We start from the raw sequence: 57,671 nt of genomic DNA, 5'->3' as shown, positions 1-57,671 counted from the left end.
GATGGCCTATCACCGCAAGCACGGGGTGGACATCAGGCTATTGCGGATATTCAACACATTCGGCCCGAACATGCGGGTGGAGGACGGGCGCGCGGTCACCAATTTTGTCTGTCAGGCCGTGCGGGGGGATGACTTGACGGTGTATGGCGACGGGTCGCAGACACGGTCGTTCTGCTATGTAACGGACATGGTGGAGGGGATCGTAAAGCTTCTTTACTCCAACGTCACCGAGCCTGTGAACATAGGCAACCCGGCGGAGATGACCATACTGGAACTGGCCAATGTGGTGCTTGAGCGCACCGGGTCTTCTAGCAAGATAACATTCCACGACCTGCCGCAGGACGATCCGAAGAAGCGCCGGCCGGACATAAGCCGCGCGAAGGAAAAGCTGGGATGGGAGCCGAAGGTGAACCTCAAGGAAGGGCTCCGTAAAACGATAGACTATTACCTGACCAAGCTGGAAGTATAACGGCGCGGCCTCCTCCACAAGCGGAGATTAAAGGATGCCACCTAAAAAATACGCCCTCAGGGAAGCGATCAAGCAATGGCCGGAGAATGACAGGCCGCGGGAGAAGCTTCTGCGAAACGGGGCGTCCAGCCTTTCGGATTCCGAACTGATCGCCATCCTCATCGGATCTGGCGTGGGGGAGAAAAACGCGCTGGACCTGGCAAGGGAACTTTTAAGGACATTCGAGGACCTTAGCGGGCTGGAGGCAGCCTCCATCGGCGAGCTCAAAAAAGTGAAGGGGATCGGCGAGGTGAAGGCCATAAGCATAAAGGCGGGCCTGGAGCTTGGGCGCAGGTTCTCGTCGTCCGGCAGGGACACAGCTTCCACCCCAGTGCGGGCCAGCGAGGACGTGGCCAAACTTTATCAGCCGCAAATGAAGAACCTGCGCAAGGAAACGTTCCGCGTGGCGCTGCTTAACGCGAAAAACAGGATAATAAAGACTGTCGTAGTTTCCGAAGGGGGAATCACGGCGGCGGTGGTGGAGCCCAGGGAAGTGTTCAACCCCGCCATCCGGGAGTCCGCCTGCGGCGTGATCCTGATGCACAACCATCCCAGTGGCGATCCTGACCCTTCTGACGATGACATAAACCTCACCCGGCGCATGGCGGAGGCGGGGCGGTTGATGAACATAAAAGTGCTCGACCACCTGATTTTTGGTGACGGGCGGTACTATTCGTTTTCGGACAACGGGGAAATATAACGCCAGATGAACAAGCGGCTATTCGATGCTTTGAACGGAATGCGGCGGCCCACCGCTTTGGTGGTGGGGGACGTGATACTCGACAGGTATGTGCGGGGGCATATCGAGCGGATATCGCCCGAGGCCCCGGCGCAGGTGCTGGAAGTGACCGACGAGGAGGAGATTTTAGGCGGCGCGGCGAACGTGGCGGCAAACGCATCCGCCCTTGGGGCCAAGGCCCGGCTTGTGGGCCTTCTGGGAGATGATGACGGCGCGGATTCCATAAAGGCGCTGCTAAAGAAAAAAGGGATCAGCCCGGCCGACCTTGTCACCGACCCGGCACGCCCCACCACGCGCAAGACAAGGTTCATCGCCATGCGCCAGCAGATGCTCCGGGTGGACCGGGAGAGCAGGGCGGACGCTGACAACAAAGGCCAGGCCAGGCTTGTGGCGCGGGTGGAAGGCGCCGTCAAAAAGTGCGACGGGGTGATCCTTTCCGATTACGGCAAAGGGGCGCTTCCCGCCGCCGTCACGGCGCGGATAATAAAATGCGCCCGGAAAGCGGGCAAGATGGTGATAGTCGATCCGAAGGGTCGCGACTATTCCAAATACTCCGGCGCCACCATCATCACGCCGAACCGCAAGGAGGCCGCGCTGGCCTCCGGGGTGGAGATAAAAACGGACAGGGATTACCGCACGGCGGCGGCGCGGCTTTTCAAAGTGACCGGCGCCGAGCACATCTTCATCACCCGCGGCGACGAGGGGATGAGCGTGTTTGGCAAAGATGGAGCCAGCATGCATTTCGCCGCTGAGGCGCTGGAAGTGTTTGACGTCACCGGCGCTGGGGACACTGTGATAGCGGCGCTGGCCGTCACGCTTTTCGCCGGGCTGCCGCTGGAAGAGGCGGCGAAAATCGCCAACGTGGCGGCCGCCATCGAAGTGGGGCATGTGGGCGCAAGGGCCGTCACCCGGCGCGAAGTGCTCGACAGGCTTATGCCCGACAAGGCTGGAAACGGCAAGGTGAAGAGCCGCGCGCAGGCGGCGGAATACGCCAAAAAACTCCGGGGCGAGGGACGGGCGGTGGTGTTCACCAACGGCTGTTTCGACATCGTCCATGCAGGGCATGTCCATTATCTGGAAAAGGCCCGCGCCCTTGGCGACGCGCTGGTGGTGGGCCTTAACTCGGACGCTTCCGTGCGCCGCATCAAAGGTAAAAACAGGCCGCTGACAAAGCAGGACGACAGGATAAAAGTTCTTTCCGCGCTCTCATGCGTGGACGCTGTCACCGTTTTCAACGAGGACACGCCGATCAACGTTATCAAGGCCGTGTCGCCGGACATCCTGGTGAAAGGGGGAGACTATACCCCGGACACGGTGGTGGGGCGCGACGTGGTGGAGAAACGCGGCGGCAGGGTGGAGATAGTGCCGCTGGTGGCGGGCAAGTCCACCACGAACATTATTAACGGCATCATGGGCCGGTTCGGCGGGTAAATATAAATGGCTCCCCGGCGCGCGGGATAGCTATAATAAACAAAGAAACTTGCCGCCAGGTAATTGTTGGAAAGCGGAGATATCATGAAACGCTATTACAAGGTCATCCTTGAACCACAGGAAGAAGGGGGATTCACCGCTTTGGTCCCTTCGTTGCCCGGGTGCATTTCACAAGGGGACACTTATGATGAGGCCATAGCCAACATCAAGGAAGCTATGGACCTTTATATTGAAAGCTTGGAGGCGGACGGATTGCCCGTCCCGGAGGAAAACCGTTTGTTCCTCGAGGTGGAAGCCAGCGTTTGACGAAAACTCCCACGCTAAAAAGCCGTGAAGTGGTCAAAGCCTTGGTGAAGGCGGGCTTTATCGAGCATCGGCAAAAGGGGAGCCATAAAATATTCAAGAAAGAGGGCTTCCGGGTGGTTGTCCCCCATCACCAGAACAGGGACATAAAAAAGGGAACGCTGGTGAACATAATCGAGCAGGCTGGCCTGACGTTGGATGAATTCATGGAATTGATTAAATAAATGGCGGACGGATACAAATTCAAACCGGCGGACTTTTCGAAAATCGGGTCATACCCGATCGCCGGGCGCAAAAGCCTCGTCACCACCGGGATGTTCGCGGACGTGGCGGCGTATCAAAAAAGCGGGAAGTTTTCCGATCTGCTCCCTTCGATACTAAAGGCGAATGATTTGCGCAAGGTGGTGTCCGCCATACGCGATGCAAAGTCCAAAGGCAAACCCGTTGTGATGGCCATCGGGGCGCATGTGATCAAGTGCGGCATGCCGCCGATCCTCATCAACCTTATGGAACGTGGCATCCTCGACGCGCTGGCGATGAACGGGGCGGGGGCGGTGCACGATCTGGAAATAGCGTTTAACGGGGCCACCAGCGAAGATGTGGCGGTGGAAATAAAAGAAGGGCGCTTTGGCATGGTGGAGGAGACGGCGGCGCATTTTAACGGTGCGTTAAAAAAGTTCGCCACTGGCGACACCGGCATGGGGGAAGCTATCGGGCGGTATATCGCCGAATCAAAAATGCCCAACGCCGCATTGTCGCTGTTGGCGAACGGTTATGACCGCAAAATCCCGGTGACGGTCCACGCCGCCATCGGCACGGACATCGTGCATATCCATCCGAACGTGGACGGCGCGGCGACGGGTCGGGCCACGCTGAACGATTTCCGCCTGTTCACCGGCGTCGTCTCCCAACTCGGCGGCGGCGGGGTGTACCTTAACGTCGGCTCGTCTGTGATATTGCCGGAGGTGTTCATCAAGGCGCTTTCCGCCGCGCGGAATCTGGGGAGCGATGTTTCGGAATTTATGACCGTGAACATGGACATGATCCAGCATTACCGCCCCGCCGTGAACGTTGTGAACCGCCCCATCCAGGGCGCCGGGCGCGGAATATCCATCACGGGCCATCACGAGATAATGATTCCGCTGTTATATCACATGCTGGTGTCGGATTAACATTCCGATGCTGCGTCTTTGCGTCCTCGGCTCCGGTTCGTCCGGCAATTCCATATTCATTGGCGGTGAGCGGGAGGGAATTCTGTTGGACGCGGGTTTCTCCGCGAAAGGAACACTGGCAAGGTTGAGCGAGGCGGGGATACGTCCGGATCACATCAAGGCCATCGTGGTAAGCCACGAACATAACGACCATGTGAAAGGCGCCGGAGTGGTTGCGCGCAATTTGAAAGTTCCGGTATTCATGAACCGGGAGACCCATCATGCGGTGAAGGATAGGTTGGGGAAATTGCCCCGGGTGGAGCATTTCGCCACCGGAAGCGCTTTTGACGCATGCGGGATAGAGGTGGTGTCATTCTCCATCCCGCACGACGCGCGGGACACTTGCGCGTTTATATTCAGGGTGGGCGGAATCAGCCTGGCGGTGGCGACGGACGCGGGATATGTGACCTGGCTTATGGAGCGCAAAATAGCCGGGGCCGATTATATGATTCTGGAATCAAACCACGATCCCGAGATGCTAAAGGCCGGGCCGTACCCGTGGGAGTTGAAGCAACGCATCGCCAGCCGCAACGGGCACCTTTCAAATGGGCAATGCCTCGAGCTTGTGAAAAACGTGGTTCACGCAAACCTGCAAGGGATCACCTTCGCCCACGTGTCGCAAACGAACAATAATCCACATCTGGTGCGCCAGATGGCGGAAGAAGCATTGCCCGGCGGCGCAACACCGTTTGAAGTGGCCGGGCAGGACAGGCCGGGTAAGATTGTGAGGGTGGGGTAGAGCGCTCAATAATTGTCATACCGGACTTGATCCGGCATCAGCGCCTTGTAGGGGCAAGCCGCTGGCTTGCCCTCAGGCGACCCCCACCGGGTTGCCCCTTGTATACCGTGATCCCGGATAGCCGATTACGGCTTCCGGGATGACATGGCGCGAGCATGGCGATCTATATATAGCCGCGCTATCCCACCTCCCCCAATTCAAACCTGTCCTTCCAATTCTCCTTCACCGCTTTCAATAATTTCGCGTTCTCCGGTTTCGCCAGTTTAGGGTCTTCTTCCACCAAGGCAAAGGCCGCCTTGCGGGCTTCGGCAAGTATGCGGTGGTCGCGCAATATATCCCCGATTTTAAATTCCGGCAATCCTGATTGTTTCGATCCGAAAAAGTCGCCGGCGCCGCGCCGCGCAAGGTCTTCCTCGGCGATCTTGAATCCGTCCTGAAATTTTTCCATCACCTTCAATCTGTCCCATCCTGGAGCGCCACGGTGGCATTCGGCCATCAACAAACAATGCGAAGAATGCGTCCCGCGCCCCACCCGCCCGCGCAATTGGTGAAGCTGGCTTAGGCCGAACCTGTCCGCGTGCTCTATCATCATCACCGTGGCGTTGGGGTAATCTATCCCCACCTCTATCACCGTGGTGGAGACGAGTATGTCTATCTCCCCCCGGCCGAACCGTTCCATCACCTCGTCCTTCTCCGCGCTTTTCATCCGGCCATGGGTGAGGCCGAGCCGCAATCCGGCGAAATCACCTTCGCGCAGATGCTCGAACATGGTGACGGCGGCCTTTAATTCCAGCTTCTCACTCTCCTCCACCAACGGATAAATGATATACGCCTGCCTCCCTTTTTTCACTTCGTCGCGCACTAATTCGATGGCGCGGCGGCGCTGCTCCGGCTCATGGATTTTCGTTGAGATGGGGGTGCGCCCGGGCGGCATTTCGTCCAACACCGACACGTCAAGGTCGCCATATAGTGTCATCGCCAGCGTCCGTGGGATCGGCGTGGCGCTCATTATCAGAGTGTGTGCGTGGACGCCGCGTTTCATAAGCTCCGCCCGCTGGCGCACACCGAACCTGTGTTGCTCGTCTATTATCACAAGCCCAAGGTTGTGGAAATCCACCCCTTCCTGTATCAACGCGTGTGTGCCGATGATGATGTGCGCCTCGCCGCTCATGGCGCGGGATATGGCCTCCTTCTTTCCGTCCGAACCTGAAGTTATAAGTTCGACGCGAACTTTTGTGGCGCCAAGCGCCCTGCTTATGTTTTTGTAATGCTGGTTCGCCAATATCTCCGTGGGGGCCATTATGGCGGCCTGTTTGCGGTTGTGCACGGCGATCAACGCGGCGGAGAGGGCCACGGCGGTCTTCCCGCTTCCAACGTCCCCTTGCAGCAACCTGCTCATCGGCTTGTCGGAAGTCATGTCCGCCGTGATCTCGCCTAGCGCCCGTTTCTGCGCCCCCGTCAACGGAAAGGGGAACACGGATCGGATTTTTTCCATCAACGCGCTCTCCACCCCCATCGCCACGCCGGGGATTTTGGCGCGGGCGGTCCCATGCTTCAGCGCAAGGCCGGTCTGCACGAGGAAGAACTCGTTGAAGATAAGCTTTTTCTGGTGGCGGTCCTCAAACTCGTTTAGAGAGTTCACGTCCGCATCCGGCGGGGGGGAATGGATATACGCCATGCTTTCCGCAAGCCCCGGCAGTTTGTACCGCTCATTAAGTTCATCGGGGATAAAGTCGGCGATATGTTCTATCAACGGCTCGGCCGATTTTATGATGCCGCGCAAGGCCCGCTGGATAAGCCCTTCCGTGAGGGGGTATATGGGGACGATTTTATATGAATCAGCGGCGCCCTCGTCCCCCGGTTCAATGTCCGCCTCCTCGGTCTCCGGGTGGATGATCACCTTGTTGCCCCGGAATTTATTGACAGTGACCTTGCCGGAAACTATCCATTCCGTCCCCACGGCGTACCTTTGCAGATACGCCTTTTCGGGAAACTTGAACCATATGGCGCGGATGACGCCGGACTTGTCGGCGAACGCCGCCTCGAACACTTTTTTCCGGGTGCGCCCCATGGGGGATACGGAAACGTTTTTCACGACGCCCCGCACGGTCTCCAGATTGTCCACCTGGGTCTGGGCTATCGGTTTGATTGCGGCGCGGTCTTCGTAGCGCTGCGGGAAATGATTCAAAAGATCCCGCACTGTCTGGATTCCAAGTTTGCCCAGAAGCTCCGCCCGGCGCGGCCCCACACCCTTGAGGAACTGCACTGGAGAGGCGAGGTCAACGGATGGGTGGGTCATTGATCTCCTGTGTGGATACATGGGACGGACTTGCCATCCGCCCCATGCCAACCTTTATCGCTTCTTTTTGGCCAACGCCCGGATCCTCAACCGCAGCGCGTTGAGCCGTATAAAACCTTCCGCGTCGGCCTGGTTGTAAACGGTGTCCGCCTCGAAGGTGGCGTAGCGCGGATCGAACAGCGAATTGGGGGAACGGCGGCCAAGCACCGCGACGCTTCCCTTGTATAGCGACACACGCGCCTCGCCTGTCACCGGTTTCTGGATTTCGTCTATCAACGTCTGCAGGTTCTCCCGCTCCGGCGAATACCAGAATCCGTTGTACACCATCGCCGCGTATTGGGGAATCAGCGAGTCACGCAGCCGCAAAACCTCGCGGTCGAGGGTCAGCGATTCCACAGCCCTGTGCGCCGCGTGCAATATGGTCCCGCCGGGGGTCTCATACACCCCGCGCGATTTCATCCCGACGAACCGGTTCTCCACTAGGTCCACCCGGCCGATGCCGTTCTTCCCGCCAAGCTCGTTCAGCCTAGCCAGCAGTTTCGCCGGGCTCATCTCCTTGCCGTTGATGGAGACCGGGTTGCCTTTTTTATAGCCGATGGTCAGCACAGTCTCCTTGTCCGGAGCTTTTTTCGGCGACACGCTCAATACGAACATTTCGTCCGGCGGCGCGCTCCACGGATTTTCCAGAATCCCGCCTTCGAACGAAAGGTGCAGAAGGTTCCTGTCCATGGACCACGGTTTTTTCTTCGTGGTGGAGACAGGGATTTTCCATTTTGCCGCGTATTTCATCAAGTCCTCGCGCGACTTGAAATTCCACTCCCTCCACGGGGCGACGCATTTTAACGACGGATTGAGCGCGGCGAACGTCAGCTCGAACCGCACCTGGTCGTTGCCTTTGCCGGTGGCGCCGTGGGAAACGGCGTCCGCCCCGGTTTCCCGGGCGATGGCCACCTGCTCCCGGGCGATGAGCGGCCTGGCGATGGACGTGCCCAAAAGGTATGACCCTTCATATATGGCGTTGGCGCGCAGCATCGGGAAAACGAAATCGTTGACGAACGTTTCCTTCAGGTCCCGGATAACAAGCCCGGACGCGCCGGAGGCCTTCGCCTTGGCGTGAAGTGGTTTTAGTTCTTCCCCCTGCCCCAGGTCGGCGGCGAAGCAGACAACCTCGCATCCATAATTTTCGATGAGCCACCGGACTATGACAGAGGTGTCCAGCCCGCCCGAATAGGCAAGGACCACCTTGTTTATCTTCCTGGACATTTCGTCTCCTTAATAAAAACCAACCGCCGTATTCTACTAGTTAAACGCCGCCGAATGAAGCCCGGAATCACATCCTGATAAAGACCGCCGCGTGCGCCAGCGAGAACATCCCGCCGCCCCCAAGCGCTTTTTTGACCTCTTCCATGTAACCCAGGTTGTGCTCCAGGTTTTTCGTGAAAAAGACCACTGTCTTCACGGCCAGACGTCCATAAAAATCTTCCTCCGGAATTTTGTCCACCTCATGCTGAAATTCATAAATGTCCGGATGGCTGTAGAAAATGAAACGCAGCGCCGCCACCCGCAAAAGGAGCAGCACGATGTACGAAAGAAGCTCCTCTTCAACTATATATGGGGTGGACAACAAATGCTCCGCGCAGTAATTGCCGAGCAGCCTGTCAAAATAGTCCCGCACTGATTGCGGCGCGGCGGATTTGCTCCCTTCATACGCTTTCCAGAGAGCGTCCGACGAGGATTCGCCTGCGTAATGGTCCGCGATTTTCCCGATAAGCTCCACATATTCCGGGAAGACGCTTTTTGTTTTGGCCCGGACTTCCAGAACGCCGCGGATGGTGGAGACGGCAAGCTTGCTGGAAAAACTGATCGAGTCAAAACCGGCCTTAAGCTCCATCTGCGCCGCAGACGACAATATATTCTTTATCTCCACGGCCAATTTCCCGGCATGCTCACGTCCGGCCCCTTTCCTGAAGAAAGTGGATGTGCGGGAGGCGAAATAGCTGGCCAGAAAAAGTCGCGTGTCCAACGGATGGGAAGCGTCCTGCAATAGCTGAAGCAGAACGCCCCGCACATCGTCAAATGCGCTTTGGTAAAGACTTGCGGACGATGTGTCCACAAAATGCTTGAGCGTGAGCAAGTCCGGCCGTGGCAGCGATGAGGGCTCTTTTACCGCCACATGCGCCGCCCCCTTGGCGATAAGGCCCCGGACAGCTTCCGGACATGAAAGGCAGCCGACCATCTCTATCCTGTTCCCGATTCCGATGAACTGGCGCGGGTATTTGGCGCAAACGTCGCCAAGGCGCATCTCCCCGTACTTCCCCTGTATGGAACAGAGCCCTTTGTCATCGAAAAATACGCAATAACCGTCCGGCCGCAGTTTTACTATGCTCTTCGCCCCCTTTATCTCCACATCGGGAGCGCGGAAATTTTTCAGGGTTGCGGCCCACTCATCCCGGCTCATGGCCGATTGCAAGCGGTCAAACGCCGCGTCATCATAGGGGACATCCCATACACGGCAGCATGTCATGTCGCACTCGCCGCCAAGGCATGCAAAGTCCGCCATGTAAGCCGGGACCGCGATTTTTCCGTCCATGTCAGCATCCTTCCATTCATAAGGCGGCGGAGGCTATCCGCCTTTCACAAGCTGAATATACCCGTATGGCCCGCAGATTGGAAGGCGGACAGAATGAAAAGCCGCATCTGAACGAACTGAGCGCAGGGAACGTACTGAAAGAGCTGAAAGCAGGCCTGATTGTGACCGCACTGGTGGCGGCTTCCCGGATGGCGCAAGGGGATCAGGCCTTGTGCGCCCTGTTTCCCAACGAGGCCGTGAGCGCGGCGGCCAATGCTGGCGCCCATAATGTAAATCCGCTCCCCATGAAAACGTACCCTGCGAATCCGGCCACCCACCCGGCGATGAACCCGTTGTTCTCCCACAGATAAAGCCGCGAGGCTGTGGGGAAAATCCCGCCGCTCCGGGCAAAGAAAGCTCCGGCCTGCGATCCTGAGACGGCGATGAGGACTATGTACACAGGCGCCAGCGCCGTGTCGAAAGGAGCCGTCCGCAATCCCCATTGCAAGGCGTAGTACGCGGCAAGGCACAAGGCTATGTGGGCAATCTGCGCGCGGACGGCGCCGCTCCCCCATATTCGCGCTTTTGCGATGAAAAGCCCCGCCGCGCTTCCCAGAAGCCAGCCGCCGGCCACAGCGCCGAATCCGGCGAAAGCGGAGGTGAAAAATATCTCCATTCCGAAAAAAAAGCCGGTCTGCGTGAGGGCGAGAAAAAACCCCATCATGAACACGTATAAAGTCTTTAGCCCCGCTGATCCGTTCATCTCCCCTCCGCGGGGAAGAATTTTTTCGCGGTCCGCCGCAAGCTGGCCTTCACCGGCAGGCTAGGATCGTCCCACCTGATCGGCTTTGCGCCCCCCACCGCCGCCATCGCCTCGGCTTTGTCCATTATTTTCACGGTCCCGCCGCCGTACTGCCCGATCAATCGCGCGGCCTGCTCTTTTGTGAAAGGGAGTTTATGCCCGGCCAACGCGAAACTGTATGGGGATTTTTCGGGAGTGTGGATTATCACGCCGTCAAAGGTGTTCAGCACAGCGGCGGCCACAGCCGTGGCGATCATCCCTCCGTCATCTATCCTGCCGCACAACGAAATTGAGAAAACGCCTTTGGGCGAGAGCCTCCCGCGCGCAAGCCGCATGAAGTCCTCCGAATATACAAGCCCGGTCTGTATGGTGAAAGGCGCAGGCACGTCCACGGATATCAGGTCATATTTCTCCACGCCCGATCCCAGGAAATGCTTGCCGTCGTCCACCACGTAGCGCCAACCGGGTATTTTCCCGCCCATGTTCACATCTGTGAAATAGGCCAGGCTCCCTTTTATCACCGCCTCGTCTATTTCCACCGTGGTGACGCTGGCCGATTTTTGTGACGCATACGCGACGGACTCCATGGATCCCGAGCCTATGATAAGCGTATTTGCCGGGGCGGCAAGCTCCACCGGAAGCCTCGTCAGGTACAGGTTGAACTGGCGCAGCGAGCCGGAGCCGTAAAACAAAAGCCCGTTAAGGTACAGCCTTCGCGATCCGGACTTTGCCTCGATAATGTCCACCTTCTGATATGGACTGTACACGCTGTAGAGGGTCTGGGCGTCTTTGACGCCGAAAGCGCGCTCATAGAAATAGGATAGCGACCACCGGTCCATCGAAGAGGACATGAACACGGAAACACCGGCCAATGCAAGCGCCGCCAAGGCCGCTTTCATGTTCCAGAACACGGCGCCCACCAGGGCCGCGAACGCCACATGGTAAATCGCCGCCACAGCGTAAGCCTGGGCGGCCCCCACGCCGAATATCACGGCGAATCCGAAGGCGGTTCCGCAAAGCTCGGTGGCGTACAGCGCCGGGAGCGAGGCCGGCCCGCGCCTGTCTATGTACGCCGGGAGGAGGATCGAAAAAACGGAGACCATCGCAAACGCCGTGACGAACAAAAGCGCCAGCGCCGCAAGGCCGGGAAGCATTTCATGCAGCGCCCCGGCCAGGAGCCGTAATGAAAACGGGAACGTAAGGTGCAAAAGAAAAAAAAGCGCGATCAGTTTTATTATGGCCGGTTCGGAGATCCGTCCGGAAAGAGTGTATCCGATGGAAAATCCTGAAAAGTAAGCCACCGTGACGAGCAGTATCACGATTTCGGTGCCGGCGGTAAGCGCGGTGACCTCCTGCAAAAGGAAGTACTGGGCCAGCGCTATGAGCGTTCCGGCGATGAAAAGGACGGGGTAATCCGCCATGCGGTCACGGCCCGTGTCACATGGCGCAGCGGAATCCGTTGTCATATCCTTTCTGTCCTGGCAGAAGACCCCACCGGAATGTCATGCGAAGGCTTTCCGCCTCATGGTCCCACGAACCACCCCGGATGGCCCGCCGCAAGAGGTAAGGGCAAGCCAGGCCGGCGCCACCAAATACGGTATTAAATTTCTCTGGGGCACAGCCTTCCGGAGCGCTTTTTAGTTGTCGCCGCCGCCGTGGCCGCCCTCGCCGCCGTCATCTCCATACCCGTCGGCGTGGCAGGCGATACAGTTGGAGGAACTCACCGAGTTGTGGCTGAAGTCCCAGCTTAAGCCCCTCGTGTGGCACCCCTCGCAGGAGTAGGGGCTGTAGTGGCCGCTATGGCACGAGGAGCATCCGGAAGTTACGTCCGGGTGCGACCATGCCCATGTCGGGTATGTGTGGCACGTTTCGCAACTGCTGGACCTGCCGGAATGGTCTGTTGTCGGGCTGTGGCAAGAGGAACAGCCGGAGGTATAAGTATGCGCCACCGTCCATGTCGGGTATGTGTGGCACGTTTCGCAGCTTGAGGACCTGCCGGAATGGTTCGTGGTCGGGCTGTGGCAAGAGGAGCAGCCACTGGTATAAGTGTGCGCGCCGCCGGACGAGAGACCCCACGAGCCGCTGGAATACTGGTGGCACGAGGCGCAGCCAGAGGTCCTGCCAGAGGACGAGTGCGATGAAGGATACCTGTTCGAGTGGCAGCTTTCGCAGTTCGTGGTGATGACGGAGTGGAATTCCGTGTGGCTCACGCGCGAATGGGAGGTGAAGCTGTCCGAATAGTGGCACGAGTTGCAGTATGTGCCCACGTTATTCTGGGAATGTTTGAAGTTGGACGCGGCGTTGTAATTGCTCATATGGCACTGGGAGCAGATTTCCGACCGGGTGGAGGTGAGCGCCATCCCCGGTTTGGTTTGGCCGGAGGTCCGCGCCGAAGTTTTTGTGAGCGCCGTGTCCGTGGGGTGGCAGGTGATCCCGCACGAATAGTTTGCGTGGGAGCCGGTCATATAATCGTTGTGCCAGGTCAGGTCGGGGGTCTGCCCTATCTTGCTCAGGTCCTTGGTGGAGCCCGATCCGGTAGAAGAGGAGCCCGAAGTGGAAGTGTCATTCTCCCCGCCCACCCCGCTGCAGCCAGCTATCATCATCAACCCGGCAAGCGCCAATCCTGCTACCGCCCTGCGAAACATAAGAAACACCCCCACCAAATTCAAATCGTTGTATTCCAACTTATATAATAGCGTTTGGATGAAACCGACAAGTCTGCCCATGATATTAAGCAATTAATACGCCAAACGGTTTTTCGCGCGGTGTCTATTTATAAATTCAATAATATCATCAAGATGACTGTCGCGCGGAAACTTCCTGCCCCCCATTTTGTGTTTGCTTTGATATAAACTTATGGCGATTTGACTTCTTTGCGGACAGTTACAGTGTCCTTTTTCAGGTCGTTTTCATCTTGGCGTTAGTCTGAATCGCGGACATATGCCGATGCGCTTCCCGATGATACAATGCAAAGATGAACAAAAAGAAGATTATCGCCATTGTCACCATCCTCGCGGTGATTATCGCCGGTGCGGGGGTCTTCAAATTCAACGGCACGTCCGGAAAGAATGAAAAGACCAGGACCGCCCGGATTGCAAAAGGGGACATCACACTGGCCGTGTCCGCCACTGGGGCCATAGAGCCGGATTCGCAGGTGGAGATAAAATCGAAAGCTTCAGGCGAGGTGACCGAGTTTCCATACGAGCCGGGGGATGCGATCAAGGCGGGACAAAAGCTTCTTACGCTCGACCCCGCCACGGAACGGCGCAATGTGGGGATGAAAGAGTCCGACCTGGCGCGGGCGATTGCTGATTTCGACTCCGCCGGGGCCAGCCTTATGGAACTTTCCGCAAAGGCAACCAGGGCCGTTGCGCTTTCCAAACAAGGTTTGATTTCAAACCAGGAGCTCGAATCGGCGCAGACCGCCGAGGCGCAGGCGAAGTCCAAGGCCGAGTTCGCCGAGGCTGCCGTGAAAAAGGCGAGGCTGGAGCTTGACGACGCCAAAGAACGGCTGCGGGAGACGGTGATAGTCTCCCCTATGGACGGGGTGCTGCTGGAAAAGACCGTGGAAAAGGGGCAGGTGGTGGCGTCGGGCATATCCACTTTCACCGGGGGCACAAAGCTTGGGCTGGTGGGGGACATCTCCCGCATCTTCATCGTGGCGCTCGTGGACGAGACGGACATCGGCAAGGTCTACGCCGCCCAGAAGGCGAACATCACCGCGGACGCGTATCCTGAAATGGTGTTCGACGGGATCGTCACGCGGGTGTATCCGAAGGGGGAGTCTTCCGGCGCCATAACGGTGTTCAAGGTGAAAATAGAAATAACCGGCGAGGGGGTCCAGAAGCTCAAGCCGGGAATGACTGCGAATGTGGACCTTATCCTTCAGTCCAAGAGCGGTGTGATCATTGCCCCGGAGGAGGCGCTAAAGACCGATGACGGCGGCAAGACGCATTATGTTTATCTGGTGGGGGGCGGCAAGCCGGAGAAACGCGCGGTGAAAGTGGGGCTTTCCAACGGGTTCGAGGCGGAGGTAACGCAAGGGCTCCGGGAAGGGGAGACGGTGTTTCTGCGCGCTCCGGCGGAGGACTGACGCCGTGATCGAGCTTACGGACGTCCGCAAGGTGTACAACCTTGCCGGCGCTGGGGTGGAGGCGCTGGCGGGGGTCTCTTTTGCTGTGGATGCGGGGGATTTCACGGCGCTGATGGGGCCGTCCGGCTCCGGCAAGTCCACGCTGATGAACATTCTCGGCTGTCTGGACACACCCACTTCCGGCGATTACCTGCTAGGCGGCGTTAACGTGGCGAAGATGACGGAGGACGAGCTTTCCCGTGTGCGAAACCGGGACATTGGGTTCGTGTTCCAGAGCTATAACCTTCTGGCCCGCAACACCATATTGGAAAACGTCTGCCTGCCGCTGTACTACCGGGGAGAATTGGACCCGAAGTCCAGGGCGGCCGCCGCGCTTGAGAAAGTGGGGCTATCCCACAGGCTAAACCATTTTCCAAGCCAGGTGTCCGGCGGTGAATCGCAACGCACCGCCATCGCCCGGGCGATAGTGGCAGAGCCTAAAATCATCCTGGCCGACGAGCCGACGGGCAACCTGGACACCAAGACCGGCGCGGCGATAATGGACATATTGAAAAGTCTCAACGGCGACGGTGTGACGATAGTGATGGTCACCCACGACCAGGCCATCGCGGCCCACTCGCGCAGGATCATTAAATTGAAGGACGGGCGGCTGGAGGATCGGCAACGCGCCTGAAAGCCCGCCGCTGATTAGCCTATCGGGCGCGGGGTTTTGTGACTTACCCAGGCGGATACCCGAAACATTTTTTAAAGGCGGTGGTGAAATTCGACGGGTGCGAATATCCGGCAAGATACGCCGCTTCCGCAACTGTGATTCCGCGCAAGTGCATGGCCGCGCGCGCCATTTCCATCCTGTGTTCCACCACCCAGGCGTACGTCGTTTTGCCGAACTTGCTTCGGAATCCACGGTTGAGCTTTTTATGGTTCATCCCGGCCATCCCAGACAGCTCTATCAGGGATGGCGGATTGGCGATGTTCGACAGCAATATATCCCTGGCCTCGTGAATCCGGCGCCGCTCGGCGCAAATAACGGGATATCCGGGATCGCGCTATATCAAGGAGACCCCGGCTCAAGGCTGGGGTGACACAGAAAAGAACCTATGCGCGTGTTAACTTGATTTGGGCAACAGTTAACAATACCCCGGACTATAAAAAAGCTCCGCGAAGTTCCATTGGCAGACTATTTTTCAAAATGGAGTTTATAAATGAGATGGCATCTGCTTTTGGCCCCGGTTTTGCGCATGATGGAGGCCAAATGGGTCTTGGCGGTTTTTTCGCTGATATAAAGCTCATTGGCTATCTCTCGGTTTGAATGGCCAAGCAGTGTCAAGCGGGTGATCTGATCCTCCCTGGCCGTGAGCGGATAGCGGTTGTTCCGCTGGATGGCGGGCTGGCTCCGCCGGGCCTCCTGATTATCCCGAAGGCGTATGGCCCAGAACGCGCTGGCGATGGCCGGGGCAACCAAAGTGAGCGCCGCTTTCTCCATCCGGGTATAGTCCCTGGCGCCCGGCGGCCTATGGAACGACACCGTGCCGGTGGTTTGGCCGTGAAACACCGCGTTTAAAACCAAGGTTTGGCACAGACCCATCGGCTTGAAAAAATCCTGATAATACTCGCTGTCGAGGAACGACGATTTGTTGACCACATCGCTTTCCGAAAATCCAATATTGTTAAAGCGCGGATCGCCAACCGTTTTAATGACAGGGCTAACGCTGAAATAGCGTTCGTTATACCGCTTGATATTTTCAGCGCTGTCGCCGATATTTTTGGTGGCGAAAAAGTCGGGCAGGGGCGCCAGGGTCAAGGGGTCCTGGGCGTATAGCGCCGCCGTTTCGTGGGGGACGATGGAGCCTGTCTGGTTGAAAATCACCTGCGACAATTCATCGATGGTTTTTGTTTCCGACAGATCATTGGCCAAACGCCAGGCCTTCCTTAACGTTGCGGCGGGCAGCTTGCGGATCGTTTGCCGGATATTCATGACACTATCCATCCAGGTGGATAAACATAATTTAAACTATTTTTTGGTAAATACAAGCTGAATTATTTCAAAAGAATAGAGCCGGAAACAAAGATAAATCGTTAAAAAATACAACTTTCGGCGTATTCATTTTATTGATTGGATTGAATAAATTCGACTAACAGCAACGGTAAATCCCATTGCCGGGGCATTGCGGGATTAATAAGCGGATATTTCTTGTCATGCGCTGTGAACGCAGGGGGTAATATGAAAGTCCGATTGGCGCTTTCCAAGGGTATCAGATGTCTGGCCATATTGTCTTTGGCGTTGATTGCATGCGCGGGCCATTCATTGGCGGCCACCTTCACGGTCAATAACACGGGCGACGATCATGACAACAACCTTGGCGATAATATTTGCGCCACCGCCACTGGCGTATGCACACTGCGCGCCGCGATAGACGAGGTGAACATGGGGCTGGGCGGCCATACTATTGTCATCCCCGCCGGGACATACACAATCACCGGCGCGTCCGGCGATGATTTAAACGTCAGCGGAGACTATGACATAAGCGACAGTGTCACCATCACCGGCTCCGGCGCGATATTAGACGGCGGCGGGATTGATAGGGTGCTTCACATCACCGGCGCCTATGTTGTGTCCATCACAGGGGTCACGATCCAAAATGGCGCGGGAAATGGCGGGGGCATATATAATCCTGGTGGAACAGTCACCATTTCTTCATCCACCATCACCGGCAATAATGGCGCGGGAATCCGCAATAGCGGAACCATGACGTTGACAAACACCACCATCAGCGGCAACCAATATACGGTGTCCGATGGCGGCGGCGTGATTGCCTCGGCTGGCTCCATTACATTCACCCATTGCACTATAACCAACAACAACGCCATAACAGCCAACGACGGCGTTTACAGGACCGGAGGGAACATTACATTTAATAACACCATCATCGCCGGCAACGGGGAAGGCAACGACTGCACCGGCATTCCCGGCGGTTCGTCCACCGGGTACAACCTGGACAGCGACAACACTTGCAACCTTACAGCAGGGACGGACATCGCCGGATCGGCTCTGGCAAACCTTGGCGCCCTGGCAAGCAATGGCGGCTCCACCCAGACCCATGCTCTGCAGGTTGGCAGCGCGGCCATAGACGCTGGCGATTGCAACGGCGGGGCTGTCACAACCGACCAGCGCGCCGCACCAAGGCCATATGGCTCCGCGTGTGACATCGGGGCGTATGAGTATGGAGCGACACCCCCTGCGGGCGCTTCATCTTTATCCGCTTCCTCCACCTCCGGTTGCACGGACTATCACGCCATCAACTACAGCCTATCCGCCACCACCGATGACGGCTCTTGCATATTCCCCGATCCTGATCTTGGCGATATCGGCTCGCAGACGGTGAGTTTTGGGCCGGTGGCGATAACAAGAAGCTCCACCCAGACCATCACCATACAGAACAGCGGCCCCATTTCCACCTTCATCCACCGGGTGGACATATCGGGAACAGGATTCACCATCGTCAGCGACACTTGCACCAACCAGCCGCTGATACCGGGCCGGTCGTGTGAGATCGTGGTGGCGTTCAATCCCGGCGCCGAAGGTGACTTCACCGGGACTGTGGAAGTTTGGACGAACAACGCAAAATACTATCCGCTCACTATTGTGTTGAGCGGCTCCAGCTCTGGACTGCCTCCAACAGAGCCAGCGCTGATGGCGCCAAGCGACGGCGAGACCATAACAGGAACATCGGTTACGTTGCAATGGACACCGGGCCAGGCGCCGGACGGCGGAGTGGTGACCAACAAGGTTTACGTTTGCGAATCGGCGGACTTTAGCGGATGCGCAGAACCAGCGGCGACTGCGCGCTCAACAGGCGCGGCGGTTCCCGCGGCGTTTTTGGTTGTGATGGGGCTTATTTCGCTTGTAGCGCCGCCGTCCCGGCGGCATGCCGGCAAGATGCCGGCGCTACTACGGTACGGCTCCGCGATTTTGTTCATCGTGGCAGCTTCCGCGTTTGCCTCCTGCGGCGGCGGATCGTCCAAATCAACCACCAGCGACAATTCCATGAAACAGACTGTGACCGGTCTTAAAGCCAACACGGTGTATTACTGGAAGGTGACTTCCGAGACCACGTCCGGCACGGCGACCGACAGCCCGGTGAGGAGTTTTACGACGGGGCTGTAGGGGCGACCCGGTGGGTCGCCCGATGAGGGCGAGGCGCCGCCTCGCCCCTACGAGGAAATGATCCTGGATAGCCGGGGACGGTTTCCGGGATCGCAGACGCCGCCGCGTTTTATTCGTCGTCCAGGTCCAGGACAACTTTCCGCGGATCGGCCTGGGATATTTTTACCGGGAAAACCGCGCCGGATTTGAACCTGTCCACCAATTCAGCCGGCGCGTCCACTCTGGCCCTGGCCTGATACTCCGCCCCACGCTGAGGCGCCACTCGTAACGTAAGCTCCAGCCGCTGGCCGTTATCTTCAATGCCGGCGACACGTTCCGCCTGCAGTATGGTGGCATTGCCCGGGGCGCCGGTCATCAGTATCTCCGTTTCCTCTCCCCCCATTTTCAGGATCAGCCAGGGGGCGAACTTGAACCAGAAAAGGAGGAAAATGAAGGTGACGGCCACAATGCCTATCAGGATCACCGTGATTTCACCAAGGCCCAGCCAGGCGGCGGCCTTGGACACAAAGCGGAACAACACCTCTTCGGACATCGTTATGTCATCCGTTCTGATTCAACACTATGATCGAGTCATCTGTCCATCGCCGTCACTTCTTCAGCAGCGGATGCCCAAGCTCCTCGCGCAGCGCAAGGTAGTTTTCCGCCACGCGCCGGGCGATGGCGCGCACCCGCCCGATATATCTCGTCCGCTCCGCCACGGATATCGCCCCGCGCGCATCGAGCATGTTGAAGGTGTGGCTGCATTTTAAACAGAAGTCATACGCGGGCAGCGTCATGTTCATGTCCAGCAGCCGGTGGCTCTCCTTTTCAAACTCGTCGAACCACTTTAAGTGAAGCGGCACGTTTGCGTGGTTGAAGTTGTAGCCGGAGAACTCCACCTCGTCGCGGTGGTGCACGTCGCCATAGGAGACGTTTTCATTCCACTTAAGGTCGTACACGTTGTCGCAATTCTGCAGGTACATGGCGATGCGCTCAAGCCCGTATGTAAGCTCGGCTGTGACCGGCTTTAAATCTATCCCGCCGATCTGCTGGAAGTAGGTGTATTGCGTGATCTCCATCCCGTCGAGCCACACTTCCCAGCCAAGACCCCACGCGCCGAGGGTGGGGGATTCCCAGTCGTCCTCCACGAACCTTATATCATGCTCCTCCGGCTTTAAGCCCAGCGCCGAAAGCGATTCAAGATATAGCTCCTGTGTGTTCTCCGGGTTCGGCTTCATCACCACCTGGAATTGGTAGTAATGCTGCAGCCTGTTGGGATTCTCCCCGTATCGCCCGTCGGTGGGCCTGCGGGACGGCTCCACATACGCCGCGTTCCAGGGCTCCGGGCCAAGGGAGCGCAGGAAAGTGTGGCGGTTGAAAGTCCCCGCTCCCACTTCAATGTCCGTTGGCTGGAGGATCAACAGGCCCTTGCGGGCCCAGAAATTCTGCAATGTGAGTATCACGTCCTGGAAATGCATTTCTTCCCTTTAAAAATTACGGCCATAAAACGTCTTATTTTGGCTGTTTGGCGCGGATTGTTCAACACTCATCCGTAAAATTCTGACGATCTCCCGGCGCGTCACATCCGGCTTGCGGCAAACTCCATATATATTTTGCGCACGGCGGCCATTGTTTCCTTCACAAACTCGACGAACCGTTCGGGGCCGGTGCCGGGGAGGTTGGCCATGCGAGCCACACGCTTTAACTGCGCCGGATTGGACGGGACGGCGCTAACGGCCCGTTCCCTGTCCATCCGCATGGCGTCTTCCACGGCGCGGAAAACGTTGTACGCCTTTTCAAGCGCGGCGGCGCTCTTCGGCTCCAGCCACTTTCCCTTCCGCGCCAGCGCCAGGGTGGATATCGTGAACGGCCCGTCCCCCCAGCCCTGGCCTTTGGCCGGCGGATTTTCGATACGCAGCCACTGGCAGATGAATTCTATTTCCACAAGCCCGCCGCGTCCGAATTTAATGTCCACATTGCCGTGCTTTACCTTCTCGTCGGCGATGCGCTCCCGGATGGCGGCGAACTTTTCCACCTCCGCGCGGGACAGGGGGGGCTGCGTGATGAATCCCCGGATTATTTCCATCGCATCGGCGGTGAATCCCGGTTCTCCGGCGACAGGCGCGGCGCCCACCAGCGCGATTCGTTCCCACGCGTCCGCCTTGCCGCCGTAATAGTCCCGCATGGTGCTCAAAAGCGGGGCGATCTCCCCTTTCTCCCCGTATGGGCGCAGCCGCATGTCTATTGTATATCCCGCCCCGTATGGTGTTGGCGCGCTTGCAAGTTTTATAAGCTTGCGGACGGAGGCGGTGAAGCGCTCCTTGTCCCCCTCGTCCCCGTCGCAGAATGCCAGAAGATCAATGTCCGACCCATAGTTCATCTCCCTGCGGCCAAGCTTGCCCGCCGCGATGATCACCCAGCGAAGGCCGCTTTGGCTTTTACTTTCCATAGCTATAGAAAGCGCGCCTTTCAAGAATTCCTCCGCCAGCGTGGAAAGCCCGTCCATCACCTCGAACCTGTCCGAAAGCCCAAGCAGCCTGCGAAGCCCGAGCCGAAGCGACTCGGCGGACCTGAACATGTTCATCCGCGCCATTTTTTCATCGGCGTCGCAACCTCTTTGGGCGGCGTCGGAAAACTCCGCCTGGTACCTGAACCTGTCGGCTGGAAGGTCCATGGTGTCGGCGGCGATCATCCTGTCGAGCAGGTCTGGCTGGCGGATGAGCACGGAGGTCAGATGTTCGGACGAGGAGAAGACCGCCGCCAGAAGTTTTATGATTCCCCGGTTGTCATCCAGCAGCGAGTAGAGCATGTCCCTTGCCGCCCCTTTGGATTCCACGAACCGCTCGAATCCGAAAATCACATGGTCGGGCCAGGGGGTGGCCAGCGCCTCGTTCACTATGGCCGGGCCGAAGGAATCAAACGTCATGCGGCTGCGTTCCGAGGGATGGGTGAAAGGTTTCCCGTTGCGCAGGATGTTAAGGCTGCGGGCGGACTGCTCCGGCTGGTCGAACTTGATGGAGTCCAGCCACTGGGCCGTGGCCGCCTCGTCGTCCAGCGGCGCGGGGAACGAGTCCGTCTCTTTCCTGCCTCCCCCTTCGAAAAACAGGGCGAATACTTCATGGACCCTTTTCCGGCGTTTCTGCGTCTCGTCCAGAAGTTCGGCGGCCGGGTTGTTGGACGCAAAGCCCATCAGCCTTCCCAGCGCCGCCAGACGCTTTTCATTTTCCGGCAGTGAGTGGGTCTGGAGAAGCTGGTGATACTGAATCCTGTTTTCCAGCTTTCGCATGAAGATGTAGGCCTCCCGCAAATCCCTGTGGTGCGGCGCGGACAGAAGGCCCAGTGCGTGGCTTATGTCCAGCGCCTTGATCGTCGAGCGGGTCTGAAGCTCCGGATACCTGGCGCCGTACAAAAGTTGGATGGACTGGGCGGCGAACTCGATCTCCCGTATCCCCCCCTGGCCAAGCTTTATATTCCGCTCCGCCCCCTTCACCCCTTTTTTCACCGCCTGGGACTGGTCTATCTTCCCCTTCATCGCGGCGATCTCGTCTATGGCGCGCTGGTCCAGATATTTCCTGTACATGAACGGCTTGAGCCTCGCCAGCGTCTCTTCGCCAACTTCCGCCGATCCGCCGCAAAAGCGCGCCTTTATCAACGCCTGCCGTTCCCACTGCTGGCCCCAGGACTCATAATAGATTTCCATGGCGCCGATGGAGTTTGATATCTCCCCCTTTTTCCCTTCCGGCCGCAGGTCCATGTCCACCCGGAAAACGTATCCGTCCTCCGTCGGTTCGGACAGAAGCCTGGCGGTCTGTCTGGCGGTCCCCACGAAAAACTGGTGCAAGGTGATCTTGCCCGCGCCATCCTCCCGGCCTGTGGTGGAACCGTTGTCGGATGAATGGACGAAGACTATGTCTATGTCCGAGGAGATGTTAAGCTCCCCGCCTCCAAGCTTGCCCATGGCCAGCACGGCGAATCCGGCGTTCTTCTCTTCCGTCTCTTCAAACGGGGTGTAAACAGGCCGGCCATGCTTTTCCACCGCCGCCGCCATGGCGATTCTTGCGGCAGAGTCTATCGCCACGTCCGCCACGTTGGACCATTCAGTCAGCGTTTCTTCCAGCCCCGCCAAACCGGAAAGCTCCCTGGCGGCGATGCGCGAAAGCTCCCTGCGCTTGAAAATCCTGAGAGCGGCCATGGGAGATGCGCCGGACGAAAGGAGCGATGCCATCTCCTCTTCCATGCTTTCCTTGGACCGGGAAGAGAACAGTTTTTCATCGGCGGCGAGCCATTCGGCGTCCTCCGGCCTTGCCAGAAGCCATTCCGAAATGGCCTGGCTGCCTGCGAACAGGCTGGCAAGCGGGGCCATCTCCGGCCTAACGCCGATGCCTGGCAGCGACTGGGCCAGGCAATTAAGGCCGGCCAAAGCCGCTTCGGGGTCTGCGGTGTTTTGGGCGTACTCTTCCGGTTTCATGGTCCTGAAATTGCTGTGATGGGATATATGACGGATTGGGCCGGCAAATGGCGCGAGCCGACGGTCACTCCCCCGGCTTTATGCCCAGCTCGCCGATTTTTTTCATTATGGTGTTGCGGTTGATCCCAAGTATCCGCGCGGCGTGCGCCTGCACCCCTCCTGCCCGGGCCAGCGCCCCGTTTATCAACGTGCGTTCCACGGCGCTTATCACCGTTTCGTATATCTCCCCCTCGGCGGCCCTTTCCATCATCCCCCGCACCGCTTCCTCCAGCCCGGATTCAGGGCGGACGCGGCTTGCCGCCCCGGCGATCTCCACCGGCAGGCTTTCCGGCGTGATAGCCTCTCCCGGCGACATGAGCGCCGCGCGGCGCACGACGTTTTCCAGTTCCCGCACGTTTCCCGGCCAGTCGTAGGCGGCCAGAGCCGCCATCGCCTCCGGCGAGGCTATTTTCGGGGCGCTCCCGGCCGCCTTCGCCAGCCTGCCCAGGAAGCTTCTGGCCAGCGCCGGTATGTCCTCCTTGCGCTCTTTCAATGACGGCAGCTTGATATGGACCACGTTGAGCCGGTGATACAGGTCTTCCCGGAATTTCCCCTCGGCCACGTCGGCCGCCAGGTCCCGGTTGGTGGAGGCGATAACACGCGTGTCCACCCGCACGGGGCGGGTGGAGCCGACAGGGTAGAACTCCTTGTCCTGCAGCACCCGGAGCATCTTCGCCTGGAGCGGCGCGGGCATGTCCCCCACCTCGTCGAGCAGGATAGAGCCGCCGTTGGCGGCGAAAAACTTTCCTTTTTTGTCTTCCGTGGCTCCGGTGAACGCCCCTTTCACATGGCCGAACATCTCCGATTCCAGCAGGTCGTGCGGGATCGCGGCGCAGTTTACCGTGACAAAGGGCCCCTTTGCGCGCGATGAATTCTGGTGCAACGCCCTGGCCACAAGCTCCTTGCCCGCTCCCGTGGGGCCGGTGATAAGGATCGTGGCGCCTGAATCCGCGGCGCGGCCGATAAGCTTGAACACCTCCTGCATGGCCGGGGCGCGGCCGATTATCTCGTCCGGATGGGCGCTCTCCGGCTCGGGCGTCCTTTCAGCGGCCAGTTTCACCGATGTGGCGCGGTATCCGGCGACTCGCGCCACCAGCGCCTCCACGTCGTTCAGGTCGAACGGTTTTGTGATGTAATCGAAGGCGCCTTTCTGCATCGCCTCTATGGCGTTCTTCATGGTGGCCTCCGCCGTCATCACCACCACGGCCGGGGCGTTTGGCCGCTTGCGGACGCTGTCGAGCAGCTCAAGGCCGCTGCCGTCCGGCAATACGATGTCCATGAACACGCAAAGGTAGGAGAACTCGTTCAAAAGTTCCACCGCCTCCGCCACGCAGGAGGCCTCGTCCACCGCGTGCCCCTTTCGGGTGAGCCCCTTGGCCAGCACGAACCTTAATGAAGGCTCGTCGTCCACAACCAGTATTCTGTTCATCGTCAACTATTATGCTACAAATTGTCATGGTGAGCTTGCCGAACCATGACAGACGACCATGCAGGCTTCGACAGCTCAGCCTGACAAATGTGACCGGCAACCAAAAATAAAATCAAATAGCCTTCGCCGATGCGGATACGTTAACATTATTCACCTTATAGTTTAACCCTGGATTTGCCCGATGGATGATTCGATAACGTACAAGACCGCCGGAGTGGACATAGACGCCGGCATGGAAAGCCTGCGCCGCATAAAAGAAGGGGTCCGCGCCACCCATAACAAAATGGTCCTCACGGGCCTGGGATCCTTCGGGTCGCTGTTCGACCTTACGCAAGTGGCCCGCGATTACAAGGAGCCGGTGCTGGTGCAAAGCGTGGACGGGGTCGGCACCAAGCTCATGGTGGCCGGGATGATGAACCGGTTTGACACGGTGGGGATAGACCTTGTCAACCATTGCTGCAACGACATCCTTTGCCAGGGCGCCAGACCGATGACCTTTCTGGACTATATCGCCGTGGAGAAGCTGGACCCGGCCCAGGTGGACATGCTGGTGAAAGGTATGGTGACAGCCTGCGTGGACAATGGCGCGGCGCTCGTGGGGGGTGAAACGGCGGAGTTGCCCGGCACATACGCAAAAGGGGAATACGACCTGGTTGGGCTTATCACCGGGGTGGTGGAAAAATCCGGAATCATCACCGGGAAGGATATAAAAGACGGGGACACGATCCTGGGCCTGAAATCCAGCGGGTTGCATACCAACGGATACACGCTGGCCCGCAAGGCGCTATTCGGCAAGCTGGGATTTACGGTGGACACGTTCCGGAGCGAACTTGGAACCACGGTGGGGGAGGCGCTGCTGGCGCCGCATCGCAACTATTCGAAACTGATTGCGCCATTGCTGGCCAAACATAAGGTGAAGGGGATCGCCCATATCACCGGCGGTGGATTGATGGACAACGTGCCGAGGATACTGCCGGACAACGTGGACGCGGCGATAAAACTTTCATCGTGGGAAGTCCCGGCGATATTCAAGATGATCCAGCAAGGCGGCGGCGTGCCGGACGCGGACATGTACCGCGCCATGAACATGGGCGTTGGGCTTGTGATAGTGATAGACAGCGCCGGAGCCGACGCGCTGATTGGGGATTTGAAAAACGGCGGCGAGGAAGTGATTCGGTTGGGAGAGATCGTGAAGGGGAAGGGCGAGACGAGGCTGGGGTAGTAAAAAAAGATATAAGTAAACATTAAGAAATTATTGGCGCAGACTTCGTTTCTTCTTGAGCTTTATATGGCCGGGTCGTCCTGACTTCAAGGCTTATTTTGCCGCTCATCAACAACTGTAAATCGTAGCTTGACGGGCTACACAAGCGCTGTTACCCTTGATCCTGATGAAGATAAGAAACGTTGTCCACAAGGGATTGCGGCGGTTCATCGAGCAAAACGACTCATCTGGAATCCCCTCAACGAGCGCGGAGAAAATCCGCAACATCGTTTCCTTTCTTCAGGAGATGGGAGACGCAAACGAACTTGGCGCCATTCCCGGATGGAAAGCCCGCAAGCTGTCCGGCGATCGCAGGGGCATATGGAGCCTTGCCGTCACCAGAAACTGGCGGATAACATTCGGTATCGATCCAGGCGGAAAAGAAATAATTGATCTTGATTACGAGGATTATCATTAAAGGATAGTGTAACGATGATTCGAATGGCACAGCCGGCGCATCCCGGCAGGTTCTTGAAAATGGAGGTGATCGAGCCACTGGGTTTGTCTGTCACCAAGGCGGCGCTGGCGCTGGGCGTGAGCCGTCCGGCCCTTTCCACGCTTCTTAACGGGCGGGCGTCTTTGTCTCCTGAAATGGCGATGCGGTTCGAGAAGGCGTTCGGGTTGAAAATGGACACGCTGGTGCGGATGCAGACAGCCTATGATATCACCGAGGCGCGCGGCAGGGAAAAGAGCGTCAAGGTTGCAAGGTACGTCGCTAAAGCTTCGTAGGAAGCGCCGTCAGCTCTTCTCCATCCCCCCGTCTTTCATAAGTCCGGTCAGATAATCGAGCATCTCCGGGCTGTCCCACTCACGCGGCCCCAGGGCCTTGGCTACCACTTCCCCGGACGGATTCACTAGAAAAGTCATCGGCAGGGCGTTGATCCCGTATGATTCCGACGCAGTCCCGTTCCTGTCGAGTAGCACGGTGAAGGTGAGTCCTTTGCGGCTCATGAACGTTTTTATCGCGTCTGGCTCCTCGTCGTCCACATTGATGGCAAGTATCTCGAAGGGGCGGCCTTTCATCTTTTTTGCAAGGTTTTCGATCATCGGCATTTCCGCCACGCACGGGCCGCACCATTTGGCCCAGAAGTTGACGAACACCCATTTGCCCCGCTGGCTTTTCAATGTCACCGGTTTGCCGCCAAGCGACATAAGCGAGAACGGCGGAGCGGGAACGGCCGCTTCTTCTTTTTTGGTTTGTTTTGCCGGGCCGCTAGCCGCCGGAGAGGCCGAAAAGTTCAGGACAAACGCAATCGCAATAACCGCCGTAACGCCGCCCGTTACCCACCGCATCGAAAAGCCTTTGAATTCCATGAGTTTAACCATTCCACCAATTTTCTTCTACTTTTCATTATAACCGATTAGATGCTCGCCATGCAGTTGTGATATATTATTAATGTGCGGGGGCGTTCCGGTTTCGACGGGAATGCCGAGAATTAAGGCCGCGCGCCGTGGGAGTCATCAACCACGTAAATTCAAGTGACACACTTATAATCGCCAACGATTATAACTACGCTGTCGCCGCTTAATTAAGGCACAGCCGTCCTTGCCGCGAGCTTCCGCCTAGCGGACAAGGGCGCAATACCGGTGGAATAGCCGATGGGAGCCGCGATCCGGCCCATTGGCGAAATAAAGGTTCGCTGGCTTAGGTTGCGCCCGTCTTCGGGCAAACAACCTGGCGAGAAAAAGAAACGAAGACTACGCGCGTAGAAACCTTAAGGTCCGGATTTTCGGACAGGGGTTCGACTCCCCTCGCCTCCACCAAAATCACTTAATAATCTGGCGGTTAAGCCGCCAGGCTAAAGCCCTCCTGAAAGGATTACGCCTTATTGAACAGGGCCCTCCATTCACTTTCCACTTTCTCGGCCACAGCTTCCGGTTTTGTTGCGGCGAAATCCACGTCGAACACATATTCGTCCAGCTTGGCAAGGTCGCACCTGGCCAGCCTTGTCTGCGTGTGGAACTTGGCGAACCGGAGGATGAACCGGACGGCCTCGTCCCGGCTGATTTCCCATTTCTTCATCAGCCCTTCCGTGACCGTGTACTTTATCCTGCTTATTTCCTTTCCCGCTTTCGAAGATACAATGCCTTGCACAACACCTTCATCCACCGCCGCTTTGCATGTGAGTATGTATGTGTCCCCTTTAATATCGAACGATTCGGCGCTAAGCTCCTTCATAATATTCGCGGCTCCTTGCTTCATTGATAATGTGTATGAACGTATTCCGGCGGTCATTCCCGGCCGCTTTCCCTCCGCATATTCCGCAGTCCGCAATCGGCCGCAAAGCGAACCGCCGGATCGAATAATCAATTAAATCCATCACCACAAGTTTTCCGCACGGCGATCCGTATCCTGATAGATATTTGACCGCCTCCATTCCCGCCATCGCCCCAATGGCATGGGAGACCGCGCCGAAGACCGGGAAGCCGAACGGATCCCAGTCCGGAGGATCATCGGGATAAAGGCAGGTAAGGCATCCGCTTTGGCCGGGAATGAAAAGCGCCATCTGGGCGGAAAGCCCGTCCATCGCCGCGAAAAGCAGGGGGATTCCGCTTTCAACGGAAACACGGTTGAGCGCGCGCCTTTCCGGAAAGTTGTGGCGGGCGTCTATTATCAGGTCCACCCCGCCCGCCAGAGAATTCAACGTCTCTTCCGTTATGGGGACATCGTGCGCTTCCACATGCACGAACGATGAATACTCCCGCAGCCGGGCGGCGGCCGTCTGCGCGCGGGATTTCCCGACGGCGCTCTCATTCATCAGCGTCTGCCGGTTGAGGTTTGATTCGGTAAGCGGCCCGGAATGGGCCAGTATCAACCGGCCGATCCCGGCCCCGGCCAGCGCATAGGCTATCGCCCCGCCAAGCCCGCCGATCCCCGCCAGCAAAACGGTGGAGTTGCGCAGGTTCTCCTGATGACGCGCAGTGAATCCGTCATGTATCATCTGGCGCTTGAATCTTTCAGCCTCTCGTTCGTTCATGCTTTCACTCCCGGCTAATTCATCGCGCCCCGGGCCATCCGCAGCAACTCCGCGTCCGGAATCCCTCCTTTTCGCATGTTCGCGGCGGCCCTGATTTTTTCCACAACTTCCCGTCCCGTGTTCCCGCCAAACGTGAATCCAAGTTCGGCAAGCCGCCTTTTTACCATCCGGGGGCCGGAATGTTTTCCGATCACTATCCTTCGTTTGGCTCCAACCAGGGCAGGGTCGAAAGGCTCGTATATCCCCGGGTCTTTGATCACCCCGTCGGCGTGAATCCCGGATTCGTGGGTGAAGACCTCCTCGCCAACGATGGTTTTCGAGCGCGGCAACGCCCTGCCCGCCGCCTTTGCGGTGAATTCGGCCAAGTTCTTCAGGTGTGTGGTGTCCACCCCGGTCTCCATGCCCATCACTATTTGCAGCGCCATCACAACTTCTTCCAGGGGAGCGTTGCCGGCGCGCTCGCCGATTCCGGTTATCGTGGTGTCCACGTATGCCGCCCCGCCTTTCACGCCTGCGATGGCGTTGGCGGTGGCCAAGCCAAAATCGTTGTGGGTGTGCATCTCAATTTCGATACCGGCCCGGGCCGCCAGCGCTTCAACCTTTTCATGTATGGTGAACGGGTCCATAACGCCCACAGTGTCGCAATATCTTAGCCGCGCCGCGCCCAAATCGCGGGCGGCCTGCGCATACTCGACCAGGAACTCCCAATCAGCCCTTGTGGCGTCCTCTGCGCCAATGGAAACAACCGCCCCGCCTTTCATGGCCAACTCCACGGTCTTGCCAAGCCTCGTTATCACAAAGCTCCGGCTCCGGCCCAGCTTGCGGCCGATCATGAAATCGGACACCGGCAGGGATATGTGTATGTTTTTGGCGCCGCATTCAAGCGAGGTTTCGATGTCTTTTTCAACGGCGCGGTTCCACATGATTATTTGTGAGGCCAGCCCCATTTTGCTTATTTCACGCAGCGCGGCCAGTTCTCCATGACCCATGGCCGGCGTTCCAGCCTCGATAAACCGCACTCCCGCCTCGTCGAGCATCCTGGCGATGGTGATTTTCTCCTTCATGGAGAAGGCCACGCCGGGCGACTGTTCGCCGTCGCGAAGTGTCGTGTCAACGATCCGGATCATGATCAAAGTCTCCTTGCTTCTACGGTCAAGGGAAGTTTGGGGATATCGCTTAACGGCTCCACATAAATCTTCATCCCGCCGGTGAGCTCAAGCGTTCCCCCGAAAACGTGCGCCGGATCGGTGGCCACTACGCGCGCCTCCAGGTCCTTCTTGGCGATATAGACCGTCAGCGCCCCGTCCTGTGATCTTATTGTCACTTTCATGGCGCCGATCCTTTCTTTTCAAGGGGCAATTCCGGCGCGATATTCATTGAGTCCAGACGCTCCGCCGCCGCCGCCGCCGCGTGTTCCATCTGCATGTATGGCATGTCCGTCACGGGCGCGATCCCCGCCGCTGTCAACGCCTTGTGCGGCCCGTAACCAACCTTCAGGCACACAACCGCGTCGCAATCCTGTATTGTCCCGATAATGTCATCAAGGGCCGCCGATTCATCCCCGCACGTCATCGGGCCATCGCAAAAGCTTCGCTTCACTTTGCGCACATTCACAAGCCGGGCCTGCCCATCCGCGACTCTGTATATATAGAACTCTTTGGCGTGGCCGAAATGCTGGTTCACAAGCCCCATACTCTTGGAAAGGGCGGCGACAAGATACGAACCGCCGCGCTTTTCACAATTCGCTACTTTATCCCCTCCGCCACGGGTGGAGATAAACCTCGCGGCATGCTCGCGCCATTTCTCCCTGCCGGCGGCTCCGTTATCCGCGGGGATGGCGCATGAGACGCCGGCAAACCGCGCTTTTGAAAAATCCGCGAACCTGTCCTCCGAAAGCTTGCCCACCGCGTCGGCCCGGCATTGCCTGCAATGGGCCATCTGCTGTATATCCCCGCATGCTTCCCTCGCATTTTCCAGTTCCGCGGCAGACGGCTCCGCCATATGGGCAAGGCCGAACGCCGTCCCATGGGCAGGGTCGGAAATCAGCGGCATGATGTTATGCATGTGGGCGCCCATGAGCTTTAGCTTTCTGGAAAGCGATGGAAGCTCATGTGCGTTGATCCCAGGGATCAAAATGGAGTTCACCTTCACCAGCGCTCCAAGATCGGCCATCATCCGGATCCCATCCCGCTGGCGGGCGAGAAAGTATTCCATAGCCTCTACGCCCGTGGCTTTATGTCCGTCCACAAGCGCCCAGGCGTAAATTCTGTTCGCGGTGGCCGGATCGAAAGTGTTCACCGTCACCGTTATATGCCTCACGCCAAGCTCGTAAAGCTCCTGCGCATGCTCCGGGAGCGCCATGCCGTTGGTGGAAAGGCACAGCGTCAGATCGGGGAAATGCTCCTTTATAAGGCGCAGTGTTTTGAACGTGCGTTCAGGCGCCGCCAAAGCGTCCCCCGGGCCCGCAATGCCTATCACGGAAAGCTCTTTTACTTTCGCGGCCACATGATAAACTTTCGTCAGCGCCTCATCGGGGGACAGACGTTCGGAAACGACGCCCGGCCTGCTTTCGCTGGCGCAATCGTATTTGCGGTTGCAATAGTTGCACTGGATGTTGCATGCAGGAGCCACGGCCAGGTGCATCCTGGCGAACAGATGATGGGCGGACGCCGAGTAGCACGGATGGCGCGCCGTTATTTCATCTGGCCCGGCTCCGTATAATGTCTTACACTCGCTCACGACATTGATTCTCCGGAAAACGGAATATAACCAGCCAGTGAAGCAAAGGGGGCGCCATTGGCCGGCGGTGGGCTGGAATATGATGATTTGGCTCGATTTTGGACTGATTTTGCGCTCTGGAAACTTGTGTCAGTGTCACCAAACATACAATTTGTAATGTAACCCACATGCCGCATGCGCATCTTTTACGCACGAACCTGATAGGCCTGCCCACGGTTTCGTTCGCCTCACCCGCGTTCAACATTTCCCCCTCCCCGGTGCGGATAAACGGCGTGCTGGAAATGAACCAACCGCTTTTCGAAGCCCTGGACAGGTTTGACAGGGAGGAGACCGCTGCGGTCTTCATGGAACATATGCGGGTGATGTTCGGGCTGGACCAGGAAGATAGGGAGCCTGAGGCCAAAAGGATATACCGCGCCAACTACCTTCGATTGCTTCGCGGATGGATTTTCGATTCCAACAGGCCGGATGGGGCGGTGATGAAGGGATGGGTGGAGTCCCGGTTCGGGCTCATGCCGCTGTTCCACAGGGAGAGCATCCCGAACATAAACTGCAAGGCGTACTGGAACTATCTTTCGGAAAGGATGACTCCGCGTTTCCACAACAATTCCATATTCGCCCAGTTCGACCTTTTGTACGAATTCGCCCAATACTGGCTACACCGGTTCGGCGACGAGGAGGGAAAAATAACCCTGTACCGCGGCGCCAACGACATGAAAAGGGAGAGCCAGATAGTCGAAAAACGCGAGAAGAAACTTTGGGTGGTGCGCAATAACAGCCTGGTCAGCTACACATCGAGCCTTGAGCGGGCCAGCGAATTCGGCGACACCATCCTTAAAATAGAGGCGCCTTTCGAAAAAATCTTATGCTTCCCGGAGTTGCTTCCCGGCAAAATCCCGGGCGCCGAGAGCGAACACATCGTCATCGGCGGGGACTATATATCCGAAGTGGTGGACATGCTTTGACGGGCGCTTATCTCCAAAAGACCGTCCACCTGTTTTTCGATCCGATCCCTCACCGCCGGATCGAGTTTTTTTAACCACCTTGAAGGAATAGAGTCCAGCCCATAGAATGCACCGGCGATCTGTCCGGCCAGGGCCGCGTTTGTGTCCGCATCCCCCCCGATGTTCACCACGCCGGTCAGGCAAGACTCGAAGTCGAGAGTGTTGAAGAAGAAGTTCAGGACGACCCTCGCCGTATGGACGATATAACCGTCCGAATCGGAGGTCTTGAATTTCTTGTATTCGAACTCCGGATATAGCGCGATCCACATCCTGGCGATTGAGTGCAGAGGCGCGGTCTGGCCGTTTACGACAGCCTGCCGGGCCATATCGCAAAGGAGCACGGTCCCGCCGTCGGAAAGGCGGTTGTTATGGGTGACATGCGCCTGCGCCATGCTCCAGTCGCGGAACAATTCATCATCGTTTAGCGCGGCGAGCGCCACGGGAAGGTTCCGCATCGCGGCGCCGTTGCCGGCCGCCTGTTCCGAAGGCTCCGCCTCGGTCGTCCCGTTGACGATATAGCGCTGCAGCCCCCTTCGCACAGTACCCCCGATGTCCGGCGGTTTGGAGCGCATCCACCCTATGAAAGCATCGGCGGCGGCCTTTGGCTCAACTTTTCCCTTTTCGATGATCGAATCGCCAAGGGCCATCGCCATCTGCGTGTCGTCCGTGACGCGGCCCGGCTTAATATGCAGCCACCCTCCACCCCTAAGCTCGTTGTGGACGCCGTACGCCGAACGGATTTCCTGGGGCGTCATAAACTCCGTCGTGGCGCCAAGCGCGTCCCCGATGGCCAATCCTAAGTATGAGGCCAGCGCCCTTTCCCGGACGGCCGCCGGGACCATGGCCTACGCCGCCCGCTCGAAAGAATGGCAGTTTTTCGTGCAGACGCGCGAGCAGGCAAGGCAGCCTATGCAAAGCCCGTCGTTGGCCACAGTCATCACCATGGCCCCCTCGTCCTCATAGTCGTCGTCCTCAAGACCCAGCGACGAGCGTTCCGCCAGGTTGAACACTCCCTGGCCGCACACCTTGTAGCACCGCCCGCACCCGATGCACTCCTCCGGGTCTATGGACGCGATATAGCTTGCCGCGTACGGCTCGCCGTTTTTCCTGTATGACACTCCCGCGCTCATTTCAAAACCTCCCGAATGATTTCAATCATCGTCTTCCTCGAACCTGTCAAACCGCCCCGGATCCCCGGCGCCGGTGATCTTCCTTATCCATGGAGGCGGGGTCCCGTTCAATGTGCCTTTGAGCGTATTGAGTATGGCCGTGATGGAACTCTCGTCCCGGACCACCATAGGATGCATCCTTCTGTTGGTCAGCCGAGCCGCCGCAACGCCCCCTATCGCCTCGCAGCAGATAATGTGGCACCCGGCAAGCGCCTCGATCTTACCGGTCAGCTTGTCATCGTTGCCATTCTCGCTTAGCCCTTCGCCGGAGAACGTCACTTTGCCGGCCTTTGTGACGCCTTCCCTGGACACGTCGTAAAGGACGAACATTTTCGCCCATCCGAAATGGTCGTTGACCTCTTGCCCGTCGGTGGTGGCGAAGGCCACACGCAAAGCGCCTTCCTTTTTGCTTTCCACGGTTATTTTGGATATCAGCTTCATTTGAAATCTCCCGCCGTCACACTCCCGCGCGCAACGTTGATATATACGGCTCTGCGTGGCGCGCTCCGCCCATGAACGCGTTGGCCAGTTCCATAAGCAGCGCCGAAGCGCCGTTGTAGCCCAGTCGCACGGTCTGCGGTTCCCCGATCCTGTCGCTCACCGGGATGCCGCTTCTGATGGCTGGCAGGCCCAGTTCACCGGCCAGTTCCGCCACGTGGCTGTTCCCGATCAGGATGTCCACCGGATCACTCTCGATCATGCCGCGCAAATCCTCCAGGTCCCCCACCGGCCAATCGCCATGCCCCGGCGTGGCGACGGCGGTGACTTTCATTCCCATCGCCGTAAGCGGCTCCGCCCATCGTGTGACGAACTCCGGATCGCCCGCCACTGCGGCCTTTTTACCGTTAAGATAAAACTGCGTGTCCAAGGCCGTGTCCAGAAAGCGCCGGCGTTGCTTTATGTAACGGCCGGGGACGGTTGCTTTAAACCGGCTAGAGAGCGCGGACAAAAATCCGTCCATCTCATCGAGCGTGGCGAGGCTGTCAAAATGAAAATGCTCGATGCCGTGTGTGCACGAAAATTCCTTTGCCATGGCGTTCATGGAGTTTCCAACGGACATCACCATGGCGGAGTCGGCGAGAGTTTCTATCTCGTCCACCAGCGTCCCGCCGATTGTGGCGGGCGAGTATTCATCTTCCGCAAGATAGCCACCAAGGCTTGCGCCAAGGTCGGGAAAAATCACGGGGCGCAATCCGAAGTCCTCTATCACGTCCCTTATTGTTTCAACTTCGCCCGGCGTGACGTATGGCCCGGCGAACACCGCCACCTGCTTGCGCCGGGGCGCGATGCGCGGTCTGGCCAAGATGTCGAGCATGGCTTTGCACGCTTTCACGTAGCCGGTCTGGAGCGATCCCTCAAAATCCGGAACGCTCACCGCCACCACCGGGACGCCCGGATTGTCCGCGACGGCCGCTTTTGCGATCCGCGCCACATCGGCCCCGGAAGTCTCCGTCACGCCGGTTGTGAGCAGCCCGATTATCTTCGCGCCTGATCGCACGTTGTCCATGGCCTCCGCCGCGTTCGTGTCACCCCCCATCACAACGGTGGTGTGGGTGAGCGCCGTTGTCTGGAACGGCATCGGCTCCCGGAAATGCTGGATGAATAGTATTTTGGCGAACGCCGTGCAACCCTGCGATCCGTGCCACAGCGGCACGCACCCTTTCACCCCCATGAAGGCAAGGGCCGCCCCGGCCGGCTGCGACAGCTTTATGGGATTGGCCGAATAGTGTTTCATCATATTTCTCCAAACGGGCATGGCCGCCGGGCAATGGCTAACGCGGGGGACTCTATAGCCCCGGCCACAGCCTCGCCGAATCGGACGTGGCCGTCGTAACCGGTGTATGGCGTGTGGCGCTCCTGGTTGACGTCCACGAAAGGGATGCGCGCCTTGAGCGCTGTGTACTGGTTCCTCCCGCCGGCCAGCATCACGTCCGCCCCGCTTTCATGGAACACCTGCAACAGCTTGCGTGGCGCCCCTTCGCTTATCATCACCGTCTCGTCCCCCATCAGTTCCTTTATCCTGGCCTTGTCCTCTTCCGTGGACTTTTTCGTGCCGGTTGCAATCACCTTCATCCCCAGTTCCTGCAACGCCCCCACGATGGACCAGCTTTTCACCCCGCCGGTGTATAGGAGCGCCTTTTTGCCGGCCAGCCGTTCTTTCAACGATTTCAGCTCCGGCGCGATCCTTTGCGTTTCTTCGTTCACCAGCGCCTCCGCCTTGCTTACGAGCGCTTTATTTCCAATGATCCGCGCTATTTTCATCAATGCGGCGCCGGTGTTGGAGGCGCCATAGAACGATCCTTCGAAGTATGGTATTCCATACTTTTCTTTCATCCTGCGCGCCACGTTCAGCAACGCTCTGGAGCAGACCATCATGTTCACGTCCGCCCGGTGCATCTTGGCGATATCGCCAAACCGGGCGTCTCCAGAAAGGGAGCAGATCAACCGTATGTCCAGCCTGTCGAGCAGGGGCAATATCCCCCAAAGCTCCCCTGCGATGTTAAATTCGCCGATCAGGTTCACGTTATATGGATGTGGCGTGGCAGGCTCGGCCGTCCCGATCACATGGCGCAATAGCGCGTCTCCCGCCAGCCTGTTGCCGAAATTCTTTGTGCCTGTGAAGCCGGGCGCGTCCACCGGGATCACTGGCGTTCCGGTCTTTTCCCTCACCGCCTTGCATAGCGCGTTCACATCATCACCGATCATGGAGGTGACACATGTCTGGTAAACGAACACAGCGGGGGGGCTGTACTTTGCGATTATTTCCCGCACGGCCTTGTAAAGCTTTTTTTCCCCGCCAAACACCACGTCGTTGTTGGAAATGTCCGAAGTGAACGCCATGCGGTTCATCCGTGGGCCGCTTGAGAGCGCACCCCGGTTGTTCCACGTGTTACCGACGCAGCCAGCCGGGCCGTGGACGATGTGCGCGGCGTCCGTTATGGGGACAAGGGTTATCTGCGCCCCGTCGAAGGAGCATCCGCCCGCCGCCTTCCCCGGTGTGGGGCGGGGGCAGGCGGCGTCCTTCTTCGCGGCGTTGTGCGAGCATGCGGGCTCCTTGTAAAGTTCCCGCAGCGTGGAAAGGTTCACTTCTACCTCACGAAATCAAGGTTGAAATCCCCGGCCTTGTTGTCCACGTCGTCGAGCAGTGTGTTCACCGTCCATAGCAGAAGATTGATAATCCCCTGGTATCCGAAGGTGGCGTACCTGTGCAGGTGGTGCCTGTCGAAAATAGGGAACGAAAGCCGTATCAACGGAACTTTCATCTCCCGCGCCAGGATTTTCCCGTGGGTGCTCCCAACCAGGAAGTCCACCGGCTCGGATATCATCAAGGACCGAAGGTGCCACAGGTCGGCTCCGTGATGGACCTTGGCGTTGCGGCCGAATTCCGTCTCATCCAGCTTTTTCTGGAGAGCCCTGCCCCAGCGTTTTGATCCGTTGGTCACCACTATGTGGGCCGGTTCGGCGCCCATCTCCATATAGAAGTCCACAAGGGCCTCCACATATGAAGGATCGCCGTAAATCGCGAACCGCTTGCCGTGCAGGTAATAGCCGGAATCGGTCATGGCGTCCAGCGCCCTGCCGCGTTCGTCCTCAAGCGCCTTGGGTATCGGCTTGCCAGCGATTTCGGACACTTTCATCAGCCACTTGTCCGTCCCGGCGAGGCCGAGGGGGGCGGTGGATGATTCGAATATCTGCCCCCAGTCGTCCTTGACCAGCCCTGCGATGGACTTGTCCGCGCTGTCTGGCAGCAGCGCGAAAGTAGCTTTCGCGTTTCGCGCCTGCGCCACTTGCTCGATGCTGGTGCCGCCGTTGTACATGTGGTATTCGCCGGTCTGCGGAGTGTCCAGCGCATCGCTGTTGTCGCCGAGAACGATGTGGTCCACCCCCATCATGTCCAGCATCCGGCGTATCTCCCGGATGTTGCCCACCGTGAATCCGTCGAATCCCGGGATGATGTTTATCTTCCCGTTGTCCGTCTCCGCCACTTTGACGTTTTGCGACAGATTGAAAAGTATCCCGCGCATCATGTTGTCGTAGCCGGTGACATGGCTGCCAACGAACGACGGGGTGTGGGCGAAGGGAATCGGAAGATCGTCTGGCACGGCCCCTTCCTTGCGCGCGTTCTTGATGAACGCGTTCAGGTCGTCGCCGATGACTTCCGCCATGCAGGTGGTGGACACCGCCATGATCTTCGGCTTGTAAAGCCCGTAGGCGTTCTTCAGCCCGGCGATTATGTTCTTCTGCCCGCCGAACACCGCCGAGTCCTCCGTCATGGAGTCGGACACGGCCGCGAACGGCTCCTTGAAATGCCGGATGAAGTGGGAGCGGAAATAGGCCGCGCACCCCTGCGATCCGTGGACGTAGGGCATGCATCCGTCGAATCCCACGGCGGCCAGGAGCGCCCCCAGCGGCTGGCAGGCCTTCGCCGGATTGATGGTGAGCGCCTTGCGGCCGAAGTTCTTCTTAAGGTACTCGTCCGAGCATGTGTACGCCTTCGTCTCCGCCAGCTTTTCCGGCGATGCGCCTTTCTCGAACTCCTTTTTCTTTTCGCGGGACACCTGGTACTCTTCCAGATGGAAAAGCTCGTTGTGATCCTGCACTTTCAGTTTATCAGTCATGTCACTTCTCCTAAGCCTTGCCCTTCCAGGGGGGCGTTATCATCTTGTAGGCCGGCGCGTTCACCGCCATGTCCATGTCCCGCGCGAACACCCCGAACCCGGCGTATCCGTGATATGGGCCCGAATAGTCCCACGAATGCATCTGGCGGAAAGGCACCCCCATTTTCTGGAATGTGTACTTCTCCTTGATGCCGGAGCCCACAAGGTCGGGCCGCAATCTGTCCACGAACTTTTCAAACTCGAAATTCGTCACGTCGTCGTATATCAGGGTGGCGTTCTTGGCCTCCTTGATCGTCCTGTCGTAATCGTCGTTATGGCCGAATTCGTAACCGGCCCCGATAACCTCCATGCCCAGGTCCTCATATGCCCCGATCACATGGCGCGGGCGCAGTCCGCCGACGTACAGCATCACCTTTTTCCCCTCCAGCCTGGGGCGGTACCTGGCTATCACCGCGTCCATCATCGGCCGGCGCCGGGCGATCACCTTCTCCGCGTTTTCCTGTATCTTCGCGTCGAACCGGGAGGCGATCCTGCGGATGGACTCCTCCATCTTGGTCGGCCCGAAGAAGTTGTATTCCAGCCACGGAATGCCGTACTTTTCCTCCATTGCCCGGCAGATGTAGTTCATCGAGCGGTAGCAGTGGAGCAGGTTGAGCTTGCTCCTGTGCACGGTCATCATCTCGTTTAGAGAGGCGTCCCCGCTCCACTGGCCGATCACGCGAAGCCCCATCTCCTCTAAGATCAGCCTGCTGGCCCACGCGTCCCCGCCGATGTTGTAGTCCCCAAGCAGGGTGACGTCATAGTCGGTGGTCGTGTCCGGCTCGGCCTTTCCAAGGATGTGGTCGCGCACCGAGTCGTTGGCGATATGGTGCCCCAGCGACTGGGAGACCCCGCGGAAACCCTCGCAACGCACCGGCACGATGGGCATGGCAAGTTCCGCGCTCATTTTCTTGGCCACCGCCTCGATGTCGTCGCCGATGAGCCCCACGGGGCATTCGCTCATTATCGAAATGCCTTTGGCCAGCGGAAACATCTCCACGATCTCCCGCATCATCTGCTCCAGCTTCTTGTCGCCGCCGAAGACAATGTCCTTTTCCTGAAAGTCGCTTGTGATCTGGAAGACCACGAAATTGTCTATCCCGTACGTGCCGGAGGCGTAGTTGCGCCGTGTGCCCCAGCTGTACTGGCCGCACCCGACAGGGCCGTGGGATATGTGCACCATGTCCTTCACCGGCCCCCACACCACACCTTTCGCCCCGGCGTAGGCGCATCCACGGATGGTCATGACCCCCGGCAGGGACTTTCGGTTGGCGGTGACGCAGGAGCCGGTGGATTCCATGCTCTGGTCGTTGACGTATAGATGCTTCTCGCGGTCGGCGCGGGCTTCCTCCGGATATGCGGCGAGGACTTCCGTTATCAACTTCTGGCCGGACTCGCGGGTGAGCGCTTCTGACATATCTTTCACTCCGTTTTAGATTGTTCGTTCACCGCCGGATCAGGCCGCGGTCTCGGCGGCGGTCTTGCCGATGATGGATGTGTCCTCTTCCTGCATTATGCCGAAGGTCATCAGCAAATCTTCGAGTTCGTCCATTGTGATGGGCGTCGGGACCACCAGCTTTTTGTTCTCCACCACTTTCCTCGCCAGCTCGCGGTACTCGTCGGCCATTTTGCACTTCGGGTCGTATTCGATCACCGTCATCCTGCGAAGCTCCGCCCTTTGGACTATGTTGTCGCGTGGCAGGAAATGGATCATCTGGCTGCCAAGCTTGCCGGCCAGGGCGACTATCAGGTCGTCCTCCCGGTCGGTGTTGCGGCTGTTGCAGATAAGCCCGCCCAGGCGAACGCCCCCGGAACTTGCGTATTTCAAAATTCCCTTCGCGATGTTGTTTGCGGCGTACATGGCCATCATCTCGCCGGAGACGACTATGTAAATTTCCTGCGCCTTGTTCTCCCGGATCGGCATGGCGAACCCGCCGCACACCACGTCGCCGAGCACGTCGTAGAAAATGAAGTCCAGGTCGTCGGTGTATGCGCCTTCCTCTTCAAGGAAGTTTATTGCGGTGATAACGCCCCGTCCGGCGCAGCCCACTCCCGGCTCCGGCCCGCCCGCTTCCGCGCAGCGCACACCGCCGTAACCTTCCATCATCACGTCCTCCAGCTCCAGGTCCTCCACCGAACCGGCCTTGGCGGCAAGTTCCATGACAGTGGACTGCGCCTTGGAGTGGAGGATAAGGCGCGTGGAATCAGCCTTCGGGTCGCACCCGACGATCATTACTTTCTTTCCCATCTCGGCCAGGGCCGCCACCATGTTCTGCGTGGTGGTGGACTTGCCGATTCCCCCTTTTCCGTAAGTGGCGCACTGTCTCATTGTCGTCTGGCTCCCTAACATATTTGTATTCACACGACGTCTTGCGCCAAACCACGCGCAACAGATCATCGCATGGCCATCGGTAGAGCATTCCCCATGCCACACGCTATTCCAGATCGCGCCTGCTCCGCGCAATCAGTTGAATTGCAAAAGAATCGGCCGAGATGAAGCCTGTTGATGGAGCAGGCAAGTTGCGCGGCTTTTTGTCTTGTATTTGTAGCTGATGCGACAAACCATACAAAATCATCCATCCAAAGGGTACTTTGAAATGGCGGACGAGATTAAAAAATAGGCTTGTTCAGGCCGCAGGCGCCTTATTTACTCGCATTTCCTTTAAGAGACAAGCCTTTCCCGCCTTCATTTTCCGGTTCATTGCGCTTGGTATTCAAATTGCTCTATGAAGATTCCATGGAAAACATGGTTGTGGCATGGTTTGAAGGTGAGCCAGTGGGGATGAACCATCTGAGCTACGAACTCTACGCCCAGAACGGAAAAGAAATTGCGCTGGCCGTAAGGCAATACGCCGTGAAAAAAGTGATTTTGCGGATGGCGGAAAAAGCTGGAATTGCGGCGGATATGGCTCAAGTTGACAGGCGGATGGAGGAGCTTGAGACCTCACCTGGATTTTGCGAGGCATTGGAGGCGGCGGGCATGGACATCGAATCATTGCGCTCCGAAATCAAAATCGAGCAGACAGTGGAAGCATGGCTTGAGCATGTGTCCACAGTATCCTGCGGACAAGCGGAAGAAACGTATGACGCAAATCCCACGTTATGGACCACGCGGGAAAAGGCGAGGTTCAGGCATATCCTGATAACGATAAACGAAGCGTTCCCGGAAAACAGGCGGGAAGAGGCCGGACGGAGGATTGGCGCGCTGAAAAATTCAAGTGATGACTTTGCCGCTCTGGCCATGCGCCACAGCGAATGCCCCAGCGCGCTAAACGGCGGCGAGATCGGCCCGATCACGCGGGATCAAATTCATCCCGCTCTTGCCGATGCGGTATTCGCCATGGAGCCGATGGGAGCGCCTGTGATCGTGGAGACTGAAGCTGGCTTTCATCTGGCCCAATTATTGGAAGTGCGTCCCGGGGAAGCGGTTGAACGTGAAAAAGGCGTTGCTTCAACAAAGCGCGCCTTGTCCGGGGCGAAGCGGCGGCGCGCCCTTGCCAACGCGCTCAAACAGGCCATGCGCGGGATCATCATGGCCGAGCCGGAGGACGTAATCGCATGATAGTGCGCAGATGGCTCCGGGAACTGGACGCGATGGGGTCGCAGCTTGCCACGTGGAAGCCGGACAACGGGGCCGCCACAAACATCCGCCAGGAGATGCTTGATTTCGTCAAAAGGTTCCGCAACGGGCTTGGCAGGCTGGAAGTGGAGGTGGAGACGCGCCAAGAGCAGGAAAACCAGATAGAGACCGCGCTGTGCCACGCCGAGGATGCCGTGAGCGTTACCACCAGCGATGGAAGGATACGGCTGGTCAACCCGGCCTTTGAGAGGCTGACAGGCTATTCCGGCCCGCAAATAATCGGCCTGACCCACGAGCCGGTGTGGAGGAACGCCCCTTCTGATGCGCTGGCGGAGATGAAGATCGCCCTTGCGCTGGGCCGCAACTGGAGGGGCGAGATGAACTGCCTTACGCTAGACGGGCGGCTGCTGGTGACGGAAATATCCGCCGCTCCCATAGTGCGGCACGACGGATGCGTCACCCACCACGTGTTCGTCCAGCGGGACATAACGGACAGGGTGTTGATCGGGCGAAAGGTGGCGGCGCAAAGGGATTTTATGGAAAAGGCGCTCAACCTCATGACGAACATCGTCCTTGTGCTCGGGCCGGACGGGACGCTGAAGATGGACAATCTTGCCGCCAAGACCCTCCTTTCGGACATGGGCGCCGATTCGCGGATGCGGCTTGGGACGATACTGGCGGACTATATATCAGGAGCGGCCAAGGTCAGGTCCAAAAACGTGGATATAGAACTGGACGGCGGCGGCAAGCGTCATTACCTTCTGGAAGCAGAGAGGATCTCCGCCGGATACCTGATGCCTGAACTGGGCAATGAAAATGTATATCTGGTGTCGCTGTCGGACATAAGCGAAGTGGTAAGGCGGGGCAAGGAGGCGCTTATGAAGCAGAAAGCGATTTCCGCGATGAAAATCGAGCGGAGCCTTGCCCAGGGGGAACTGGCCTGCGGATTCGCCTTCAAGGTACGCCAGCCGCTCAACGTGGCCATGGCCATCATCACAAGGCTGGAGGATCTGGCGGAGAGAGGGGACACCGCCGCAATCGGCGCAAAGACGGCGATGCTCAGGGAAAAACTGGGCGAAATGGCGGCAAGCCTGGACGATTTCCGGAATATGGCCGGACGCATCCCTTCGGCCGCGGGAAATTGCGCGGCGGATGGAATATTCGATTTTATCGAGATCATTTATTCTGAAAAACTGGAGGCCTTCGGCGCCCGGCTGACCCTGGGGCGCCCTCCCAAGGATGCGCTCCTGCCGCTGCCTGAGGAAGCGCTTCAAATGGCCGTGGCGATGCTGATGGACAACGCCATTGAAAGTGTCGATGGAAAAAATGGCGCCCGCCTCCATGTGGCGTTCATCAACGAAGGCGAAGAAACGGGCGTGGCCATCGAAGACAACGGTTCCGGCGTCACGGAGCGTGAGGCCCTGAGGATTTTTGAGCCATTTTACACGACAAAGAAGAACAGGCGGGGAATCTCCCTGGCGCTGGTCCACCAGATAATGGACAAGGCGGGGGGCAGGATCGAAGTGGGCAAATCAGCGCTGGGTGGCGCCAGCTTCTCCCTGCGATTTCCGGAACACGCCAGCCCATGAACGCGGACCTTTCAAACGCCGCGGTCAATGCGGTCTTCCGCGCGTCGGTTTCCATATCCAAATCGCTTGGGCCCGTGGAGACTGTGGCGGAGATACTCGCGGCATCCGGAGGCGCGCTGGGCTATATGCACGGCTTTGCGGCGCTGGTGGACCCGGATTCCGGGGATCTTCTCGTGGAGGCGGCCCACGAAATCCCCGGCGAAAAATGGAAGGACGCCCGTTACCGGAAAGGCGAGGGGATCACCGGACTGATATTGGAGACAGGGGAGCCGCTGGCTGTGCCGCGGGTGGGGTCGGATCCGCGTTTTCTGCACAAAATGGCCGTCTATGAGCCTGATTCCGCCTTCGTGGGCGTCCCCATCAAGGGAGTCGGCGGCATTAAGGGGGTCCTGACTTTTTCATTGAACATATCAGAGCGGTACAGGCTGGATGATCATGTGAAGATCGTCACGATGTTCGCCAACCTCATCGGCGGCGTGGCCACCAGGCATATTGCGGCGGAAAAGGAGAAAGAGCTGATAATCCGGGAAAAGGAGAGGCTCAGCGGCCAGCTCAAATCGCAGTTCCATCCGGAAAACATGGTCGGCATTTCAAAAGTGATGATGGACGTTTTTGAAAATGTGCGCCAAGTGGCAAAATGGAACACCACAGTGTTGGTCCGGGGCGAATCGGGGACCGGCAAAGAGCTGGTGGCCAAAGCCATACATTACGCAAGCCCGCGCGCCGCCGGCCCGTTCATCAAGCTCAACTGCGCGGCCATTCCGGACACGCTGCTGGAAAGCGAGCTTTTCGGATATGAGAAAGGGGCGTTCACTGGCGCCATCACGAGCAAACCGGGGAGGTTCGAGCTTGCCCACAAGGGGACGCTTTTCCTCGACGAGATTGGCGACACTTCACCGGCGTTCCAGTCCAAGCTTCTGCGTGTGCTGCAGGAAGGCCAGTTCGAGCGGCTGGGCGGATCGCTAACCATCACGGTGGACGTGAGGCTGATCACGGCCACGAATATGAACCTGGAAAAGGCCGTTTCTGAAAAAAGGTTCCGCGAGGACCTTTATTACCGGCTCAACGTTATGCCTATATACATCCCTCCCCTTCGGGAGCGGCGGGAGGACATACCCCATCTGGTGGAACATTTTCTGGGCAAGCTTGGCAGGGAATGCGGCGCCCGCATCTCCATGGACCAGGAGGCCCTTGCCGTGCTGACAGATTGCGGCTGGCGCGGCAACGTCCGCGAGCTGGAAAATTGCGTCCAGCGAAGCGCCGTCCGGTGCGAAGGCTCCGTCATCGGCAAAAAGGACATCTCCTGCGCCTCCGGCAGGTGCGCAAGCCGCCTTGCCGGACCGAATGAAATTCCTGGCCCGCCAGACCGGGAGGAGGACATACTGGGCATAAAGGACGAGCGGGAAAGGATAATCGCCACTTTGCGCAAGACAGGATGGGTGCAGGCCAAGGCCGCCAGGCTTCTGAACATGACGCCAAGGCAGATCGGTTATCGCATTTTGAAGCTTAACATCGAGATGAAAAGCTACTGACGCCCATGCAAATCCCCCATCTTGCGCCATCCGGGCAAATGATTTAAGGGACGTGGAGGGGGAATGTGACCGTCACCACCACTCCCTTACCGGTCCCGGGGCTTTCCACAATAAAGTTGGCGCGGTGCGCCGATGCGATCTGATGGGCCACCACAAGGCCGATCCCCAATCCGCCTCCCATATATTCGTATTCCGACGTGTGATGGTGTTCTATCTTGTGCGAGGAAAAGTAAGGGTGCAGCAACAGTTCGAGGGCCTCGCTTGACAGCCCGATCCCGTGGTCGGCGACCTTCATGGTTATGCTGTCGGGACTCTTTTCCCACCGCATTTCGACAGCCGCGCCATCCGGAGAGTACTTGATGGCGTTTGAGAGCACTTCGGTGAATAGCCGTTTGAGAAGGTCAGAGTCGCCCCGTATTAATACGTTCTCAAGGTCTTTAAGATCGCCGGCATTGATGATGATATCCCTCTTGTGCGCCGATATCTCCTTGCGGGCTTTGTCCAGCGCGGCCTCCACTATATAATAAACCTGGATGGGAAAGCCGGACCGCTTCAGGTCAAATGCGCTAAGGTTGTTGAGCAGAGCCGTGTTTTGCGCAAGCTTGGACAGGCGGGCGAAGCTGGCCTCCAGGATTTCCTTGACCTGGAGCGCCGTGGAGCCCGCGTCGTGACCCTCGCCCATCCTTTCTATCAGCGAAATCGCTGTCTGAAGGTAGGTCGTTGGAGTGATGAGCTCATGGGCCGTCACCGCAGTGAAAAACCGCCGTTCCTCGTCAAGCTGCCTGTTTTTCTTCTCGAACCGGACACGCGAATCAACATCGCTGACAATCGCATGGAGTATCTTCCTGTCGCGGTAGGTGATTGGAGTAAGAAGCACATCCGCATAGAATTCCCGTCCCCCGGCGGTCTTCATGGCCCACTCGGACTGGTTTTTCCCGTCACGGTAAGCGGCGCGGAATTTCTCCACCTCATATGAGGTGGAGAGATGTCCGGAAGGTTGATGCGTTGAAGCGAAATCCGCCATCCTTCTTCCTATGACGGCGTCCCTGTCTTCCACGCCGAGCATCTGCGCGGCAGCCTGGTTGCATTCGATGACGCCAGAATCGCCAATGAGCATGACTGCCGCGCTTGTTCCGTCGAAAAGGCTCCGCAGGAAACTTTCAGATTCTTCCAGCGATTCCTTTTTTTTCTGCAGTTCCTCAAAAAGGGATGCGTTGCGCAGGGAAATGGCGGCCTCGGTGCCCAGTATGTTAAGCAGCTCCACACGCTCGCCGGTGAAGGCGTGGGTGGCGGCGTTGTTCTCCAGATACAGAATCGCCTGAGTCTTTCCCTGGCACGCAAGAGGCATGCACAGCAGGGACCGGACCTTCTTCCCCCTTATATAAGCGTCAGAGGCGAACTGCCCGGAGGCGGAGGCGTCGTCCAGATGGACCGTCTGGCCGGTGCGGCCGACAAAGCGCACCACCGCCGGGGAGACCAGGCCGGATGTGTCCGCCGCGAGCGCCGGGGACAGCCGCCTGGCCTGTTCGTTCACGCCTGCCATGGTCTCGATTTTCCATCCTTCCGGTCCTTTCTGCAAAAGGTATCCGGTCTGCGCCCCGGCGTTGCCGACAAGTATCCGCATGACCTCGACGAGCAGGTCGTCGAGCGCTATCAAGTGGGACATGGCCCTTGACGCGTTGATGATGGTCTCCACGTCCAGCCCTTTGAGCAAGTCGCTCCCGCTGGAGGAGCTTTCGGCGCGTGCGCCCGCCTTTTGCCGCCTGCCGTGTTCAAGGATATCCTTGAAGCGCCCCTCAAGTTCCGACACCTTGGCGGCCGATCCCCATCGCTGGTACGCGAACACCGCCTGGCGAATATAGGGAATGGCCAGCCGGCCGAGCCCCCGGATGGAAAGGAATTCGGCCGCCTTCTCGCCGGCCATTGCCCGGTCCCACCAGTTCTGGCTTTCTTCCGCGCTTTTTGAGGCCACTTCGTAAAGGAGGAGAATCTCCTCAAGCCCCGCTCCCTCAGCGCGCCGCAACGCCGCCTCCGCCATGAGCCGTTTGCTTTCATAGTTGTCCTTGCAGTTTTCCGCCCAGGAACGGTAGGCGTCCACGTTTGCCTTCAGGGTAGTAAGCGCCTCTTCGTCCGGCGCGTTGCGGTTCTTTTCCAGCCGCTCGCCGAGTATCAGGGATTGCAGGAACACCTCCATAGGCTGGTGGATCATGCCTGTGGTGGAGGCCACATACTTTAAGGCAAGGCCGATCTTCTTTTCAGCCAGGTCTTTGCTCCCGAAGTGATATTGAAGATAGGCCTGGAACATGTACAACGCTGTCAACGAAAAATAGTTCCCGGTCCGGAGAAGCTCCCGCTCCTCGATCTCTTCATCGATGTACTGCCCCCGCAGGACCGCTGGATTCCCGCTGGCGCCGCCCAGGTTCAGGGCGAACTGTTCGAGCAGGTTGAAATGGTCGATGGTCATTTTCTGCCGCATGCCTAGCATGGCCGCCCTGGTATCGGCGAAGTCCTTGATCACAGCGGTTAGATCACGCCCCATGAAAAGGCTCTGATAGTGATAGTGATTCTGCGAATAGGCCGCGAACTCGATGTCGCCAGCCTCAATGCCGGATCGGACCGCCTCTTTGAGCTCCGGCAGGGCCGCGGCCATAGGGCGGCGCCAATGGGCGATGGTGGTGGCGAACAGGAACAGGACCCGGGTTCTCACTGACCTTGTGTCGGTCCGCTGGAGCATCCGCAAGGCGAGCAGCCCAACCTCATAGGCCGGGCCTATCATTTTCTGCGACGCCAGAATGGCGCTGTAAAAGACCAGCGCCGCCGGGGTGCTGGCGTTCACGCCCTGTTCGAACGACAGCCGCAACAGCCGGAACGCAAGCAGAGCAAAAAGCGGGGGATTGCTGATATAGGCCGGTGTCAGGCTTGTCACCAGCAGGTTCTGCAGAGCAATGCTCTGCGAATCATCGGTGAGCGGGAGTTCCAGGAGCGACGCCGGCCCCTGCGCCCCCATGATCCCGGCCAGCAGCGCCCCCTCGCGCCCGATTTCTTCTTCCGATGGATGAAGGGGGATCTCAATGCCCACTTCCTTGAGGGCCTTGAGCGACAGGTCAAGGGCCGTCTCAAAGTTGTTTGCCACCGAATGGAACACGATGCGCATCCGGAACACTTGAAACTTGTACAGTGGGGTGAGCGCCTTTTCCATGAGCAGATCGACGAAACGGTCGGCGGCGTCCGGATCATTGGCCAGATATAGAATCTGCGCTTTGTCCCGGTGAAGAGCAAACGCCAAGGCGTAGTCGCTTTCCCACGCGGAGGCGGGCAGGAGCTTTAGCCCCTCGTCGATGAAGATGGCCGCGTCGCCGAAGGCGGCGTTGAGCCGAGCTTTCGTTTCGGCTTCCTTGTTAAGCCGCGCCAGTCCAAGCCGCTCCCGCTCATCCGTTATAAGGCCGGCCCCATAGTTAAGCTGTGTGGTCACCTCAAGCAGGCGTTCCTTCAAGGCCGGCTCCGCAAGTTGGTCCCTCAGCGCGCGGCCTATGGTGAAATGGATCTTCTTCCGCTCTTCTGGCGGTATGCTTTCATATACCGCAAACCGCACCCTGTCATGGGCAAAAAAGTATTCCGCGCCGGCGGAAAGGACGAAGCCGTCCAGCAGGGCCGGGGCCAGCAGGTTGCGGATTTGGGTCTGGCTCACACCAAGGATCAGAGACATGTCCGCCAGCGCGAACCGTTGCCCGAGACAAGCGGCTTGCCTTAGGGTGTCCAGTGTGTCAGAGGCAATCCCCTTGAGGCGCTCAACGGTAAGCGCCACAGCGGTGCCGGCCAACGGACGGCGTTGAATCGCCTCCAGATTCCAGTTCCACCCGCCAGAAGCGCCGTCAAAATATATCTCGCCGGTCTTGAACAGGCTCAGGAGCATCTGCCGGAAGAAATAAGGATTCCCCGCGGTCTTGTCCAATAGCAGTTTGGCCAGGGCCGCCGATCTGGGCCATTCCCGCTTGAACGTATCGCACAACAGGGAAGTGATCGAATTGCCGCCGAGCGGGCCAACAGCGCTCTTAACATGCGTGGCCGCCCATGAATCCATCCGCGCGATAAGGTCATGCAGCCGCGAGCCGTCCATCAACTCTTCATCGCGGAACGCCCCGATGATTATGAGGCCCGTAACGGATTTTCCCGAAAGCGCCATCTCTATAAGCTCCAGCGAGGCGTCGTCGGCCCACTGCAGATCGTCAAGGAACACGGCTGTCGGCCCCCCCTGGTCCACCATGAACCGCAGGAATTCGAGAAAAATAAAATGGAAGCGGTTTCGTGTCTCCGCGTCCGGAGCCTCGGGCAGGTCCGGTTGCGCTCCCATGAGCGGTCCGAGGAGAGGGACGATGTCAAACAGAGGTTTCACCCTTCCTCCCATCCGTCCGTTAAGGGCCTGCCGCCATTCGTCCAGCTCGGCCGCGGGGAGCGCCAGAACGTTCCGGAGGTGAGCGCCTATCGCCATGCTCCACCCGGAGTACGGAATGGTCCGGTTGACCTGATCGAACTTCCCTTCGCAGAAGGTTATCCTGGCCGCCGCCAGTTGCGCTATTCCGGCCTTCGCCAATTCAGATTTGCCGGCTCCTGCCTGCCCGGTGATGGTCCAGATGACGGCCCCTCGCTTCAGCCCCTCCGCAACCCTGCCGGCGGCTTCCCGGATGATCTCCTCCCGGCCGTATAGTTTTTCGGGGAACTGAAGATGGGCCGGCTTGTCCCTTCCACCCGGGATGAAATCGTGGATCCCCGCCCCCTCGCTCCAGCGCTTCCGGACGAACTCCAGATCGGCCCGGATCCCGGCCGCGCTCTGATATCGGTCCTCAGGCGCCTTTTGGAGGAGCTTGTCGATGATTGCGGAAAGGCCGGCTGGAATCCGGAGCGACTGATCAAGAAGAGGGGCCGGTTTTGCGAGGTGCTTTGCGACGAGGTCCATTGCGGTGTCGGCGGTGAAGGGAAGCTCTCCGGACAGTAGCCAGAAGAGGGTGACTCCCAGTGAATAGAAGTCGGAGCGGAAATCAACGGCGCGGTTGGTCCTTCCCGTTTGCTCTGGCGCCATGAAGTTGAGAGTCCCCACCCCTTGGCCAGGCATGGCGGCGCTCTCTTCGCTCCAGACGCAGGCAAGGTCGAAATCTATGATCTGCACGGCGCCGCCGGATGAAAAAACAATATTCGATGGATTGATGTCCTGATGGATCAGGCCCTTGGAATGGATGTGTTCCAGCGATTCGACGATGCTTGACGCCATGGAGAAGAACAGGGACATCGCGGGCCTTTTGTCCCGGAAAACCTGGTCGAGAGGGGCTCCGCCGATATCATGAAGCGCCAACGCCGCCAACGGCCCGGCCATGACCATTTCATGCAGTTCGACTATTCCCCGCGTCCCATGAAGGAGCTTTAGATGTTCCGCTTCACGGAAAAGCCGGTAGGACTCGGCGGGAGTCGCGTCGTTGCGCAGGATTTTGAGGACGATGGGAATATTCTCAGGCTTTATGACGGCCCGGTAGATAAGATGGGACTGGTTGATGTCCAGTTGCCCGGTCACATCATACTCTGGATGATCGGCCAACAGGGTTTTCATCGGATTGCCGTTTCGGCTGAATCAGGAGCGCCTTTCCAGTCCATCAATATCTCATGTGCCGACATAACACCGAATGCCTCCCGTGTTCATTCTAATACAGTTTGCGCGCCTGGGAAAAACTGATTACAAGCATTATGTCCGCATCTAAAGAGGGGAGGAATATGCTCCCCTGATTGAAAGGCGCGGGCCCGGCGAGTTTACCGGAAACCTTGCTTGATGCCAGCGCGGCCGTGGCAATCCGCGCGCCCATTTAACGGCCTTCACGCTTTCCCCCCCGCCGGATCGCCGCCGACCGACAGGGCTCCGGCGATTATCAGCGCCGTTCCGCCTATCTGGGGGGCGCTCACAGGCTCGCCGAGCGTCATATAAGCAAGCCATATGGTGATCACCGGCCCGGCCGAGCTGACAATGGCCGTCTTGCCGGCCCCGATGCGCCGCAATCCTTCAGACATCAGCAGCGATGGGATGACCGTTGCGATCAGCGCCATCACAATGGCCAGTCCGGCGACCTCGGACGATACACGGACGGCCACTGTTTCCTTCGCCATGACAAAGTGCGTCATCACCGCCATGCCCGATACGATCATCGCATACGCGGTGAACCGCATCGCCCCGGCGCGCTTTATCACCTCGGCGCCTGTCACAAGATAAATAGCATAGGTGACTGTTGCCGTGGCCACCAGCGCCGCGCCCAAGGCCACGTGTTCCCCGTCCAGTCCCGCTTCGTTGGCAAACGCCATGAACACTCCGGCATAGCATAGCGCCAGCGCAAAAATGTCCCGCGCCGTTATCCTGCGGCCCATGAAGATGGCGGATATCCCCACCACGATGGTGGGGCACATGAAAAGTATCAGCCGCTCCAGCCCCGCCGACACATACATAAGCCCCAGAAAGTCCAGATAGGACGAAAGGTAGTAGCCGACGATCCCCAGCGCGCCGATGATGGCCAAATCCCTCCCGCAGATGCGCTTTTCGGAACGCATTTCACCCCACACCGCCATTGCGATGAAGAACGGGATTGAAAAGGCCATTCGCAAAGCTAGCGTGGTGAGGGCGTCGGCCCCATACCTGTATGAGTATTTCACCAGAATGGCCTTGGTTGAAAATCCGGCCGCCGCGAGGAAAACTATCAGTATCCCCGTCATGGAGCCTTCTCCCCGGTGGCTGTCTATGCGCATGCCTGTCCCTTTCCTTGAGTTTAAAGGGATGAAACCGGGGCTTAAGTGAGCGGCCGCGGCTTCATCCGCGGTCGCCTGAAAGAAAAAAGTTACACCGGCAGGCTTCCGCGGCGGACGATAAGTTGCCACGGTTTAATCGCCGGAGTAAGTTTCTTTGTAAACATGATGCAAATATTCTATTAATTGAATGCGGAATTGTCAAATCAGCCTTGGAAATCAGCCTTGGAAATCGGAATATAAAAATGGCGGAGCGGGACGCCGTCATTGGCTTTTTCCCGTTCCGCCGCAAATAAGACGGCAGGGGGCGCCTTAGGCGGAAACGTTCAAGCTCCAGCCTTTGCCCACGCCTCTCATGGACTCTTTGCGGATGGTCCCGGCGCCTTCCGACTTTTCGTTGTCCCCATCCCTGTCCGGATCGTTCCCCGCCAGGGCCTGCTGGGGGGCCTGCTGGGGCGCGGCGTTCCTTTTTATATGTATGGCGTTGCTTGCCCCCTGAGTCCCGACGGCGTTGAAATTTGAGTGCATTGCTTGCTCCTTTTCTTAAGTGTTTTCCATCACAGTAATTACTCATCGGAAGAAGGATGAAATACTTGACGCAAAAATCGCCGAAACTGCTTATTTATTAATTACTTACAGGAGGCTTACGGCAAGGGGCGCCGGAAAGGGTGTGAGTGTTTGAAGTTGGATTGGAGCGTGGCGGCGGGGCGTTTCCTGCCCGCCGAAGGGATTACATACCAGTAAAATCAGGTCCGTAACCGTGGAAGGCGGCGTTCACCCGCAGGTTCACGTATGGGCATACGATCTCGCAGGTGGTGCATTGCACGCAGTTCTCCAGCGCCATGGCGTGGCGGCGGACCCCCTCTTTAGTCAATGTCTGGTGGACCTCGGCGGTGCAGTCTCCCACGCATGGGGTGTCCTTTCCGTGGGAGTCGTAAAGCGCTATGCACTTAAGGCACACCTGCGTGTCGAACTCGTCTATATGGCGGTTGTCCTCTTCGTAATGGGTGTGCGCGTAGAACACCACGTCCGCAGTGGAGTAGATCGTCGTTTCGTCAAACCCGGCCGGAACGGGGCGTTTTCCGGCGGTGTACGCCGGAACGGTATAGCTTCTGTCATTCTTGTACGACACCGGCCCCATGTCGCCGGGATTTTCTATCATCGTCCTGGCCCCGATAAGCTTTAGCGATCCAAACGGGTCCAGAAGGCCAGTGACGATAGCGGCGCCGATCACTCCGGCCCCGCCGTCAATCTTGTCCAGCAACTTTGGCACGAACGAGCCGAGAAGCTGGGGATATTCATGGAACGTCTTGCGGAAATAGCGGGCGTCGAATAGCTCCTTGCCCACCCATCCGCCCAGAAGGTTCTTCTTGAACGGCGCCATCGCCGCGGCGGAAGTGTCACCTTTCTTCACCGCTTCCCACAAGGTTTCCGCGGCCAGATACCCGCTCTCCATCGCCTTGTCCACCCCGGAGAAGCGCTTCACGTCCAGCACGCCGAGCGCGTCACCCACAAGCATCGCCCCGTCCACCGCGAACTTTTCCGGGAGCGAGTAATATCCCCCCTCCGGCAAAATGGACGCGCCGTATTTTATGATTTTCCCCCCCTTGATCATTTTCTGGACCGAAGGGTGCTTTTTTAACTCCTGCAAAACCTGTGGCGGGCGGATGTTCGGATCCGGGAAATCGGCCCCCATCACCATGCCGATGATGAGCTTGTTCCCCTTGCACCCGTAAATGAAGCCGCCGCCAAGATGCCCCGCCGCCAGCGGATAGCCCAAGGTGTGCCACACCTCGCCTTCGTAGCTTTGCGCCGTTTCCCACACTTCCTTTACCCCCACGGCGTAAGTCTGCCCATTCTTGCGGAGGTTGAATTTTTCTATCAGGTCGCGCGAAACAAAACCCTTCTCGCCGAAAACGGTGACTTTCGCGTAAAGATTGTCCTCGGCGGCGGAGCCGGTGTTGTCCACCTTCACCCCCACGACCCTGTCGCCTTCGAAAAGGATGGAGCGGGCCGGGAATCCCGGGAACATGTCCACAACGACACCCTCTTTGGCGGCGGCCTTTTCAGCGATTTTGCCGGCCATGTACGCCGCCATTTCGGAAATATTGATGATGGCGTAGCCTTCTTTTTTGAAATACGGGGGCATCAGCGGCCGGGGCACATCTTCCCACCGCTCCGAGCCGAGCACACTTAAATAACTGTGCTTGCATATCCCTTCCAGCGGGAACTCCCCTTTGTCCCAGTCCGGGAACAGTTTTGATATCACCCTTGGGTTGGAGACCGCGCCGGAGAGCAGATGCCCGCCAATCGCCTTGGCCTTGTCCAATATGCCGATGCGGATGGGTGCGTTGGCCAGTTCCACAAGCCGCATGGCCAGCGCCATGTTCGCGGGGCCTGCCCCTACCAGAAGAACGTCATATTCTATCCTGGACACGTCTTAAGCCTCCTTGCCGGCGGCCTTCATGGCCTTGGAAAGCTGTTCTTTGAGTATCGGGGCCACATCGTACAGGTCCCCCACTATCCCGTAATGGGCGAACTGGAAAATCGGCGCCTTTTCGTCCTTGTTCACGGCGATGATCGTGTGGCTGTTGCTCATCCCCACCCGGTGCTGGATCGCGCCCGATATCCCCAGCGCGATATAAAGCTCCGGACGGACCGACTTGCCGGTCTGCCCCACCTGGTGGGCGTACGGGATCCACCCTGCGTCCACCGCTTTGCGCGAAGAGCCCACCGCCGAGTCCTTGAACGCCGAAGCAAGGTCGCTCACGACGGAAAATCCGTCCGCGCTCCCCAGCCCGAATCCGCCGCTTACGATCACCTTTGCCTTTGTCAGGTCCACAGTCTTGGACATGTCCCGCACGGTCTCGATCACCTTCACGCGGAAATCGGACTGCTCGAAACTCACCGGCACGGCTGTTATTTTCCCTGTGCGCGTGGTGTCCTCCCCCACGGGGACCATCACCCCCGCCCGCGCTGTGGCCATTTGCGGATTTTTCCACGGGCCGATGATGCGCGCCTTCAAGCTTTCACCGAAGGAAGGGCGGATGGCGTAAAGACAATTGTTGTATGTGCCCACCTTGGCAGGGTCGGCTTTCCCTTTATGTTCATAGTCGCCGATGTCAAGCTCCGTGCAATCGGCGGTCAACCCGGTCTCAAAATACGCGGCGATCCTCGGCGCCAGGTCCCGCCCGATGGTGGTGGCGCCGCACAGCACTATATGAGGAGGCCTCGGCAGCGTTTTTAACACGGAAATCACCGCCCGCCGGTATGTCAGCGTGGTGTATTCCTTCAACTCCGGCTGGTCCACGACGAACACTTCGTCCGCCCCGTTCCATATCAATCTTTGAGGCATGTCCCCCAATTCGTGGCCCATCACCAGGGCCTGCACCTTCACCCCCAGCTTTTCGGCAAGGCCGCGGGCCGCGCCCAGCAGCTCCAGGGCGATGCGCTGCATGTCTCCCTGCAACTGGTCGGCCACCACCATCACGTCGGCGTACTGGCTCACGCTATCAGCTCCTCGATTCCGCGTTTGTCTTCGATCAGTTTGCCGGAAAGGTGCGCCACGTTGTGCCTGGGCGAATCGCCGGAGAACACCACGCACGATCCGCCCACCTCGCCTAGTTTCCACGTTTTGCCCACAACGGTGGGCGAGCCCAAAAGCCCCGCGCGCGAGGCTTCCGCCCCCACGTCGTCCAGCCCGATCGTAAATATTTTTTTGGCCATTTCTTCCTTGTCGCGGACAAGCTGCTTGACCCGGAAGACGTTGACGAATCTTTTGTGGGCGAGCTTTGCGGCGGAGTTGGCCACGGTGATAAGGGCCGGCAACGGCGTTTCAAGCCACTGAATGCCACCTTCAACCACCCGCCGGGCTTTCACCTTGCCGTCGTGGTATTCAAGCCTCTCGCAATATGTGATCTGCGGAATGCCGAGCCTTTCGGCTATCTGCGGGCCGGTCTGGGCGGTGTCCCCGTCGGTGGTCTGCAGGCCGGTGAACACGATGTCCACCTCGCCGAAATGTTTTACCACCATGTAAAGCGCATAGGCCGTCGCCAGGGTATCCGACGCGGCGAGCCGCCTGTCGGTGAGCAGATAACCTTTGTCCGCCCCGAATTCCAGCGCTTCATTGAGCACCTCTATTGCGGGGGGCGGGCCCATGGAGACCACGATGATCTCACCCCCGCCGGCTGCCTGCTTCATCTCCAGGGCTTTCTGGAGCGCGAACTTGTCGAACGGGTTCATCATCCGTTTGGCCCGCGCCCTGTCTATGGTGCCGTCCGGGTTCACACCCGCCTTGCTGGAGGTGTCCGGCACCTGCTTTATGAGCACGACCATTTTCAAGCCGTTTTTCATCGGCGGCAAAGCTCCACAAATCAAACCTGATTATACTATTTCCGGCGGCCCTCCGCCTCAAGCCGGGGTAATGATTGCACACCCGGAGTTGGCGGTAAAGAGTAAAATATGTACTTCAAATGTCGCATTTGCGACGATGCAACTTGTCGGATTTGTTACCTGACGCGCTTCTAGCGTTTATCCGGCGAATGGCGGCGTTATTGTCGAAATAATCCAGCACATTTTTGCTCTCGTCAAAACGCCGCTCAAGGTTTTTTGCGGTGGTACTTAAGCTCTTGGTGAAATGTATGTTCTTCATTCTGGCTCTTCCTCCTTCTTCACCTTCCTTAGCAATTCCTGTATCCGGGCGCTGTGCTCCATGGAGTCGTCCAGATGGAACGTAAGCTCCGGCGTGGCCCGCAGGTTCAGCCGTTTGCCCAGAAGGCCGCGGATGAATCCGGCCCCGCTCTTGAGCGCCTCCATCGTCTTTTGCTTGTCCTTCTCCGGCCCGAACACGGAGACGAAAACGTTGGCGTGGCGCAGGTCTTTTGCCATCTCCACCCGCGTTATGGACACAAACCCAAGGCGCGGGTCTTTCATCTCCCGCTGGATGATATGGGACAGGTCCCGCAGCGTTTCCTCGCCCACCCTGTCGGCCCTGTGAAACCGTTTCACTTCATACCCTTTCTATCTGCACTCAAGCTCGGTGGACACTTCGATAACGTCCGCCGTGGAGGTGATGAGGTTTAGCACGGCGCTCAACTGGCTGTCCGCGTGCGCCGCGTCCGCCGCCGCCACCGCCACGCCAAACTCGGCGCGCTGCCAAAGGTCAAGCGCCCCCACCTCCGCGATGGAGACGTTGAACCTGGCTTTCACCCTGTCTTTCACGCTCCGCACAACCTTGCGTTTTTCTTTCAACGAATTGGCGTGCGGAACATATATCGCCACTTTCATCATGCCCACGTACATATTATTGAAACTATCATAACCCCCCTCCCGCCGCAATCGGACCGTGGCGCTTCTTTCTCTTCGCTCTATACGCTCTATACGCTCAGATGCTACTTTACGCTCTTTTCGAACACCCTTCCTTGACATGGCCGCTCCCATTAAGGAAAATCGAGCCTGTCATTATGTATAAGGAATCACTAGTGTCCCAACGTTAGTCGAACAAAAACAGCTGATTGTCTGAAACCGGCTGAAATCCGTTTGTGACAGTTTCCGCAAGCAGTTGATCCAACGGGGTTTTCTCGAACATTGTGAGGCTCAGAATCTGTAGAATTT

At 58.2% G+C, this 57,671-nt stretch carries 51 protein-coding genes and 1 other RNA gene (1 of these 52 running past the window's edge); 18 read left to right on the top strand and 34 right to left on the bottom strand.

The window, feature by feature from the left end; genetic code table 11:
• The 7 genes from HZB29_03705 to HZB29_03675 all read left to right on the top strand — a co-directional run.
• A protein-coding gene (locus tag HZB29_03705) for an SDR family oxidoreductase (GenBank protein MBI5814696.1) crosses the window boundary here: on the top strand, positions 1-469 show its 3' end. It extends 470 nt beyond the left edge of the window; the window shows 469 of its 939 coding nt (coding positions 471-939); its start codon lies off the left edge, out of view; its stop codon occupies positions 467-469.
• Positions 470-503: 34 nt separating this feature from the next.
• Positions 504-1,208 carry a DNA repair protein RadC gene (radC, locus tag HZB29_03700; protein ID MBI5814695.1) on the top strand — a complete coding sequence of 235 codons (705 nt, stop codon included), beginning with the start codon at positions 504-506 and terminating at the stop codon, positions 1,206-1,208.
• Positions 1,209-1,214: 6 nt separating this feature from the next.
• Positions 1,215-2,678: a D-glycero-beta-D-manno-heptose-7-phosphate kinase gene (rfaE1, locus tag HZB29_03695; GenBank protein ID MBI5814694.1), complete on the top strand. Its 1,464-nt coding sequence runs from the start codon at positions 1,215-1,217 to the stop codon at positions 2,676-2,678.
• Between the two features lie 84 nt (positions 2,679-2,762).
• The gene (locus HZB29_03690; protein MBI5814693.1) at positions 2,763-2,984 is read left to right on the top strand and encodes a type II toxin-antitoxin system HicB family antitoxin; all 222 of its coding nucleotides are present in this window, start codon (positions 2,763-2,765) and stop codon (positions 2,982-2,984) included.
• Positions 2,981-3,205, top strand: a complete 225-nt coding sequence (locus HZB29_03685) for a type II toxin-antitoxin system HicA family toxin (GenBank protein ID MBI5814692.1) — start codon at positions 2,981-2,983, stop codon at positions 3,203-3,205. Before HZB29_03690 ends, HZB29_03685 begins: the two co-directional genes overlap by 4 nt.
• The gene (locus HZB29_03680; GenBank protein MBI5814691.1) at positions 3,206-4,153 is read left to right on the top strand and encodes a hypothetical protein; all 948 of its coding nucleotides are present in this window, start codon (positions 3,206-3,208) and stop codon (positions 4,151-4,153) included.
• 7 nt (positions 4,154-4,160) lie between these two features.
• A complete protein-coding gene (locus HZB29_03675; protein MBI5814690.1) occupies positions 4,161-4,931 on the top strand; it encodes an MBL fold metallo-hydrolase in 771 nt (256 codons plus the stop codon).
• 178 nt (positions 4,932-5,109) lie between these two features.
• On the opposite strand, the gene recG is transcribed toward HZB29_03675, so the two are convergent.
• The 6 genes from recG to HZB29_03645 form a co-directional block, all read right to left on the bottom strand.
• Entirely contained in the window at positions 5,110-7,230 is a 2,121-nt protein-coding gene (recG, locus tag HZB29_03670) for an ATP-dependent DNA helicase RecG (GenBank protein MBI5814689.1), read from the bottom strand.
• Between the two features lie 54 nt (positions 7,231-7,284).
• Positions 7,285-8,493, bottom strand: a complete 1,209-nt coding sequence (locus HZB29_03665; GenBank protein ID MBI5814688.1) for an argininosuccinate synthase — start codon at positions 8,491-8,493, stop codon at positions 7,285-7,287.
• A gap of 67 nt (positions 8,494-8,560) precedes the next feature.
• Positions 8,561-9,820, bottom strand: a complete 1,260-nt coding sequence (gene fliB / locus HZB29_03660) for a flagellin lysine-N-methylase (protein MBI5814687.1) — start codon at positions 9,818-9,820, stop codon at positions 8,561-8,563.
• Between the two features lie 202 nt (positions 9,821-10,022).
• Positions 10,023-10,562, bottom strand: coding sequence for a hypothetical protein (locus HZB29_03655; protein MBI5814686.1), 540 nt, complete (start codon positions 10,560-10,562; stop codon positions 10,023-10,025).
• Positions 10,559-12,022 (bottom strand): hypothetical protein, encoded by a 1,464-nt coding sequence (locus tag HZB29_03650; GenBank protein ID MBI5814685.1) that lies wholly within the window; start codon positions 12,020-12,022, stop codon positions 10,559-10,561. Before HZB29_03650 ends, HZB29_03655 begins: the two co-directional genes overlap by 4 nt.
• Positions 12,023-12,238: 216 nt before the next feature.
• Complete coding sequence (locus HZB29_03645) at positions 12,239-13,204, bottom strand: hypothetical protein (protein MBI5814684.1); 966 nt, start codon at positions 13,202-13,204, stop codon at positions 12,239-12,241.
• 371 nt (positions 13,205-13,575) lie between these two features.
• Between HZB29_03645 and HZB29_03640 the strand changes: the two genes are divergently transcribed.
• Both HZB29_03640 and HZB29_03635 read left to right on the top strand, forming a co-directional pair.
• A complete protein-coding gene (locus HZB29_03640; GenBank protein MBI5814683.1) occupies positions 13,576-14,694 on the top strand; it encodes an efflux RND transporter periplasmic adaptor subunit in 1,119 nt (372 codons plus the stop codon).
• A 4-nt stretch (positions 14,695-14,698) separates the two neighbouring features.
• The gene (locus HZB29_03635; GenBank protein MBI5814682.1) at positions 14,699-15,367 is read left to right on the top strand and encodes an ABC transporter ATP-binding protein; all 669 of its coding nucleotides are present in this window, start codon (positions 14,699-14,701) and stop codon (positions 15,365-15,367) included.
• Positions 15,368-15,410: 43 nt separating this feature from the next.
• Here HZB29_03635 and HZB29_03630 read toward each other — a convergent pair whose 3' ends face one another.
• Together HZB29_03630 and HZB29_03625 are read right to left on the bottom strand one after the other, a co-directional pair.
• Entirely contained in the window at positions 15,411-15,677 is a 267-nt protein-coding gene (locus HZB29_03630) for a helix-turn-helix transcriptional regulator (protein MBI5814681.1), read from the bottom strand.
• Positions 15,678-15,871: 194 nt separating this feature from the next.
• Positions 15,872-16,669 (bottom strand): hypothetical protein, encoded by a 798-nt coding sequence (locus tag HZB29_03625; GenBank protein ID MBI5814680.1) that lies wholly within the window; start codon positions 16,667-16,669, stop codon positions 15,872-15,874.
• Positions 16,670-16,915: 246 nt separating this feature from the next.
• Between HZB29_03625 and HZB29_03620 the strand changes: the two genes are divergently transcribed.
• A complete protein-coding gene (locus tag HZB29_03620; protein MBI5814679.1) occupies positions 16,916-18,859 on the top strand; it encodes a choice-of-anchor D domain-containing protein in 1,944 nt (647 codons plus the stop codon).
• A 109-nt stretch (positions 18,860-18,968) separates the two neighbouring features.
• On the opposite strand, the gene HZB29_03615 is transcribed toward HZB29_03620, so the two are convergent.
• The 4 genes from HZB29_03615 to HZB29_03600 all read right to left on the bottom strand — a co-directional run bounded on the left by HZB29_03615 (position 18,969) and on the right by HZB29_03600 (position 24,774).
• Entirely contained in the window at positions 18,969-19,391 is a 423-nt protein-coding gene (locus tag HZB29_03615; GenBank protein MBI5814678.1) for a hypothetical protein, read from the bottom strand.
• Between the two features lie 55 nt (positions 19,392-19,446).
• Positions 19,447-20,316 (bottom strand): glycine--tRNA ligase subunit alpha, encoded by an 870-nt coding sequence (gene glyQ, locus HZB29_03610; protein MBI5814677.1) that lies wholly within the window; start codon positions 20,314-20,316, stop codon positions 19,447-19,449.
• A gap of 101 nt (positions 20,317-20,417) precedes the next feature.
• Positions 20,418-23,306, bottom strand: coding sequence for a bifunctional [glutamate--ammonia ligase]-adenylyl-L-tyrosine phosphorylase/[glutamate--ammonia-ligase] adenylyltransferase (glnE, locus tag HZB29_03605; GenBank protein ID MBI5814676.1), 2,889 nt, complete (start codon positions 23,304-23,306; stop codon positions 20,418-20,420).
• 64 nt (positions 23,307-23,370) lie between these two features.
• Positions 23,371-24,774, bottom strand: coding sequence for a sigma-54-dependent Fis family transcriptional regulator (locus HZB29_03600; GenBank protein ID MBI5814675.1), 1,404 nt, complete (start codon positions 24,772-24,774; stop codon positions 23,371-23,373).
• 181 nt (positions 24,775-24,955) lie between these two features.
• On the opposite strand from HZB29_03600, the gene HZB29_03595 reads away from it, so the two are divergent.
• The 3 genes from HZB29_03595 to HZB29_03585 all read left to right on the top strand — a co-directional run bounded on the left by HZB29_03595 (position 24,956) and on the right by HZB29_03585 (position 26,764).
• The gene (locus tag HZB29_03595; protein ID MBI5814674.1) at positions 24,956-25,996 is read left to right on the top strand and encodes a phosphoribosylformylglycinamidine cyclo-ligase; all 1,041 of its coding nucleotides are present in this window, start codon (positions 24,956-24,958) and stop codon (positions 25,994-25,996) included.
• 166 nt (positions 25,997-26,162) lie between these two features.
• Positions 26,163-26,453, top strand: a complete 291-nt coding sequence (locus HZB29_03590; protein ID MBI5814673.1) for a type II toxin-antitoxin system RelE/ParE family toxin — start codon at positions 26,163-26,165, stop codon at positions 26,451-26,453.
• 14 nt (positions 26,454-26,467) lie between these two features.
• Positions 26,468-26,764, top strand: coding sequence for a HigA family addiction module antidote protein (locus tag HZB29_03585; GenBank protein ID MBI5814672.1), 297 nt, complete (start codon positions 26,468-26,470; stop codon positions 26,762-26,764).
• A gap of 9 nt (positions 26,765-26,773) precedes the next feature.
• On the opposite strand, the gene HZB29_03580 is transcribed toward HZB29_03585, so the two are convergent.
• Positions 26,774-27,349 carry a redoxin family protein gene (locus tag HZB29_03580; GenBank protein MBI5814671.1) on the bottom strand — a complete coding sequence of 192 codons (576 nt, stop codon included), beginning with the start codon at positions 27,347-27,349 and terminating at the stop codon, positions 26,774-26,776.
• An 88-nt stretch (positions 27,350-27,437) separates the two neighbouring features.
• On the opposite strand from HZB29_03580, the gene ssrA reads away from it, so the two are divergent.
• Positions 27,438-27,799: a transfer-messenger RNA gene (gene ssrA, locus HZB29_03575) on the top strand.
• Positions 27,800-27,854: 55 nt separating this feature from the next.
• Here ssrA and HZB29_03570 read toward each other — a convergent pair.
• From HZB29_03570 to nifB, 5 genes are read right to left on the bottom strand one after another with little or no spacing between them, the layout of a single operon-like run.
• On the bottom strand, positions 27,855-28,214 hold the full coding sequence (locus tag HZB29_03570) for a hypothetical protein (protein MBI5814670.1): 360 nt from the start codon (positions 28,212-28,214) through the stop codon (positions 27,855-27,857).
• Positions 28,201-29,013, bottom strand: coding sequence for a HesA/MoeB/ThiF family protein (locus HZB29_03565; protein ID MBI5814669.1), 813 nt, complete (start codon positions 29,011-29,013; stop codon positions 28,201-28,203). The genes HZB29_03570 and HZB29_03565 overlap by 14 nt, the downstream gene beginning before the upstream one ends.
• A gap of 14 nt (positions 29,014-29,027) precedes the next feature.
• Entirely contained in the window at positions 29,028-30,140 is a 1,113-nt protein-coding gene (gene nifV, locus HZB29_03560; protein MBI5814668.1) for a homocitrate synthase, read from the bottom strand.
• 2 nt (positions 30,141-30,142) lie between these two features.
• Complete coding sequence (nifT, locus tag HZB29_03555; GenBank protein MBI5814667.1) at positions 30,143-30,343, bottom strand: putative nitrogen fixation protein NifT; 201 nt, start codon at positions 30,341-30,343, stop codon at positions 30,143-30,145.
• Positions 30,340-31,752 carry a nitrogenase cofactor biosynthesis protein NifB gene (gene nifB, locus HZB29_03550; protein MBI5814666.1) on the bottom strand — a complete coding sequence of 471 codons (1,413 nt, stop codon included), beginning with the start codon at positions 31,750-31,752 and terminating at the stop codon, positions 30,340-30,342. Before nifB ends, nifT begins: the two co-directional genes overlap by 4 nt.
• Positions 31,753-31,919: 167 nt before the next feature.
• Between nifB and HZB29_03545 the strand changes: the two genes are divergently transcribed.
• Entirely contained in the window at positions 31,920-32,717 is a 798-nt protein-coding gene (locus tag HZB29_03545; GenBank protein MBI5814665.1) for an NAD(+)--dinitrogen-reductase ADP-D-ribosyltransferase, read from the top strand.
• Here the strand turns inward: HZB29_03545 and draG are convergent.
• The 8 genes from draG to nifH form a co-directional block, all read right to left on the bottom strand.
• Positions 32,687-33,598 (bottom strand): ADP-ribosyl-[dinitrogen reductase] hydrolase, encoded by a 912-nt coding sequence (gene draG / locus HZB29_03540; protein MBI5814664.1) that lies wholly within the window; start codon positions 33,596-33,598, stop codon positions 32,687-32,689. The two genes, HZB29_03545 and draG, sit on opposite strands and share 31 nt — an antisense overlap.
• A gap of 3 nt (positions 33,599-33,601) precedes the next feature.
• Positions 33,602-33,886, bottom strand: coding sequence for a ferredoxin III, nif-specific (fdxB, locus tag HZB29_03535; protein MBI5814663.1), 285 nt, complete (start codon positions 33,884-33,886; stop codon positions 33,602-33,604).
• Between the two features lie 21 nt (positions 33,887-33,907).
• Positions 33,908-34,318 (bottom strand): nitrogen fixation protein NifX, encoded by a 411-nt coding sequence (gene nifX / locus HZB29_03530; protein MBI5814662.1) that lies wholly within the window; start codon positions 34,316-34,318, stop codon positions 33,908-33,910.
• Positions 34,319-34,382: 64 nt separating this feature from the next.
• Entirely contained in the window at positions 34,383-35,663 is a 1,281-nt protein-coding gene (gene nifN / locus HZB29_03525; GenBank protein MBI5814661.1) for a nitrogenase iron-molybdenum cofactor biosynthesis protein NifN, read from the bottom strand.
• Positions 35,660-37,012 (bottom strand): nitrogenase iron-molybdenum cofactor biosynthesis protein NifE, encoded by a 1,353-nt coding sequence (gene nifE / locus HZB29_03520; protein ID MBI5814660.1) that lies wholly within the window; start codon positions 37,010-37,012, stop codon positions 35,660-35,662. The genes nifN and nifE overlap by 4 nt, the downstream gene beginning before the upstream one ends.
• A gap of 2 nt (positions 37,013-37,014) precedes the next feature.
• Positions 37,015-38,544 carry a nitrogenase molybdenum-iron protein subunit beta gene (gene nifK, locus HZB29_03515; GenBank protein ID MBI5814659.1) on the bottom strand — a complete coding sequence of 510 codons (1,530 nt, stop codon included), beginning with the start codon at positions 38,542-38,544 and terminating at the stop codon, positions 37,015-37,017.
• 10 nt (positions 38,545-38,554) lie between these two features.
• Positions 38,555-40,000, bottom strand: coding sequence for a nitrogenase molybdenum-iron protein alpha chain (gene nifD / locus HZB29_03510; GenBank protein ID MBI5814658.1), 1,446 nt, complete (start codon positions 39,998-40,000; stop codon positions 38,555-38,557).
• 39 nt (positions 40,001-40,039) lie between these two features.
• Positions 40,040-40,912, bottom strand: coding sequence for a nitrogenase iron protein (nifH, locus tag HZB29_03505; protein ID MBI5814657.1), 873 nt, complete (start codon positions 40,910-40,912; stop codon positions 40,040-40,042).
• 408 nt (positions 40,913-41,320) lie between these two features.
• Here nifH and HZB29_03500 point away from each other — a divergent pair, with 408 nt between their 5' ends.
• Genes HZB29_03500 through nifA form a run of 3 tightly spaced genes read left to right on the top strand, consistent with a single transcriptional unit; the run spans position 41,321 to position 45,284 of the window.
• The gene (locus tag HZB29_03500; GenBank protein ID MBI5814656.1) at positions 41,321-42,145 is read left to right on the top strand and encodes a peptidylprolyl isomerase; all 825 of its coding nucleotides are present in this window, start codon (positions 41,321-41,323) and stop codon (positions 42,143-42,145) included.
• Positions 42,142-43,752, top strand: coding sequence for a PAS domain S-box protein (locus tag HZB29_03495; protein ID MBI5814655.1), 1,611 nt, complete (start codon positions 42,142-42,144; stop codon positions 43,750-43,752). The genes HZB29_03500 and HZB29_03495 overlap by 4 nt, the downstream gene beginning before the upstream one ends.
• The gene (gene nifA / locus HZB29_03490; protein MBI5814654.1) at positions 43,749-45,284 is read left to right on the top strand and encodes a nif-specific transcriptional activator NifA; all 1,536 of its coding nucleotides are present in this window, start codon (positions 43,749-43,751) and stop codon (positions 45,282-45,284) included. The genes HZB29_03495 and nifA overlap by 4 nt, the downstream gene beginning before the upstream one ends.
• A 43-nt stretch (positions 45,285-45,327) precedes the next feature.
• Here the strand turns inward: nifA and HZB29_03485 are convergent, their stop codons facing one another.
• The 8 genes from HZB29_03485 to HZB29_03450 all read right to left on the bottom strand — a co-directional run bounded on the left by HZB29_03485 (position 45,328) and on the right by HZB29_03450 (position 57,344).
• Entirely contained in the window at positions 45,328-50,883 is a 5,556-nt protein-coding gene (locus HZB29_03485; GenBank protein ID MBI5814653.1) for an AAA family ATPase, read from the bottom strand.
• A gap of 260 nt (positions 50,884-51,143) precedes the next feature.
• Positions 51,144-52,061, bottom strand: coding sequence for an EamA family transporter (locus HZB29_03480; GenBank protein MBI5814652.1), 918 nt, complete (start codon positions 52,059-52,061; stop codon positions 51,144-51,146).
• Positions 52,062-52,370: 309 nt separating this feature from the next.
• Positions 52,371-52,586 (bottom strand): hypothetical protein, encoded by a 216-nt coding sequence (locus HZB29_03475; GenBank protein ID MBI5814651.1) that lies wholly within the window; start codon positions 52,584-52,586, stop codon positions 52,371-52,373.
• A 202-nt stretch (positions 52,587-52,788) separates the two neighbouring features.
• Entirely contained in the window at positions 52,789-54,495 is a 1,707-nt protein-coding gene (locus HZB29_03470) for a 4Fe-4S dicluster domain-containing protein (GenBank protein MBI5814650.1), read from the bottom strand.
• A 3-nt stretch (positions 54,496-54,498) separates the two neighbouring features.
• Positions 54,499-55,545: an electron transfer flavoprotein subunit alpha/FixB family protein gene (locus tag HZB29_03465; protein ID MBI5814649.1), complete on the bottom strand. Its 1,047-nt coding sequence runs from the start codon at positions 55,543-55,545 to the stop codon at positions 54,499-54,501.
• Between the two features lie 17 nt (positions 55,546-55,562).
• Positions 55,563-56,399 (bottom strand): electron transfer flavoprotein subunit beta/FixA family protein, encoded by an 837-nt coding sequence (locus HZB29_03460; protein ID MBI5814648.1) that lies wholly within the window; start codon positions 56,397-56,399, stop codon positions 55,563-55,565.
• 306 nt (positions 56,400-56,705) lie between these two features.
• On the bottom strand, positions 56,706-57,065 hold the full coding sequence (gene rbfA / locus HZB29_03455; protein ID MBI5814647.1) for a 30S ribosome-binding factor RbfA: 360 nt from the start codon (positions 57,063-57,065) through the stop codon (positions 56,706-56,708).
• A gap of 12 nt (positions 57,066-57,077) precedes the next feature.
• Complete coding sequence (locus tag HZB29_03450; protein ID MBI5814646.1) at positions 57,078-57,344, bottom strand: DUF503 domain-containing protein; 267 nt, start codon at positions 57,342-57,344, stop codon at positions 57,078-57,080.
• Between the last annotated feature and the right edge of the window lie 327 nt (positions 57,345-57,671).

This window comes from Nitrospinota bacterium, assembly GCA_016235255.1.
GTDB lineage: Bacteria > Nitrospinota_A > UBA7883 > UBA7883 > JACRLM01 > JACRLM01.
The sequence above is the reverse complement of the archived record's forward strand: the minus strand, read 5'-3'. Positions and strand labels throughout refer to the sequence as shown.

What these genes read in the sequence shown, in the direction of transcription:
- radC (MBI5814695.1), top strand. Translation starts at nt 504, where the DNA reads ATGCCACCTAAAAAATACGCCCTCAGGGAAGCGATCAAGCAATGGCCG.
- rfaE1 (MBI5814694.1), top strand. Translation starts at nt 1,215, where the DNA reads ATGAACAAGCGGCTATTCGATGCTTTGAACGGAATGCGGCGGCCCACC.
- HZB29_03690 (MBI5814693.1), top strand. Translation starts at nt 2,763, where the DNA reads ATGAAACGCTATTACAAGGTCATCCTTGAACCACAGGAAGAAGGGGGA.
- HZB29_03680 (MBI5814691.1), top strand. Translation starts at nt 3,206, where the DNA reads ATGGCGGACGGATACAAATTCAAACCGGCGGACTTTTCGAAAATCGGG.
- HZB29_03675 (MBI5814690.1), top strand. Translation starts at nt 4,161, where the DNA reads ATGCTGCGTCTTTGCGTCCTCGGCTCCGGTTCGTCCGGCAATTCCATA.
- recG (MBI5814689.1), bottom strand. Translation starts at nt 7,230, where the DNA reads ATGACCCACCCATCCGTTGACCTCGCCTCTCCAGTGCAGTTCCTCAAG.
- HZB29_03665 (MBI5814688.1), bottom strand. Translation starts at nt 8,493, where the DNA reads ATGTCCAGGAAGATAAACAAGGTGGTCCTTGCCTATTCGGGCGGGCTG.
- fliB (MBI5814687.1), bottom strand. Translation starts at nt 9,820, where the DNA reads ATGGACGGAAAAATCGCGGTCCCGGCTTACATGGCGGACTTTGCATGC.
- HZB29_03655 (MBI5814686.1), bottom strand. Translation starts at nt 10,562, where the DNA reads ATGAACGGATCAGCGGGGCTAAAGACTTTATACGTGTTCATGATGGGG.
- HZB29_03650 (MBI5814685.1), bottom strand. Translation starts at nt 12,022, where the DNA reads ATGGCGGATTACCCCGTCCTTTTCATCGCCGGAACGCTCATAGCGCTG.
- HZB29_03645 (MBI5814684.1), bottom strand. Translation starts at nt 13,204, where the DNA reads ATGATGATAGCTGGCTGCAGCGGGGTGGGCGGGGAGAATGACACTTCC.
- HZB29_03640 (MBI5814683.1), top strand. Translation starts at nt 13,576, where the DNA reads ATGAACAAAAAGAAGATTATCGCCATTGTCACCATCCTCGCGGTGATT.
- HZB29_03625 (MBI5814680.1), bottom strand. Translation starts at nt 16,669, where the DNA reads ATGAATATCCGGCAAACGATCCGCAAGCTGCCCGCCGCAACGTTAAGG.
- HZB29_03620 (MBI5814679.1), top strand. Translation starts at nt 16,916, where the DNA reads ATGAAAGTCCGATTGGCGCTTTCCAAGGGTATCAGATGTCTGGCCATA.
- HZB29_03615 (MBI5814678.1), bottom strand. Translation starts at nt 19,391, where the DNA reads ATGTCCGAAGAGGTGTTGTTCCGCTTTGTGTCCAAGGCCGCCGCCTGG.
- glyQ (MBI5814677.1), bottom strand. Translation starts at nt 20,316, where the DNA reads ATGCATTTCCAGGACGTGATACTCACATTGCAGAATTTCTGGGCCCGC.
- glnE (MBI5814676.1), bottom strand. Translation starts at nt 23,306, where the DNA reads ATGAAACCGGAAGAGTACGCCCAAAACACCGCAGACCCCGAAGCGGCT.
- HZB29_03600 (MBI5814675.1), bottom strand. Translation starts at nt 24,774, where the DNA reads ATGAACAGAATACTGGTTGTGGACGACGAGCCTTCATTAAGGTTCGTG.
- HZB29_03595 (MBI5814674.1), top strand. Translation starts at nt 24,956, where the DNA reads ATGGATGATTCGATAACGTACAAGACCGCCGGAGTGGACATAGACGCC.
- HZB29_03590 (MBI5814673.1), top strand. Translation starts at nt 26,163, where the DNA reads ATGAAGATAAGAAACGTTGTCCACAAGGGATTGCGGCGGTTCATCGAG.
- HZB29_03585 (MBI5814672.1), top strand. Translation starts at nt 26,468, where the DNA reads ATGATTCGAATGGCACAGCCGGCGCATCCCGGCAGGTTCTTGAAAATG.
- HZB29_03580 (MBI5814671.1), bottom strand. Translation starts at nt 27,349, where the DNA reads ATGGAATTCAAAGGCTTTTCGATGCGGTGGGTAACGGGCGGCGTTACG.
- HZB29_03570 (MBI5814670.1), bottom strand. Translation starts at nt 28,214, where the DNA reads ATGAAGGAGCTTAGCGCCGAATCGTTCGATATTAAAGGGGACACATAC.
- HZB29_03565 (MBI5814669.1), bottom strand. Translation starts at nt 29,013, where the DNA reads ATGAACGAACGAGAGGCTGAAAGATTCAAGCGCCAGATGATACATGAC.
- nifV (MBI5814668.1), bottom strand. Translation starts at nt 30,140, where the DNA reads ATGATCCGGATCGTTGACACGACACTTCGCGACGGCGAACAGTCGCCC.
- nifT (MBI5814667.1), bottom strand. Translation starts at nt 30,343, where the DNA reads ATGAAAGTGACAATAAGATCACAGGACGGGGCGCTGACGGTCTATATC.
- HZB29_03545 (MBI5814665.1), top strand. Translation starts at nt 31,920, where the DNA reads ATGCCGCATGCGCATCTTTTACGCACGAACCTGATAGGCCTGCCCACG.
- draG (MBI5814664.1), bottom strand. Translation starts at nt 33,598, where the DNA reads ATGGTCCCGGCGGCCGTCCGGGAAAGGGCGCTGGCCTCATACTTAGGA.
- fdxB (MBI5814663.1), bottom strand. Translation starts at nt 33,886, where the DNA reads ATGAGCGCGGGAGTGTCATACAGGAAAAACGGCGAGCCGTACGCGGCA.
- nifN (MBI5814661.1), bottom strand. Translation starts at nt 35,663, where the DNA reads ATGATGAAACACTATTCGGCCAATCCCATAAAGCTGTCGCAGCCGGCC.
- nifK (MBI5814659.1), bottom strand. Translation starts at nt 38,544, where the DNA reads ATGACTGATAAACTGAAAGTGCAGGATCACAACGAGCTTTTCCATCTG.
- nifD (MBI5814658.1), bottom strand. Translation starts at nt 40,000, where the DNA reads ATGTCAGAAGCGCTCACCCGCGAGTCCGGCCAGAAGTTGATAACGGAA.
- nifH (MBI5814657.1), bottom strand. Translation starts at nt 40,912, where the DNA reads ATGAGACAGTGCGCCACTTACGGAAAAGGGGGAATCGGCAAGTCCACC.
- HZB29_03500 (MBI5814656.1), top strand. Translation starts at nt 41,321, where the DNA reads ATGGAAAACATGGTTGTGGCATGGTTTGAAGGTGAGCCAGTGGGGATG.
- HZB29_03495 (MBI5814655.1), top strand. Translation starts at nt 42,142, where the DNA reads ATGATAGTGCGCAGATGGCTCCGGGAACTGGACGCGATGGGGTCGCAG.
- nifA (MBI5814654.1), top strand. Translation starts at nt 43,749, where the DNA reads ATGAACGCGGACCTTTCAAACGCCGCGGTCAATGCGGTCTTCCGCGCG.
- HZB29_03485 (MBI5814653.1), bottom strand. Translation starts at nt 50,883, where the DNA reads ATGAAAACCCTGTTGGCCGATCATCCAGAGTATGATGTGACCGGGCAA.
- HZB29_03480 (MBI5814652.1), bottom strand. Translation starts at nt 52,061, where the DNA reads ATGCGCATAGACAGCCACCGGGGAGAAGGCTCCATGACGGGGATACTG.
- HZB29_03475 (MBI5814651.1), bottom strand. Translation starts at nt 52,586, where the DNA reads ATGCACTCAAATTTCAACGCCGTCGGGACTCAGGGGGCAAGCAACGCC.
- HZB29_03465 (MBI5814649.1), bottom strand. Translation starts at nt 55,545, where the DNA reads ATGGTGGTGGCCGACCAGTTGCAGGGAGACATGCAGCGCATCGCCCTG.
- HZB29_03450 (MBI5814646.1), bottom strand. Translation starts at nt 57,344, where the DNA reads ATGAAAGTGGCGATATATGTTCCGCACGCCAATTCGTTGAAAGAAAAA.